The sequence below is a fragment of the Actinoplanes sp. NPDC051388 genome (genome assembly GCF_055586225.1).
In genome coordinates, this window is sequence record NZ_JBVJIP010000012.1 from 1 (window position 1) to 54185 (window position 54185).

Here is a 54185-nt window from a genome sequence, read left to right on the forward strand (position 1 = left end):
CCCCCCCCCCCCCCCCCCCCCCCCCCCCCCCCCCCCCCCCCCCCCCCCCCCCCCCCCCCCCCCCCCCCCCCCCCCCCCCCCCCCCCCCCCCCCCGAGTCCGGGGTGTAGCACCCGTGCAGAGTATCCGCGACGTTCATGGATGTCGATCGACCTGCCCGTTTGTTCAATTTCTGTTTCACAACCTGACCACCCGGTCGATGGCGGCCCGATCACGGGTAACTAACCTGCCATCATGGACGAGCCGCGGTGGTTGACCGACGAAGAGCAGTTGGTGTGGCGCCGCTTCGTCGCCGTGCTGAGCCGGGTGCCGGCTGCCCTGGAAACCCAGCTGCAGCGGGATTCGGGCCTGACGCACATGGGTTACGTCGTCCTTGTCAGCCTCTCCGAGGAGCCGGACCGCCGCCTCGCGATGAGCAAGCTGGCCAAGCGCGCGACCGCCTCGCTGTCCCGGCTGTCGCACGTGGTGGCGCGGCTGGAGGCGCAGGGCTGGGTGCAGCGGGTGCGTGATCCGGAGGACGGCCGGGTGCAGATCGCGATGCTGACCGACGCCGGCTATGCCAAGGTCGTGGAGTCGGCGCCGGGACATGCCGAGGCCGTGCAGCAGCTGGTGTTCGACCGGCTGACGCCGACCCAGATCAAGCAGCTCGCCAAGGTCTGCGACAGCCTGCTGGAGACGCCGGTCGAAGTGAAGCCGCTGTCTTCGTCGGAGCGCTAGAGCCCTTCCTGCGCCGGTCTTCGCTTGCCGGTCTTCGCTCGCCGGTCTTCGCTCGCCGGTCTTCGCTCGCCGGTCTCGCGTGGCCGCTGTCGTCGCGGCCTGCGGCCGCCGTCTTTTAGAAACGGCCTCCGCCTCCTCGGCGGCCTCCGCCGCCGCTGCTTCGGCTGCTGCTCCCGCTGCTGCCGCCGGTGCGGCGGCTGCGTGAGCCGCTGCCGCCGAAGCCGCCACCGCTCCAGCTGCTGCGCGACCGGCTGCGATAACCGCTCCGATAACCGCCTCCACCGCCGTCGCCGGACAGCAGCCCACCCAGGAACGCCCCGAAGAACGAGTCGTCGGCCGTGTCCGCCGGCTCGTAGCCGCTGCTGAACGACTGCACGTCTGCCCGCGCCACGCGGGTCGCGCTCGCCGCCAGCCGCTGCGCCTGCTGGGCCTCGGTCACCGCGCTCACCGGCTCGGTCGTCGCCAGGCTCTCGGCCAGCGCCAGATGCCGCTCGGCCTCGGAGAGCGTGGCCCGGGCGTTGGTGTTGACCGCGCCTCGGCGGGTGGTGATGTAGCTGTTCGCCGCCGCGACCTCGGACCGCGCCACCGGCAGCGCCTGGGCGAGCAGGCTGCGGGCCCGCGCGGCCCGCTCGGCGGTGTCGCGGGCCTCGGCCAGAGCGTGGTCCAGGGCGGCGTCGGCGGCCTGCAGACGCCCGGACATGGTGATCGGGTCGGACGTCGGAGCGGACAACTCGGCCCGGGCCTCGGTCAGCACCTGCTCGGCGCTGCTTACCGCCGTGCCCAGCTCGTCGGAGGCGGGCGCAGGGCCGGTCAGCGCCGCCCGGCCGGCCGCGACCTCGGCCTCCACCTCGAGGATCAGGGCGTCGGCCGCCTTGCGCGCGGCGTCGAGGTCGGTCACCGCCTGGTGCACCGCGGCGACGAGCTGCTCGGCCTGGTCGACCGCCTGCTCGGCGGCACGCAGCGCGAGGGCGGCCTCGGCCCGATCGCCACCGGGGACGGCGCCGCCGAGGACGTCGGTGGCCGGCTCCACCCCGGTGATGGCGGCTTGTGCCTGGGCCAGCGCGGTCGCCGCGAAACTCAGGCGCTCGCCGGCCTGCGCGACGTTTTGCTCGACGGACGTGACCGTGGGTCCCGCGTACCTCGAAGTGATCGTCTCCAGGGCCGGCGCGGCGCCGGGCAGGGCGGCCGCCACCTCGGCCCGCCGCCGATCCACCTCGGCGGCCACCTCCGCGGCGCGGCCCTCCAGATCGCGGAGCTGGTCGAACGCCTCGGACTCGGCGTCGAGCCGCTGGTCGGCGGCGGTGCAGCGCTCGATGATCAGGGTCAGCGTCTGGCGCCGGGTGGCGAGCTCGGGCGCCGGCTCCTCGTCGAGAGTGGTGCGCAGCCGGAAGGCCTCCGCCACATCGGCGCGGGAGGCCTCGAGCGCCGCGCGGAACCGCTCGGTGGCCGGTGCGCCGTATTGCCCGGTGGCCAGCGCCAGCTCGCGCTCGCTCACCCGCAGATCGTCGTCGAGCTCCAGCAGCAGGGCGTTGGCCTGGGTGGTCAGCTCCTCCAGCGAGGGACCGGGCGGCGGCCCGGTCCACTCGTCGGTCGTCGTGGTCGTCGGCGCGGCCGCCTCGGCTCGGCGGCGGCGCACCACCACCCAGATGATCGCGCCGGCCATCACCACCAGGAAGACGACCAGCACCCAGATCAGCGTTTTCGAGCCGGAGGACGCGACGGCCGCGCGGTAACCATCGGCGCCGGCCACCACCGCGCCGGCCCAGTCGTTGGTGCCGAGCGCGGGCTCGATGTCATCGGCCGCCACCTCGCTGAGCTCGTCGTCGGACAGGCGGGCGTCCTCCGGGAACGAATAGGCATAAGCCCGGTCGGCGGTGGCCACCGCCAGCAGCGCGTCGCGGTCGCCCAGGTCGCTCAGCGACGCCGTCTCGTCGGTCCATTGCTGCGCCGGGAGGCCGTCGAACGACTCGACGAACACCACGAACAGCTGGATGTCGGTCTCGTCCTGCAACCGGGTCAGCGCGGCGTCGACGGCGGACCGCCCGCCGCCGAGCGCGCCGGCCTCGTCGACCACCTGGGCGGCGAGTCGCTGCGGTGGCGTGGCCGCGGCGGGCGCGGGAACGAGCAGCACGACAGCCAGGACGATGAGGGCCGACCAGGTTTGCTTCACGAGGAACAACTTATTGGGGTGGGGGCGGTGGCGCGTACCCGAATCTTTTGCCTGTGGATAACTTCCGGCCGACACCCCGCGACGTGTCAGGATGCACTGGCCCGATGCAAAAGGAAGGTGGTTCGCCGTGAGTCAGCAGGTGCAGGGTGTCATCTCGCGATCAAAGAAGGCGCCGGTCGAGGTGACCACGATCGTCGTCCCCGACCCGGGGCCCGGTGAGGCGGTCGTCAAGATCCAGGCCTGCGGGGTCTGCCACACCGACCTGCACTACCGCGAGGGCGGCATCAACGACGACTATCCGTTCCTGCTGGGCCACGAGGCGGCCGGCGTCGTCGAGTCGGTGGGCGCCGGGGTGACCGACATCGCGCCCGGCGACTTCGTGGTGCTCAACTGGCGTGCGGTGTGCGGCAACTGCCGCGCCTGCGACAAGGGCAAGCCGTGGTACTGCTTCGCCACGCACAACGCGGCGCAGAAGATGACGCTCACCGACGGCACCGAGCTGTCTCCGGCGCTGGGCATCGGCGCGTTCGTGGAGAAGACGCTGGTGCACGCCGGCCAGTGCACCAAGGTGGATCCGCGGGCCCGGCCCGCCGCCGTCGGCCTGCTCGGCTGTGGCGTGATGGCGGGCATCGGCGCGGCGATCAACACCGGCGGTGTCGGCCGCGGCGACTCGATCGCGGTGATCGGCTGCGGCGGGGTCGGCGACGGCGCGATCGTCGGCGCGGCACTGGCCGGCGCCACCACGATCATCGCGATCGACACCGACGACCAGAAACTGGAGTGGGCGCGCAAATTCGGCGCCACCCACACGATCAACGCCCGGGGCGTGGACGTCGTCGAGGCCGTGCGGGCGCTGACCGGCGGTTTCGGCGCCGACGTGGTGGTCGAGGCGGTCGGCCGGCCGGAGACCTACAAGCAGGCGTTCTATGCCCGTGACCTGGCCGGCACCGTGGTGCTGGTCGGCGTGCCGACCCCGGAGATGACCATCGAGCTGCCGCTGCTCGACGTGTTCGGCCGCGGCGGAGCGCTGAAGAGCAGTTGGTACGGCGACTGCCTGCCCAGCCGTGACTTCCCGATGATCACCGAGCTTTACCTGCAGGGCCGGGTCGACCTGGACGCGTTCGTGACCGAGGAGATCCGCCTGGACCAGGTCGAGGAGGCGTTCGCCAAGATGCACACCGGCGGCGTGCTGCGCTCGGTGGTGATCTTCTGATGGCGCGCGTCGACCACGGCGTGACCAGCGGCACGTTCTCGCTGGACGGCCAGACCTTCGACGTGGACAACAACGTCTGGGTGGTCGGCGACGACGAGTCCTGCGTGGTGATCGACGCGCCGCACGACGTCGACGCGATCCTGAGCGTGGTCGGCGGGCGGCGGGTGACCGCGATCCTGCTGACCCACGCGCACGACGACCATGTGCGGGTGGCGCCGGCGCTGGCCGAGGCGACCGGGGCGCCGCTGCATCTGCATCCGGCCGAGGAACCGCTGTGGAAGCTGACGCACCCCGACGTGCCGATGCCGCAGCCGCTGGCCGACGGTCAGGAGATCGCCGGGCTGACCGTGCTGCACACGCCCGGGCACAGCCCGGGCGCGGTCTGCTTCTATTCGGCCGAGCTGGGCTGTGTGTTCACCGGTGACACGCTGTTCCACGGCGGGCCGGGCGCGACCGGGCGGTCCTACAGCGACTACGACACCATCGTGCAGTCGATCAAGGAGCGGCTCTTCACCCTGCCGGGTGCGACCGTGGTCCACACGGGCCACGGTCGCGACACCTTGATCACATCCGAGAGGATATAGCTCCCGCGGCGGCGGGGGCATAGACCGGCGCGGATCGGTCGGCCAGCAGGTCGAGCGTCAGGGCAGCCGTCCAGCTGAAGGTCGGCGCCCCGATGCCCTCGCCGGTGCCGGGGTGGAAATACTCGTAGAAGCCCGAGCGGTGCACCATGCGCAGCATCGACGCGCGCAGGTCTTCCGCCAGGTCGGCGTAGCCGTGCTGCTGGAGCCCGCGGCGCAGCAGCCAGTTCACGTTGATCCAGGTCGGACCGCGCCAGTAACGCACCGGGTCGAAATCGGGCGCGGTGCGGTCGTAACTGGGCACCGGCAGCCCGGTCTGCTCCGGCAGGCCGAACCGGTGCGACGACGCCTCGGCGACGATCGCGGCCGCGTGCTCCGGCGGCAGCGCGGGCAGGATCAGCGGCACCAGGCCGGTGACGCAGCGCGCCGGGCTCAGCATGCCGGTGCGCACGTCGCGCACCCGGAAGGTCCCGGAGTTCGCGTCCCACAAGCGGTCGATCATGGCGGTCGTGATGCGCTGGGCGCGCTCGCGGTGCACGGCCGGGTCGGCTCCGACGACGGTGGCGATCCGGGCCAGCGCCATCTCGGCCGCGCCCAGGATCGAGTTGAAGGACGGGCACTCGACCACGAAGTCGTGCCGGTGCGCGAGATCGGCGTCGGAGTAACCGGACTCCTTGTAATCCACCACCAGATGCACGTAGCGCGCGTAGTCGACGTCGGTCGGCCGGTGCGACGCGTCCGCGACCTCGAGGTCACGACGCTTGTAGCGGGCGAGCAGGCTCATGTCGGCCGGCACCGCGGACATCGCCGCGTCCCACGACGGGCTGTTGTCGACGCCCGACTCCCACGGGTGCACCAGGCTGGCCAGCCCGGCGCCACCCGCGTCGCGCCGGCCGGTCAGATATTCCTGCTGCGCGACGAGGCGCGGGTAGAGCCACTTCAGCTCGTCGACGGCCTGCTGTGCGCAGGCGGCGCCGTGCGACGTCGAGTGGCGGTAGACCTCCCATGCCGCAATCGGGTGCATCGGCGGCTGCACCAGGCCGGTGCTGCCCCGGGCGGGCCGGGAACCGTGCGCGGGAACGTCCCAGAACGCGGGGCCGGGGAAGTAGTCACCTTCCGCCACGCTCGGGTCGAAGACGATGTGCGGCACGCGGCCGTCGGGCCACTGTGCCTCGAAGAGGCTCCGCAGGTCGCGCCAGGCTCGGCCGGGGTTGACATAGGCCAGCCCGATGGCGATGAACGCCGAATCCCAGCTCCACTGGTGCGGATAGAGCCGGCGGGACGGCACGGTGTGGTCGTTGATCCAGTTGATCGAGAGGACTTGCGCGGCGGATTTCCAGAGTTCAGCAGACATTTCCGAAGTCACAGGGCCGGTTGTCGGATCAGGTCTTGTTCGATGCATCTCAACGTAGACCTTTCCGAAGCCCGTGTGACCAAACCCCCTTCATCGGGTGATGGGCGCCCAACCTTAAGGAACGCGGGCGGTCAACTGGCAGAGATCATCAGCCAGAATCGGCTCCGCCGTCCGGCGAGATAGGGCGAATCGAGACGCTTGGCGACGATGCCATCGAGGCCCTGCGCAATCGCTGCGTCCAGGGCGAACGTGCCGCCGCTCGGGAAGTAGGGCGGAGTCTGCCAGTGATCACCGGCGACACCCAGGCCTTCGAGCAGCTCGCGGCGTTCAGCGTACCCGATCGCCTCGACCGTGGCGTGGCCCTCGAGCCACAGCAGGTCGTAGGCGAGGAACTGCACCGGCGTCCGCTCGGCCGCGCGGCGGGCCGCCGCGGCGTCCTTCGGCTCCGTGCGCCGGGACAGCAGCCCGGCCGACGGCGCGGTGCCGTCGAACGCCACGATCTCGCCGTCCAGCACCGCCTCGGTCGGGGCCATCGCGTCGCCCAGGCCACGGATCTCCGGGTACCACGAGGTGACCTCGGCGCCGGTCGCATCCAGCAGTTTCACCCGGCCGCCGGACACGTAGGCCACCGTCCGCCGGCCGGCCCAGCTCATCTCGTAGCCCCACTCGGCGTCGTCGGCCGGCAGCTTGGCGGACCGGGTGGCGGTCATCGGCTCGACCAGGTCGGGCATGCTCTGCCAGCCCGGCTCGGCGGGATCCATCCGGCGCACCATCCAGTCCTTGCCGCCGGTCTGGAAGAAGACGTAACGCCCGGATGTGCGGTCGCCGTGAAAGATGACGCTGATCTCGTCGTCCCGCCACTTGTCCGTCTCGTAGGTGCCTCGATCGTGGATGAACATCCGGCCGCCGCCGTATTCGCCGGCCGGGATCTCGCCGGAGAAGTCGAGGTATTCGAGCGGGTGGTCCTCGGTGTGCTTGGCCAGGTTGTTCCGGCTGCGGTCGCGGGGCGGGCCGCGCGGCACGGCGAACGAGACCAGCACGCCGTTGCGTTCCAGCCGCACGTCCCAGTGCAGGGCGCGGGCGTGATGCTGCTGGATGACGAACCTGTTCTCCCGCTCGCGCGGCTCGGGCCGGCGCTGCGGGACCGGCTCGGGCGTGCGGTTGGCGTCGCGCTTGCGGCGATACTCGTCGAGGCGGTCGCTCACCGGCCCATTGTCGCCGCCGCTCGCCTCGCCGGGAAATTGTCGTACCCCTGTGCGAAGGTCCTTGCATGTATTCGGAACGTCCAGCCGGCCGGTTGCCGCACGTGATCGCCTGGCGATCGCGCGTCCAGCCCGGCCGCAACGCCTCGCGCATCCTCCCCGACGGCTGCATGGACCTGATCTGGCACGACGGCTCGGTCTTCGTCGCCGGGCCGGACACGACCGCCCAATCCTTCGTGACGGTCCGCCCCGGCCGGCTGTTCGGGCTGCGCTTCGCCGCCGGCACGGGTCCGCTGGTCACCGGTGCGCCGGCCGACGAGTTCACCGACCGCCAGGTGCCGCTCGACCAGATCTGGTCGCCGGCCGAGGTGCGCGTCATCGCCGAGTCCGACGATCCGGCGGCCGCTCTCGAGGAGGCGGCGCTGCGCCATTGGCTTGCGCCCGACCCGGCGCTGGTCGAGGTCGCCGCGCGGGCGCGGGCCGGGTGGACGGTCGACGCGATCGCCGGGCGGCTCGGCCTCAGCGCGCGCCAGCTGCACAGACGGGTCAAGACCGGTTTCGGGTACGGGCCGAAGACGCTGACCCGGATCCTGCGTCTGCAGCGGGCGCTCGGCCTGGCCCGCAACGGCACGCCGCTGGCCGAAGTGTCCGCGATCAGTGGCTACGCCGACCAGGCCCACCTCTCCCGAGATGCGCGGGCGCTGGCCGGCGTGCCGATGACGGCGCTGGTCAGATGACTGTCTATGGGAGCCACGCGAAGAGATCGATCACCCGGTTGTCGGGGTCGTAGACCTGGGCGTAACGCTGGCCCCAGACCGCGTCCCACGGCTCCTTGTAACTGCGATGACCCGCGGCGACCAGCGCGGCGTGCGTGCTGTCCACCTCGGCCGCGTCGTCGCAGACGAAGGCGAGAGCGCCACCGCCCTCCGGGTCGCCCGGAGTCCAATTCGGATCAAGCTGCTTCAGCGATTCATGGGAGTCGAACATCAGTCGGATGCCGCCGGGGAGCAGCGCCTCGGCATGCGGCTCCTTGTCCTGCTCGGGTGCGATCTCCAGTCCGAGCGAACGATAGAAGGCGAGGGTGGCGGCCATGTCTGCCGCGGCCAGCCCGATCGCATTGAAAGTGGGTGCCATGCGCTCGACCGTACGAGCAATGTCCATTGCGCGTCTTGAACAAATCGGACGCCGACTTGATCGTGGGTTTCACCCTCCGGTGGCGCCGGGTAGTGTCTTGGCTCCGACGCGTATCCAACTCCCCTCGGAGGCGTTGCTCCGATGACCTTGCGCATCCTCGTCGTGGGCGCCGGCATCGCCGGTCTGGCCGCGGCCAGGGGCCTGCGGGTCGCCGGCTTCCGGCCCGACGTGGTCGAGGAGCTTCCGGCCAGCATGATGCCCGGCGCCGGGATCCATCTCCCCGGCAATGCCACGCGCGCGCTCCGCCTGCTCGGGCTGGACGCGCCGCTGCGCCCGCTCGGCGACCTGATCTTCCGCCAGGTGTTCCTGGACGCGGCCGGCGGACCGCTGTTCGAGCTCGACGTGGCCGCTCTCTGGGCCGGCGTCGGCGAGTCCCGGGTGCTGTCCCGCGGCGATCTCCAGCAGGTGCTGCTCACCGGGGTCGGCGGCGAGGTCCGCTACGACACCGCCGTGCACGACCTGCAGATCGTCGACGGCGCCGCCAAGGTCGAGTTCGCCGGCGGCCGCATGCAGGAATACGACCTGGTGATCGGCGCCGACGGCCGGCGCTCGACGGTGCGGGCCCGGGCCGGGCTCGGCGGTCCCGCGGTGCCCACCGGCCAGATCGTCTACCGCAGCGTGGTCACCGGCGGTCCTCAGCTCAGCGACTGGACGGCCCTGCTCGGGCGGCGCTCGGCGTTCACCGTGATGCCGATGGGCAGCCGGCGGCTGTATTGCTATGCCGACGAGACGGCCGACGCCGACACGCCCAACCCGGCGGACCCCAAGGCGCGGCTGCGCGAGCTGTTCGGCGACTTCGGCGGGCCGGTGCCGGCGATCCTCGACGCGATCGACAAGGTCTCCGTGGCGCGCACCGACGAGGTGGTGCTGGAGAGCTGGTCGCGCGGTCCGGTGCTGCTGGTCGGCGATGCGGCGCACGCCACCGCGCCGACGCTGGCCCAGGGCGCGGCGATGGCCTTCGAGGACGCGGTGGTGCTCGGTGAGGTGCTGCGCGCCACGCCCGACGACATTCCGGCCGCTCTGGCGTCATATGAGGCCCGCCGCCGGCCGCGCTGCGAGCAGGTGCGGGCGCGCACCCGCGAGCGCGACACCTCCCGGGACGTGCCGCCCGCACTGCGCGACCCGATGTTGCGGCGGCGCGGCCAGCAGATCTTCGCGGAGCAGCTGCGCGAGCTGGTCCGACCCATGTGAACGCGCCCTCGCGGTTTGGTCACCCCCCGCCCGCGGTAACCGGATGGGGGACTATTCTGCCTGCGAGGCACGCCTTTTCCTTCGGGCGTACTGAGTGGGACGAACGAGACACCGGAGGCTATTGGTGACGACCGTCGCGCCTAAGCCGATCGTGACCCGGCCATGGCCGGTCCGCCCCCAGGTCAAGGGCTCAGCGATCGCGCGGATTCTGCGCACGACGGACGCGAAGCAGATCGGGATCATGTACATGATCACGGCCTTCGTGTTCTTCATGCTCGGCGGCTTGATGGCGCTGCTGATGCGCGCCGAGCTGGCCCGGCCGGGCATGCAGTTCCTGTCGCCCGAGCAATACAACCAGCTGTTCACCATGCACGGCACGATCATGCTGCTGTTCTTCGCGACGCCGATCGTGTTCGCGTTCGCGAACTTCGTGGTGCCGATCCAGATCGGGGCGCCGGACGTCTCGTTCCCGCGGCTGAACTCGTTCGCATACTGGCTGTATCTGTTCGGCGGCACGATCGCGGTGGCGGGGTTCCTGACCCCTGGTGGGGCGGCGGACTTCGGCTGGTTCGCGTACACGCCGCTCAGCGATGGTCTGCACTCGCCGGGCGTCGGCGGCAACATGTGGGTGGTCGGCCTGGCGATCTCGGGTCTGGGCACCATCCTCGGTGGCGTCAACATGATCACCACGATCCTCACGTTGCGCGCGCCCGGCATGACCATGTTCCGGATGCCGATCATGACGTGGAACATCCTGGTCACGAGCCTGCTGGTGGTCCTGGTCTTCCCGTTCCTGGCCGCCGCGCTGTTCGCATTGGCCGCCGACCGCATCCTCGGCGCCCAGGTCTTCAACGTGGAGACCGGCGGGCCGATGTTGTGGCAGCACCTCTTCTGGTTCTTCGGGCACCCCGAGGTCTACATCGTCGCGCTGCCGTTCTTCGGCATCATCACCGAGGTCATTCCGGTGTTCAGCCGCAAGCCGGTGTTCGGTTACAAGGGCTTGGTCTCGGCCACCCTGCTGATCGCCGCGCTGTCGATGAGCGTGTGGGCGCACCACATGTTCGTCACCGGCCAGGTGCTGCTGCCGTTCTTCAGCTTCCTGAGCTTCCTGATCGCGGTGCCGACGGGCATGAAGTTCTTCGTGTGGATCGGCACGATGTGGCGCGGCCAGATCAGCTTCGAGACACCGATGATGTTCGCCATCGGCTTCCTCGTGACGTTCCTCTTCGGCGGTCTGTCCGGCGTGCTGCTCGCGGCCCCGCCGATCGACTTCCACGTGTCGGACTCCTACTTCGTCATCGCGCACTTCCACTACGTGCTGTTCGGCACGATCGTGTTCGCGGTGTTCGCCGGGATCTATTTCTGGTTCCCGAAGATGTTCGGGCGGATGCTCGACGACCGGCTGGGCAAGGTGCACTTCTGGCTCACCTTCTTCGGCTTCCACGCCACCTTCCTGGTGCAGCACTGGCTGGGCACCGAGGGCATGCCCCGGCGTTATGCGGACTACCTGCCCAGTGACGGCTTCACGTTCCTGAACACGTTCTCGACACTCGGCTCGTTCGTGCTGGGGCTGTCGACGCTGCCGTTCATCTACAACGTGTGGAAGTCCTACAAGGTCGGCCAGCTCGTCACGGTCGACGACCCCTGGGGGCACGGCAACTCGCTCGAGTGGGCCACCTCGTGCCCGCCGCCGCTGCGTAACTTCGACCGGATGCCGCGCATCCGCTCGGAGCGCCCGGCCTTCGACGCGAAATTCCCCGAGCTCGCCGCCGGACCACACCTGGCGGGCCCACCCGAGGGCGGCGCACGCCCGCTGACCAGCGAGTCGGACGGCGGCGCGACCTACCAGGAAGATGTCGGTTCTGACGTCGACGAGAAGAAGTAGCCCGAACGGCCCGCCCACCGGCGGGCCGTTCCGCTTTCAGCGGTCGGGCTTGAAGACCGTGAACGGCGCGGCCCACAGGTCGATCGGGAAGCGGAGACCCGTCCACTGCCGCAGGATCTCGGTCGCGCAGATCTCGCCGTCGCGGTCGTCGCGCGCCGCCAGGGCCAGGCACTCGTCGAGGCCGCGCGCCTCGGTGACCGGCCGGCTGTCGCGCCAGTGCAGGGCGATCGGCTCGGTGGCGATCCGCACCACGTGCAGGTCGGTCGAGCGGGACGACTCCCGCAGGTGGAAGGCGTCGCCGGACAGTCGGCAGTTGATGTCCACGGCGACCGCCCACGGCCCGATGACGGTCGCGCCCAAGCCGCCGTAGAGCCCGGGGGAGACGGCCACGCCGAAGCGCACCTCATTCTTCGTCTCCACCAGCACGTCCGGCAGGGCGAGGCCGAGGCGGCCGGTCCGCACCACGATGACCTCGATCTCCCTGGTCATCGCGCCGCCGCCGGCAGCTGGAAGTGGCGGAACGTCGCGTCCGCCAGGTCATCCGGGAACCGCAGGCCGGTGCGCTCGGCGAGCAGCTCGATCGCGCAGGCTTCGCCGTCGTTGTCGTCGTTGGGCGCCAGCTCGAAGCAGGCCTGCCGAGTGTGCAGATCCCGCAGGCGGCTGCCGTCCCGGAAGTCCATCACGGCCGGGTCGAAGGCGATCCGGATCAGGTGCAGGTCGGTGCCGGCCGACGCGCCGGCCAGATGATGCGGGGCTCCGGCGAGGCGCCCGCCGACGTCGAGGACGACCCCCCACGGACCGATCGTGGTGGTCGACATGCCCTGGTTCCGGGCCGGTGATACCGCCTCCTCGAAACTGAGCACTTCACCGGTCGGCCGCAGCACGTCCGGCACGACTCGGTCGACGTCCGCGGTGCGGGCCGCGACCAGCAGGATGCTCCACGACATCGCCGCAGCCTAGAGAGCCTGGTCAAGCCCGAAATTCCGGCGCTTCGCCGGATCGCCGGGACTATGGTCGCGGCCATGGATCGGATCGAGTTCGAGGTCGTGGAGATCACCGATTTCGGTACGGTCGCCCGCACGGTGATGCCGCACGTCAACGGCCGTCCGCTGGTCGACCTGGCCCGCGAGGTCGAGGAGCCCCAGGCGGCCGCCGATCCACCGTCGCCGGCTGGTGGTTACCTGGGACTCGGCCTGTCGACCTGCGCCTGGCCCGGCCGCCACTTCCTCGGCGAGCCGGCGCGCACCGGCGCCGACGACGCCCGCACCGTCCTGCTCGGCTGCCAGTGCGGCGACTGGGAATGCTGGCCGCTCCGCGCCCGGGTGACCGTCGACGAAGACCAGGTCGAGTGGTCCGACTTCCAGCAGCCACACCGAGAGAACTGGGACTACACCGGCTTGGGCCCGTTCCGCTTCGACCGGCAAGCCTACGAACAGGCCCTCCGCTCCATCTGACCCCATCGGGGGCGAAGCGTGGTTTCTGCTCACGCAGCCGGCAGGCGAGCGCTAGCGAGCCGGTGCCTGGCGGGAGCGACGTCTCGGACCACGACGGACCCGAGCAATCCTGATCTTGATCTTGAATGGCGTTCGCGGGACGTGACGCTCGTCTAACTCACTCGAAACATGTCGTACCCGAGCGAGAGGATGTCTGGCGGAGGTTAGGACCGTCATGACACTCACGCCTTACCGCGAGACCCTCGCCCTGCGCGGCATCAAGTCGTTGCTGGTGGTGGCCACGCTGGCACGCATTCCGATCGCCGCGGGCACGGTGACGCTGACTTTGCACGTGGTGCAGGACCTTGGCCTGGGTTATTTCCTGGCCGGGCTGGTCGGCGCCGCCTTCACGATCGGCGGGTCGCTCGGTGCGCCGGTGATGGGCCGGATCACCGACCGTAAGGGTCTGCGGCCGGTGCTCATGCTGACCACGGTCGCCGAGTGCCTGTTCTGGTTCTCGTCTCCCTCGATGCCCTATTGGGCGCTGCTGACCACGGCCCTGTTCAGCGGGTTCCTGGCGTTGCCGGCGTTCGCGGTGGCCCGCCAGTCGATCGCCGCGCTCGCGCCGGAGTCGCATCGGCTGCCGGCGTTCGCGCTCGACTCGATCACCACCGAGCTGTCGTTCATGGCGGGCCCGGCGCTCGGCGTGCTGATCGCGACCGGGGCGGGCGGGCACATCGCGATGTATGCGGTGGGCGCCGGCATCCTGGTCTCCGGCATCGGGCTCTACCTGCTCGACCCGCCGATCCGCAGCAAGGACGAGGGTCCGATCTCTTCGTCGGTGCGCATCCCGCGACGCGACTGGCTCAAGCCGCGCCTGGTCGGCGTGCTGGCCATCACCGCGGCGGCCACGATCGTGCTGAGCGGCACCGACGTGGCGGTGGTGGCGGTGCTGCGCGAGTCCGGTGAGATCGAGTGGACCGGCGCGGTGCTCGGCTTGTGGGCGGCATATTCGCTGGTCGGCGGGTTCGCCTACGGCACGATCAAGCGCGGGTTGTCGCCGCTGACGCTGTTCGCCCCGATGGCGCTGCTGACCATCCCGATCGGGCTCGGCGGCGGACACTGGTGGTTGCTGGCCCTGCTGATCATCCCGGCCGGAGCGCTGTGCGCGCCGACGATCACGGCGACGGCCGACGCGGTCAGCCGGATGATCCCGGCGGGTGCCCGAGGCGAGGCCATGGGGTGGCACAACTCGGCCTTGACGGTCGGTGTCGCCCTGGGCGCGCCGCTGGCCGGAGTGGTGATGGACTGGCAGTCGCCGCCGTGGGGGTTCGCCGCCGTCGGTGGGGTGGGCGTCTTGGTGGCGCTGCTGGTGTTGCCCGCCGAGCTGCGCCGCCGCCACGCGGACGCCGCGGCGCCGACTTCTCCGGCGCCGCTGGACTCGGCGGCGGCCTCGGAGCCGGGATCGGCCGCAAATTCCGCTGCGGCCGAGAGCAACGGCGGCCCGGCGATGGAACGAGAGCCGGTTGCGGCGCTCGACACGGGTGCGGCGGGGCCGGCCACGGAGATCCCCACGGTGAACAGCCGCCTCTGACCTCCCTCGCGCGCCCGCGCAGCCCTCATGGCAAATGCCGACGCGCCGAGCGGCCCGAAGTAGCTCATGGCCGCCCGGGTGCGGGGCTTGGGGTTGCTCGGGTTGGCCGGGTGCGGGGATGTGGCTGGGGTTGCTCGGGTTGGCTGTGCGCGGCATGTGGCCGGAGTCGCTCGGGTTGGCCGTGCGCGGCATGTGGCCGGAGTCGCTCAGGTTGGCCGTGCGCGGCCGCGGTTTGCAGCCAGACCGGCCTCTTTTGCGCAGTGCGAGCGCCTGACCGTGCCGCGTGCCGTCAGGACTGATCGCACCCACCCGGGTCGCGGCAGGTCACGCGGTTGAGCGCCGTGCCGCCGGCCATCGGGTCGTCCTTGGCGGTCAACGCAGGGCGGTCAGCAGCTGGTCCATGTCTGCGGCAAGGGCGTGGAGCCTTGCCAGGGTGGCGGCCACCTCGGCGCTGCCCAGTGGGGTGTCGGGTCGATGGTCGGCGTTGTAGTCGAGCCAGCCGCCCTGGGCGGCCACCCAGCCTGCGAACACCCACTCGCTCGGTTCGGTCTCGATGTCACCGGCCCGTTTGAAGGCCTGGATCGCCTCGGCGAAGGCGGCCGGCGTCCCGTCGGACCAGTCGAGAGCCAGGGCGACGGCCTCGTGGACGGCGCCGATCGGGCCGGCGGCGTCCCAGTCGATCGCGATCAGGGTGCCGTCGGCGCGTAGGAGGGTGTTCTTCCGGTCCAGGTCGCGGTGGCTGTCGACGACCAGGATGCGGGGCGGGCCGTTGCTCACCCGGCGGGACAGATCGGCGAGATCCGGTCCCCAGCGGTCCGCGTTCCAGCCGGTCTCCGGCGGCGGAGCCCATCGCCGGGCGCCGGCGGCGTGGATTCGCGCCAGCAACTCCGCGGCCGCGGTGATGTGATCGGCGGCCGGGTGGCCGTCCACCCAGTCGTGCACGCGGAAGAGCGAACCCCCGACCCGCGCCAGCGCCCGCCCGGTGGCCGGATCGGGCACCGGCCGCGGCATCGGCACACCGGCGGACCAGGCGCGTTGTTCGATCGCGTGGGCCGCTTCGACGTTCGCGACGAAGTCGGGAAGCTCGGCGTTGACCACCATCCGCTTGACCGCGAACTCGCCGGCCGTCGTGCGCACCCGCCACAGCTCATTGGACAGACCGCCGGTCACCCGTTCCGGCTCGGCCGCGAGCTCACCAAGCGCAAACCGGTCCACCACCAGGGCCATCACCACCGCATGATCGTCGCGGCAGCACCCCACGTTCCGCCACCGGTTTCCGCCCGCCGATCGCCATGTGGCTGCGCCCTGCGTTGGAGTGGCGACACAGGGCGCCATTCGGCCTGGTCACTGCGGTCCCGCCCGATGTGTGGGGGGCGTTCGGGACTGGTGGGGCGAGGCGCTGCCGGCCTGGTCATCGGGGGTGATGACCGGCGAGCCGTTGCGCGGTGGCACGGGCCGTCAGGTTCGCTCATCGACCGGGTGCCGGTGGTGGCGGCGGACGCGCTTGGAGTTCAGCTGGCGCCGCCGATGTGGTCACCGGATGGTGGCCTGGCGTGGTGGGGGCGGTGGTGGTGCCCAACGGCGAGAGTCGTTAGGGCTCGTCGAACGACTGGCGGCTGGGGGTGTGTTGCCGGCGTGGTGGTGCCGGGTGGCAAGGGCCGTCAAGGTTGGTCGTCGAACTGGGGCCCGTGGTGGCGATCGAGGCGCTTCGGAACTCGGCCAGTGTCATCGCCGACGTGGTCGACGGGTTGGTGGCCGGCGTGGTGGTGTCTGGCGGCAAGGGCCGTCAGGGAGGTCGAACGACCGGGATGCCGGTGGTGGCGGGGAGACACGCTCGGAAGTCAGCCGGCGTCGCCTTCGATGTGGTCAACCGGAGTGGTGGCCGGCTTGGTGAGGGCGGTGGTGGTGGCCGGTGGCAAGGCCGTGAGGACTGTTCGACGACCGGGGTGCTGGTGGTGGCGGCAGACGCCTGGAACTCGGCCGGCGCCGCCGCCGACCTGGTCAACGGGTGATGATCGGCGTGGGGTGGTGGCCGGTGGCGAGGGACGTCAGGGTTGGTCGACTACCGGGGTGCCGGTGGTGGCGACCGCCGCGCTTTCGAACTCGGCCAGCGCTGCCGCCGTTGTCTCCTGGGCCACTCCCGCCGTCAGTTCCAGCAGGACCGTGGTCGCGAAGCCTGCCGCTGCCGCGTCCAGCGCCGTCGCTCGGACGCAATGGTCGGTCGCGATGCCGACGACCTCGACCTCGGACACCGACCTGGCCCGGAGCCAGTCGGCCAGGCCCTCGCCCGCGTCCGTGTGGCCCTCGAAGCCCGAGTATGCCGCCTGATGCTCGCCCTTGTGGAAGACCGCCTCGATGCGCTCCTGGGTCAGCATCGGGTGGAACTCGGACCCGTCCGTGCCGACCACACAGTGCGCCGGCCACGACGACACGAAATCCGGGTGGTCGCTGAAGTGCGCGCCCGGGTCGATGTGCCAGTCCTTGGTGGCGACCACGTGGTCCCACCTCTGGCCGGCCCGGTCCAGGACCAGGGAGATGCCCGCGGCGACGGCCGCGCCCCCGGCCACCGGCAGGGAGCCGCCCTCGCAGAAGTCGTTCTGCACGTCGACGATGATCAGCGCACGCGTCACAACCGGAACCCTATGCGATCGTGACCGGAACTGCCGGGTCTCCGGCGGACAGCTTCAGCCCCTCCCACGGGATGGAGATCAGGCACTGCCGCAGGTGCTCGCGGGACTCGGCCAGGGTCGCCGCGGGCAGGGGCTCGCCGCCGGCGATGAACGAGTGCTGCAGCAACCGGTCGTTCGGCTCGTGGTCGGGCACGCCCTGGGAGACGATCACCTCTTCGGTGGCCGTACCCGTGGGCTTGTGCCTTCTGATCGCGGTCTTGCGACCGCCGACCGTGGCCTTGTGCTCCGAGCGCTTGACCACCGGGCGGCCCTCGACCTCGACCAGCTTGTAGACCAGGCCGGCGGTGGGCGCCCCCGAACCCGTGACCACGGCGGTGCCGGCGCCATAGATGTCCACCGGCTCGGCGGCCAGCGAGGCGATCGAGTATTCGTCCATGTCGCCGGAGACCACGATCTTGGTCTCGGTGGCGCCGAGCGAGTCGAGCAGCTCGCGGGAGTGCTGGGCCAGCACCGACAGGTCGCCGGAGTCGATCCGGATGGCGCGCAGGTCGGGACCGGCCACGGCGATCGCGTTACGGATGCCCTGGGCGATGTCGTACGTGTCCACGAGCAGCGTCGTGTTCTTCCCCAGCGCCGCCACCTGCGACGTGAACGCGGCCACCTCGTCGTCGTGCAACAGCGTGTACGCATGCGCGGAAGTCCCGGTGGTCGGAATCCCGAACCGCCCGCCCGCCGCCAGATTGGACGTGGACGAGAACCCGGCCAGGTAAGACGCCCGGGCCGACGCCACGGCCGCCTCCTCGTGCGTGCGCCGGGAACCCATCTCGATGATCGGACGCCCGCGCGCGGCAGTCACCATGCGTGCCGCCGCGGCCGCAATCGCACTGTCGTGGTTGAGCACCGACAGCACCAGCGTCTCGAGCACCACGCACTCGGCGAACGACCCGGAAACGGTCAGAATGGGCGAGCCGGGGAAGAACAGCTCACCCTCGGCGTAACCGTCCACGTCGCCGGTGAAGCGGTAGTCACGCAGCCAGGCCGCGGTGGACTCGTCGACGATGCCGGCCGTGCGCAGGAAGTCGATCTCCGCCGGTTCGAAGCGGAAGTCGCGGATCAGGTCGATCAGCCGCCCGGTGCCGGCCACCACGCCGTAACGACGGCCGGTCGGCAACCGCCGCGCGAACACCTCGAACACGCACGCCCGCCCGGCGGTGCCGTCCCGCAGCGCGGCACTGACCATGGTCAGCTCGTAGTGGTCGGTCAGCAGAGCGGGCGCGAAGTCGGTCACAGAGCCAACCCTATGGGTGCGGAGATCGAAGCGCCGACTCAGTGAGGCAGGGATCGCAGCGCCGGGGCGAGTTCCAGCCGACCGTTCACGCCCAGCTTCGCGTAGACCCGCTGCAGGTGGTTCTCCACCGTGCGCGGCGACAGGAAGAGCTGGTCGGCGATCTCCCGGCTCTTGGCGCCGTCGGCCGCGAGTTCGGCGACCTGCCGCTCTCGGGTGGTCAGCGCCGGCTGCACCGTGCGCAGCGCCGGCGTGCGCAGGACATCGCACCGGGCCAGCACATCGGCCAGCAGCGTGCTCGCGGCCAGCGCCTGGGGATCGCGGCCGGCCCGGAACAGCCGCACCGCCCCGGCCGCCGTCTCCGCCGCGAAGGTCAGGTACCCGCGCCCGTGGAACTCCCGCGCCACCGCGAACAGTCCCTGCGCGGACCCCTCGGCCGCGGCCCGCGCGTGCCGCAGCAGCAGCGGCGCGACCGGCCCGCCCGGCACGGAGGCGAGCAGCGCGGCCATCCGGTCGGCGGCCAGGTCGGGCCGGCCCAGCCGGACCAGGTCGTGCAGCACCAGCAGCTCGTGCCCGGTGAAGCCGTCCGCGCGCAACCGCTTGGTCAGGTCCTGCAGCGTGCGGACCGCGCCGGCGATGTCGCCGCAGCACGCCGCCGTCCAGGCCCTGGCCTGCACCCGCCACGGATAGAAGATGCCGTTGTTCGTGCCGCCCGACCGGTCGGCGGTGGCCATCGAGTCGCGGGCCAGCTCGGCTTCGCCGCGCAGCGCCGCGATGTGCGCGCGGGCCGCGTGCATGTTGCCGTCGTAGAGCCGGTTCGCCGACATCGCCGCGCAGGCCTGCTCGGTCGAAGCGAGCGCGATGTCGGTGCGCCCACGCAGCCAGGCCGCCTGTGCCTGCAGCAGCGAGACCCAGCTGGAGCCGATCGCGAAGCCGCCGGTCTGTGCCAGGTCGGCGAACTCGTCGGTCAGGATGGCGTCGATGCCGGGCAGGTCGAGGGCGACGGAGACCCGGGTGCCGAGCGCGGTCGGCAGCGCGAACTGCAGGGTCGGGGTGTCCAGCCGCCACGCCCCGCTGTCCGGCGCGACGCTCTCCAGCAGCCCGGCGCTCTGCGCCGGATCACCCCCGGCGGCGGCCAGGAAGGCGAGCACGCACCGGGCCAATTCCCTCCCCGGAGTACGCGCGGAAGCATCGCCGAGCACCTCGATGGCCAGCGCCCGGGCCCGCGGCAACTGCATCAGATAGAGCCGCATCAGGGCTTCGATCGCCCGGACCTGCGGATCGTCGATGGCGGCCAGCGTCTCCGGCGCATCCTCGCGCCCCAGGCCCCAGAACGCCACGGTGGCCCGCGCGACCACCGCCCGGATCGGCGGCCCGTCGGTGGCCCGGTCGAGCGCGGCCATCGCCTCGTCCGGCCGGTCGGCGAAGAGCAGCACGGTGGCGAGCAGCTCGGCGGAGTCGTAGCCGGCGCCGTTCGCCCACGCCGCCCCGGCCAGCCGCTGCGCCAGCCCCAGGTCGAACCGCCCGAACGCCTGCACCGCCGCCTCGAGCAGCATCCGCCCGTCCTGCGCGGTGCCCGAGTCGAGCCGCCACACCGCCACCCGGAGCAGGTCGCCGCGCCGCTGCGCGCCGGTCTGCTCGACCAGGTCGGCCAGCGTGGCGTGCAGTCGCCGGGCCCGGGTGGCCGGGCAGGTCTGCCGCACCACCTCGCCGTAGAGCGGGTGGGCCAGGCGCACCTCGCGGCGGCGCCCGTCCTCGATGACCCGGATCAGCCCGCGCTCCTCGGCGGCCTCCACGTCGGCCGGCCGGCAGCCGCGCAGCACCAGCGGCAGGCCGATCGGCTCGCCGAACGCGACCAGCTCGAGCACCTCGCGGACCCGCGGGCTGAGCCCGTCGATGCGGGCGCCGACCAGGTCGGCGAGGCTGGGCGCCAGGCTGAGCCGGCCGGTCCAGCGCCACATGCCGTAGACCCTGCTCATCTCGCCGCCGTGCCGGGCGGCCATCACCAGCTCGCGGAGCAGCAGGGGGTTGCCGCCGGCCAGCCGGGCGAGCCGTTGCGCCGAGCCCGCCTCGATCGGCCCGGCCAGGATGCTGGCCAGCAGGTCGCGGGACTCCTCGGTGCTGAGCGGCAGCAGGTCGGCGTGCTCGACCAGGCCCTCGGTCCAGAGCGCGGCGATCGGCGGCGGCACCGGCTCGCCGGTGCGCAGCGTGCCGAGCAGGGTGGCGCCCTCGCGGACCAGCAGGTGGACCAGCGCCGCGGAGTTGCGGTCGAGCAGGTGCGCGTCGTCCACTGCGAGCACCAGCGGCCGGCCGGCGGCGGCGGTCTGCAGCGCGCCCACCGCCCAGCGCAGCAGACCGGGCGCGGAGAGCCCGGGCGGCGCGTCCGGCGGGAGCATCTGGGCCAGGCTGCCGAACGGCAGGCCGTTGGCGCCGATGGTGGCCGACGCGGCGTGCACCGCGAGGTCGTCGGGGGAGAGGCCGCGGACGGCCTCGCAGAGCAGCCGGCTCTTGCCGAGGCCGGGAGCACCGCTGAGGATCAGGCCTCGGCAGGATGCATTCTCGACCGCCGAACTGAACCGGTCCAGATCGCCGGTTCGTCCGACGAAGTCCCAGTTGGCCACGGGGTCAGCATATCGAGATCCGTCACGGTCATGTCACTACCTGTGCCACCCAGAACAATGAGTAGATTCCCTCTCACAGGTGAGTAATGGCCCCAACCCGCGGCGACGTACGGTCATCGCGTCGTCCGGCCCGGCTGGCGGGCCGGACGGGCGATGCTCTACCCGTTCGTGACCAGGGCTTAAGACTTCCGGTTCCACGATCTCGGCGATCCGGTGGCACGATGGGGGCATGGCGCTGCCCCAGGTCGCTCCCGTCGAGACGCCGGAGATCGAGGAAGTCCCGGCGAACGACCGGCCTTGGGTGACCATCGTCTGGGACGATCCGGTCAATCTGATGTCATATGTGACCTGGGTGTTCCAGAAGCTGTTCGGCTACAGCCACGAGAAGGCCGAGTTGCTCATGCTGGACGTGCACAACAAGGGCAAGGCGGTCGTTTCCTCCGGTGCGCGCGAGCGCATGGAGTTGGACGCCTCCCAGTTGCACGGATACGGTCTGTGGGCGACGGTTGACCGGGCGTGAGGGTGGTTCAAGCATGTTCCGACGCAACGGCAGCGAGTGTGTGGCCGCGTTCGCCATCGATGAGGTGCGCGTGCTCCGCAAGGTCGCCGGTGAGGTCGTCGACCTGCTGACCGACGGTTTCGACCACAAGGACCCGGTGGTCGACCGGCTGTTCCCGGACATCTATCCGGACATGCCGGCCGACTCCGCGGAGTTCCGGCAGTACACCGAGGGTGAGCTGAAGACCGGCAAGATCGACCAGGCCGGCGCGATCCTGGCGGCACTGCCCGACGACGGGCCCGGCGAGGTGCGCCTGGACGCGGAGACCGCGGAGGCGTGGTTGCGGGCGATCAACGACGCCCGGCTGGCGATGGGCACCCGGCTCGACATCACCGCCGAGACCGATCTGGGCGACGAGCTCGACGACGCCGTGCTGCACGACCCGGCGTCCAGCCGGGTGTTCCAGCTCTCCGTCTATGCCTATCTGGGCTATCTCCAGGAGTCGCTGCTCAACGCCCTGCCGGAGATCGACTGAGCTGTGGCCACGGCCACGCCGTCGGCGCCCTCGGCGCCCGCGAAAGCCACGGTAATGTGAAGAGCGTGCTGACCATCGACAGCGCGATCGTCGACGCGATCGTCGCCCACGCCCGCCGGGACCACCCCGACGAGGCCTGTGGCGTGGTCGCCGGTGCGATCGGCTCGGACCTGCCGACCCGGCTCATCCCGATGGACAACGCGGCCCGGTCGATGACGTTCTACGAGTTCGACTCGATGGAGCAGCTGCGGGTCTGGCGCGAGATGGATGACAACGACGAGGAGCCGGTCGTCATCTATCACTCGCACACCGCGACGGAGGCCTTCCCGTCGCGCACCGACATCTCGTTCGCCGGCGAGCCGGGCGCTCACTATGTGCTGGTCTCGACCCGCGAGCCGGAGTCGGAGGAGATCCGGTCGTTCCGTATCGTGGACAGTGTGGTGACCGAAGAAGAGGTCAACATCGTGGATGCGACAGTGGACGCGTGATGGTGCAGTCATACATGTTCGGGCAGAGCCCGGCGTCGGTTTTCTACGAGTGTCGCTGAGCGACGACTCCCGGCCCAGCCTGTCCTGAAAGCTTGTCTGAACACCTCACAAGGAGCATCACCAGTCATGGCTATCGAAGTTCGCGTCCCGACCATCCTGCGTAACTACACCGGCGGCGCCAAGGTCGTCGAGGGCTCCGGCGACACCCTCTCCGGCCTGATCGACGACCTGGACGCCAAGCACAACGGCCTCAAGGGCCGGCTGATCACGGCCGAGGGTGGCCTGCACCGCTTCGTCAACATCTATGTGAACGACGAGGACGTGCGCTTCCTCGGTGCGCTCGACGCCAAGGTCGCCGACGGTGACTCGGTCACCATTCTGCCGGCCGTGGCCGGCGGCGCGCTCGGCTTCGCCGCCGCGGCGGCCCTGCTCGGACGATAAGACCATGGCTCGTTACGAGAGCCTTCTGGATGCCTGCGGGGGCACGCCGCTCGTCGGCCTGCCCCGCCTGTCGCCGACGGTGCCCGACGGGGCGCCGCCGGTGCGGATGTGGGCCAAGCTGGAGGACCGCAACCCGACCGGCAGCATCAAGGACCGCCCGGCGCTGTTCATGGTCCGCGAGGCCGAGGAGGCCGGGCGGCTGCGTCCCGGCGACACCATTCTCGAGCCGACCAGCGGAAACACCGGCATCTCCCTGGCCATGGTGGCCAAGCTGCGGGGTTACCGCCTGGTCTGCGTGATGCCGGAAAACGTCTCGTCCGAGCGCGTGCAGTTGCTGCGGATGTACGGCGCCGAGATCATCTTCTCGCCGGCCGCGGGCGGATCCAACCAGGCCGTCGCGACCGCCAAGCAGATTGCCGCCGAGCATCCCGACTGGGTGATGCTCTTTCAATACGGCAACCCGGCGAACGCCCGCGCGCATTACGAGACCACCGGCCCCGAGCTCCTGCGCGACCTGCCGTCGATCACGCATTTCGTGGCCGGGCTGGGCACCACCGGCACGCTGATGGGCACCGGCCGATACCTGCGGGAAAAGGTCGAGAACATCGAGATCGTGGCCGCCGAGCCGCGATACGGCGAGCTCGTCTACGGTTTGCGGAACATCGACGAGGGCTATGTTCCGGAGCTTTACGACGCCACCGTGCTCAATCGCCGATTCTCCGTCGGCACCCGCGACGCGGTCCTGCGCACTCGTCAATTGGTCGAGGTCGAGGGCATCTTCGCGGGCTTCTCCAGCGGCGCGATCCTGCACGCCGCACTGGCCGTCGCGCACGAGGCGGTCAAGGCCGGCCGCCGTGCCGACGTGGCGTTCGTGATCTGCGACGGCGGATGGAAATACCTATCGACCGGCGCCTATGGCGGAACCCTTTCCGAAGCGGAAGAAGCGCTCGAAGGGCAACTGTGGGCTTAAGGCGCTAGGGCCTGACGGCCAGCAGGATGTCCGCGGTGAGCGGCACCGCGGCCGCCAGCAGCAGCAGATAGGGCAGCACGCGCCGGTGGATGGACAGAAAGGCGCCCACCACCAGCGCGACGCTGGTCAGTCCGAGCAGCGCGAGCACCGGCACATACCAGCCCGGCGCGCCGCCGAGGACCGACACGAAGCCGCGAACCCCGACGCCGACCCCGGCCAGCCCCAGCGCGGAGGCGTAGAGCGACATGGCCAGCAGCCGGCGGTTGCCCGGCGCCGGGTCGTCCGCGGCCGGGAAGCGGAACAACACGTCCCGGTCGCCGAGCTCGGGGCTGGCGGCGTCGCCCTCCCATCCGAAGGGAACGACGGCGGTCGGTGCGTCCAGCTCGGTCGTCATGCTTCTCCCAGTGACATCGGTGTCCTCACCGTGTGCAACGCCGATGCCTCACGAGGCGTAACGCTGAGCGCGGAGACCGAGGTCACGAGCGGTGTGATGTGCGTTGTCGATTTAGCGACAAATCGATCAGACGTTTATCCGGCGCGCTGGTCCCGGCGTACGCTTCGCAGCGTGATTGACTGGTCTCTGAATATCACCACGGGCCGGTCGGTCGGGGCGTGGGCGACGGGGCGTGATTCAGGGGTATCCGCATGCGACTGACCGTTCTCGGCTGTGCCGGCAGTTATCCCGGCCCCGAATCGGCCTGTTCCGCCTACCTCCTCGAGGCTCAGGGCTTTCGGCTCCTGATCGATTTCGGATCGGGCTCGCTGTCCGCTCTGCAGCGTTATGCCGGGCTCGACGCGGTCGATGCGATCCTCCTCAGCCACCTGCACTGCGACCACATGTCCGACGCCTGTGACTACGTGGTGGTCCGGCGTTATGACCCGACCGGCCCGCTCGCGCCACTGCCGGTCTATGCACCGTTGGGCGCCGCCGAGCGCATCGCGGCCGCGTACAGCTCGGAGAGCGAGCCGGTGGACGACGTCTACACCTTCTTCCGCCTCGAGCCGGGGACGTTTCCGATCGGCCCCTTCACGGTCACGGTCGACCGGGTCAACCACCCCATCGAGACCTATGGGGTACGGGTGGAGCAGGGCGGCCGCGTCCTGACCTACTCGGCCGACACCGCACCCTGCGACGCTCTGCTGCGACTCGCCCAGGGCGCGGATCTTTTTCTGTGTGAGGCGAGTTACCTGGACGGGGTGGCCAACCCGCCCGACATACACATGACCGGAGGTGAGGCGGGCGAGGTCGCGACGAAGGCGGACGTCGGGCGCCTGCTGCTCACCCACATGGTCGCCGCGTGGGGCAGTGAGGCATCTACTGTGGATAACGCGACGGCCGCATTCGCCGGACCGGTTGAGGTGGTTCGGCCCGGTTCCCGCTACGATCTCTGAGTTTTCCCCAGGGGCTCAGCCGCCCCCGGAGATTGACGCACGTGAGTCCCCTGCGCCACGGTCCCCCTTGGAGTGCACTGCATATGCGCATCGTCCGGCTGGCGAATTTCGTCTCGGCACGTTCCGGCGGTCTCCGAACAGCACTGCGCTACCTGGGTGAGGGCTACCAGCAGGCCGGCCACGAGGCCGTCCTGATCATCCCCGGCCGCCAGGCGTCCGACGTGGTCACCGAGCAGGGCCGCATCATCACGCTGCCGGGCACCGCGCTGCCGCGCACCGGCGGGCACCGGGTGCTGGCCGGCCGCCGCGAGATCGCCCGCCTGCTCGAGCGGCTGGAGCCGGACCGCATCGAGGTGTCCGACCGCTCCACGCTGCGCTGGACCGGCGGCTGGGCCCGCCAGCACGGCGTCGGCTCGATGATGGTCTCGCACGAGAGCCTGGCCGGGCTGCTCGGCGTCTGGGGCATGCCGGCCCGCGAGCCGCTCGCCGACCGGCTCAACCGCGCCACCGCGGAGATGTACGACCAGATCGTCTGCACCACCGCCTTCGCCGCCGCCGAGTTCCGCCGGCTGGGCGTGCCCAACCTGGTCGAGGTCCCGCTCGGCGTCGACCTGCGCCGGTTCCACCCGGGGGCGGCCGACCCGGCGGTGCGTGCTCGCTATGCCCGCCCCGACGAGGTGCTGGTGGTCTATTGCAGCCGGCTCTCCGCGGACAAGCGTCCCGAGCTCGCCGTCGACACCGTCGCCACGCTGCGTGGCGGCAAGGTGCCGGCCGTGCTCGCGGTGGCCGGCGACGGCTCGCGGCGGGCGGCGCTGGCCTATCGCGCGGCCCGGCTGCCGGTGCGCTTCGCCGGGCACCTGAACGACCGTTCCGACGTCGCGGCCCTGCTGGCCAGCGCGGACGTGCTAGTCGCGCCCGGCCCGGTGGAGACCTTCGGGCTCGCCGCGCTGGAGGCGCTGGCCTGCGGCACGCCGGTGGTGGTCAACGCGGCGAGCGCGCTGCCCGAGGTGGTCGGTGACGCGGGCGTCGCGGTGCGCGGCACGCCGGAGGCCTTCGCGGAGGGCGTACGCCGGCTGATGGACCGCCCGGTCGACGAGCGCCGTGCCGCCGCCCGGGCCCGCGCCGAGCTGTTCGGCTGGCCGCAGGCGGTCGAGGGCTTCCTGCGGGCGCACGGCGTCGAGGCGCCGGCCGTGGCCCGGCAGACCAGGCCGTCCACGTCGTTGCGCCCGGCCGCGCCGGTGGGCGCGATGTCCCGGGTCTGGGCTGATCGGCCGGACGCCGCCGGGGCTGTGCTGCTGCCGGCCGAGGTGCCGGCGGCCCGGGCGGAGAACCCTGGCCCCTTCGGGGCTGGCGAAGCCGGCACTCCGCGTTACGCATAGGGTGGCGGCATGGCACGTCCCGACGGCCGCGAGCCCGGCCAACTGCGTCCCGTCACCCTGACTCGCCGGTGGAGCATCCACCCCGAGGGCTCGGTGCTCGTGGAGTTCGGCAACACCCGGGTGCTCTGCACCGCCAGCGTCACCGAGGGGGTCCCGCGCTGGCGCAAAGGCTCCGGGCTGGGCTGGGTGACGGCGGAATACGCCATGTTGCCGCGCGCCACCAACACCCGCGGCGACCGCGAGAGCGTCAAGGGCAAGGTCGGCGGCCGCACCCACGAGATCTCCCGCCTGATCGGGCGCAGCCTGCGGGCCTGCATCGACCTCAAGGCGCTGGGGGAAAACTCGATCGTGCTGGACTGCGACGTGCTGCAGGCGGACGGCGGCACCCGCACGGCCGCGATCACCGGGGCCTATGTCGCGCTCCATGACGCGGTGACCTGGCTGTCCGGGCGCAAGTCGCTGGCCGGCAAGGTGGAGAACGTGATGCACCGGTCGGTCCAGGCGGTCAGCGTCGGCATCATCGGAGGCGAGGCCCGCACCGACCTGATGTACGAGGAGGACGTGGCCGCCGAGGTGGACATGAACATCGTCTGCACCGGCGACGGCGACTTCGTCGAGGTCCAGGGCACCGGCGAGGCGAACGTGTTCCGCCGCGACCAGCTCGACCAGCTCCTCGACCTCGGCGTGCAGGGCTGCGCCGAGCTGGCCGTCCTCCAGCAGAAGGCGCTCACCGCATGAGCAAGCTGCTGCTGGCGACGGCAAACCAGAAGAAGCTCATCGAGCTGCAGCGCATCCTCGACCAGACGCTGGGCACGTCCCGGGTCACGCTGGTCGGCCTCGGCGACTTCGAGGACTACCCGGACGTGCCGGAGACCGGCCTGACCTTCGGGGAAAACGCGCTGATCAAGGCCCGGGAGGGCGCCCGGCGCACCGGCCTGCCCACCGTGGCCGACGACTCCGGCCTGGCGATCGACGCGCTCAACGGCATGCCCGGCGTGTTCAGCGCCCGCTGGTCCGGCGGGCACGGCGACGACGACGCCAACCTCGACCTGGTGCTGGCCCAGATCAGCGACGTGTTCGACGAGCAGCGCGGCGGCGCGTTCATCTGCGCGGCCGCGCTGGTGCTGCCCAACGGGCGCGAGCACCTGGTGGAGGGCCGCCAGACCGGCCGCATCCTGCGGGCCCGCCGCGGCGATGGCGGTTTCGGCTACGACCCGATCTTCCTGGGCGACGGCCAGGAGCGCACGAACGCCGAGCTGTCCCCGGCCGAGAAGGACGCGATCAGCCACCGCGGCAAGGCGTTCCGCGAGCTGTCCAAGGTCATCGCGAGGGAGTTGAAATAGCCCTCCGGGCCGTCGACCACAGCGTCCGTGCCACCACCGAGGGGCGGAAGAGGTGCCCCGGCGGGTCGACCAGCTGCTGCACCCGGGCAAAGGTGCGGTTGAGGTCGGGCGCGGTTTGCGACGCGATCGCCAGGTTGCGGGCATACCAGTTGGTGAAGCCGACGCCGCGGGGCTTCGGGCCGACCGTCCGGGCATAGGCGAAGTCGCCGCCGACGCCGAACTGCCACGGCACCGAGATCACCTCGGCGACGTCGCGGTAATACGCGGCGGCCATCCGCGCGGTGGCCGAGCCGTGCCGGTCGAGTTGCGTCCCGAGCCGCACCGCCTCCATCGCGGCGCAGGTCATGCCCTGCCCATAGACCGGGTTGAAGCTGCACACCGAGTCGCCCAGCGCCACATATCCGGCCGGCACCCGCTGGAGATCCTCGAAGAGTCGCCGCCGGCTGGACGGGAAGCGGTAGGGCAGCGGGTCGGTGATCGGCTCGGCGGTGGCGACCAGGTCGGCCACCACGGGATCCGGCAGGTCGCGCAGGGCGGCCTCGAAGGCCCGCGGGTCGTCCGGGATGTGGTCGAGGTGCCAGCCGCCGATCGCGACCAGCCAGCGGTCGCCCTCGATCGGCAGCACGATGCCGGCCATGTGCTCGGTGCGCGGGTCGGGCAGCACGATCGCCGCGCGGTAGCCGGGCCACTCGCCGGGGACGCGACGGTAGAGCCGGGTCGCGTACCCGATGCCGATCTTGATCTCGATCTGCGTCGGCGCCGGCCAGCCCAGGTCGCCCAGCCACCGGTCGGAACGCGAGCCGCGGCCGCTGGCGTCCACCACGAGATCGGCGTCGAGGGTGGCGCCGTCGTCCAGGCGTACCCCGGTGATCTTTTGATCTGTGCCGGTGAGGCCGGCCACCGCCGCGCCGGTGCGGATGGTCACCTCGGGGAGGGCCATCACTCGCGCGCGGACGGTCGCCTCCAGGTGCGGACGGCTCGCCGAGATCAGCTCCAGGCCGGTGGGGGCGCTGCGCCAGCGCCGCCCGAAGCGGTAGGTGATCATGCCCGCGCCGGTGTCCAGCGGGGTGGCGCCGCTCGCGGTCAGCTCCTCGGGCAGCCTCGGGAAAAGGTCGGTGAGCACCCGCAGCCCGGAGACCAGCAGCACGTGGCCGTGATTGCCCTGCGGCACGCCGCGCCGGGGTGTCGCGTCGGACGGCAACTCGTCGCGGTCGAGCACGGTGACCCGGTCGAACCGGTCGGCCAGCACGCGGGCCGCGCTCAACCCGGCCATGCTCGCGCCGATGACTGTCGCGCGTGTCTCCATCATGGAACTCTACGGCGATGGTGAGCCGGGCCGGCACCTTGTTCGTGCGGTGGACCTGGTGCCGTGCCGTGCTGCACCGCGGCTGGTGGCTGGTGACCGGCGTCTATCTCGTCGTGGACGCCCGGCTGTCGGCGGCGCAACTGGTGCTGATCGGCGTCGCGCAGGCCGCCGTGGCGCTGATCTTCGAGGTGCCGGCCGGGGTCGTCGCGGACACCTTCAGCCGCAAGTGGTCGCTGGTCGTCTCGCACCTGCTGATGGGCGCCGCGATGCTCGCCACCGGCCTGGTCACCGGCTTCGTGCCGCTGCTGCTCACCCAGATGCTGTGGGGTCTGGCGTGGACCTTCGCCAGCGGCGCGGACGTGGCGTGGATCAGCGACGAACTCGACGACCCGGCCGGCATCCCGACCGTGCTGATCCGGGCCGAGCAGGCGCAGCTCATCGGCACGATCGCCGGGCTGGCCGGCATCGGCGGGCTAGCCTGGCTCGTCGGGCGCGGCCCGGCGATGGTGATCGCCGGCGGAGCCATGGTGCTCCTCGGGTGCTATGTCGTCGTGTTCCCCGAGAAACACACGCGGACGAAACAGGTCCTGGTGCAGGGCACGCGCCTGGTCCGCGGCAGTCGCGTGCTGCTCGCCGTCTTCGCCGCGACGTTCCTGATCAACGGTGTGGCCGACGCGTTCGGACGGCTCTATCCGCTGCGGCTGATCGCGCTCGCGCCGGCCGTCGATCCGACCACCTGGCTCACCGTCCTGGGCGTGCTGACGTGCCTCGCGGGAGCGGCCGCATTGCGCCTCGCGCAGCCTCGGATCGGCGGCCCGCACACCGCGCGGCGCGGATATGTCATCGCCTGCGCGGTCGCCGCGATCGGCGTCGTCGCCCTGGCCTTCGCATCCGCGGCGGCCGGCGGCAGTCTCGCCGTGCTGGTGGCCGCGAGCGCGCTGCCGCTGACCCGCAGCTTCGGGACCATCTGGGTGAACAGCCGGACCACCGGCGCGGTCCGGGCGACCGTGCACTCGCTGCTGGCCCAGGCCGAATATCTGGGCAAGATCGTCTGCGGGCTCGGGCTCGCCCTGGTCGCCGACCGCTCCGGGATGTTCGCCGCATTGATCGCGTGCGGCGCGCTGCTCGTCCTCGCGATCGTGGTCGTCGCCCGTCAGTCCAGGTAGCGGTCGGTGTCCTCGTGCCGCAGCAGCCAGACGGCGGCAAAGGTGGCGAGCAGGCCGACGATCCACCAGAGATTGAAGATGCCGGCCGTGAACCCGGCCAGGCCATCCAGCAGCAGCACCCACTCGGCGATGATGAGCAGTCGGTGGGTGCCTATCCGGCGGACCGGCATTTGGCGGCTCAGCCACCACAGCAGGCCCGCGGCGCCGAGCCCGATCACCAGCATGGTCACCGGGTTGGTCCGCACGCTCGCATAGGCGCCGAGATCGAGGGCGTCGCCGCCGCGCACCAGATAGGCGATCGAGGCGGCCAGCGCGGCGATCACGTAACACCCGGCCTGGACCTGAAGCACGCGGCCGAGCAGCGAAATCGTCGGCGGTGTGTGCTGGACGTCCATTGTGGCCGTACGATACCGGAACCCATCGGCACGCACCAAGGAGCCCGATCATCAGCGCTGACACGTTCCGGCCCCGGCGGCTCGTGGTCTTCCTGCTGATCGTGCTCGCCGCGATGCTGGTGCTGCGCGTGATCGTGGTCGCGGTCGTCAACAACGGCCGGGCGACCGGCGAGCAGCTCGAAGGTCTGCAGATTCCCGGCCGTTACCACCCGGTGGAGAAGCTGTGCCGGGCGATCGACGACGACGCGCTCGAGGAGGGCCTCGAGGGCAGCCGCCTGGACCGTGGCACGTTCAGCCTGCTCGCCACCGGCAACGGCTTCGACGTCTCCACGGACGTCGCGCCCCGGGTCAGCGTGAGTTGCGGCTCGCAGAACTGGGAGTACGACAAGGATCCCCAGGTCCTGTTCGACTTCTCCGTGGTGATCTACCAGGGCACGCCGGCCCGCAAGCTGACCTGCAGCGAGGCCGACTTCCCGGGCCGGAAAGCGGCGCTCACCGACCTGGGCGGCTTCACGTCCTGCCGGCGGGGTAACGGCTTCGAGGTCAGCCACCGCGTCGTGGACGACAACGCCGAGTTCACCTGTGACGTGCAGTCTCAGGACGAGACGCTGCTGCCCGCCCTCGAGCGGGTCATGCGGGAGCAGTGCCTGGACCTGATGGACACCCTGGCGGACGCCCGCCCGATTCCCTACCTGGGCAACGGCTTCCTGACCGTCTAGCGAAGCGGCTCGGTCTCGCTCTCGATCGCCAGCCGCAGCGCCCGGCCGGCGACGACCGCGCGGGCCTGGTCCAGCACCGGCGCCAGGAAGACGTCCGGGCCGGGCGCGCCGGCGAAGGCCGACACCGCGGCGACCGCGGCCCGCCCGGCCGGCGACGGCGTGAGCGGCTCGCGCAGCTGCAATCCGCGCACCCCGGCCAGCAACTCGACGGCCAGCAGGCTGGTCAGGTTGTCCAGCACCGTGCGCAGCTTCTTGGTCGCGGCCCAGCCCATCGAGACGTGGTCCTCCTGCATGCCGCTGGTGGGCAGCGAGTCCACCGACGCGGGCGCGGCCAGCCGCCGGTTCTCCGCGACGATGCCGGCCGCGGTGTACTGCGCGATCATCAGGCCGGAGTTCACTCCCGCGTCGGGGGAGAGGAACGGCGGCAGGTCGCGGTTGCGGGTCACGTCCAGCAGGCGGTCGACCCGGCGCTCGGAGATGGCGCCCACCTCGGCGGCCGCGATGGCCAGGAAGTCGGCGGCGAAGCCCAGCGGCGCGCCGTGGAAGTTGCCGGTCGACTCCACCCGCCCGTCGGTCAGCACCACCGGGTTGTCCACCACCGAACGCAGCTCGCGCCCGGCCACCTCGCGGATGAAGCCGAGCGTGTCACGGGCCGCGCCGGCCACCTGCGGGGCACACCGCATCGAGTACGCGTCCTGCACCGCGTGCGCCAGGTCGTCGCGGTGCGAGTCCATGATGGCCGAATCCTGCAGCAGCATCAGGATGTTCGCCGCCGACGCCTGCTGCCCGGGATGCGGGCGGATAGCGTGCAGCTCCGGCAGGAACGGCCGCTCGGAACCCAGCATCGCCTCGATCGCCAGCGCCGCCGTCACGTCCGCCATGGCCAGCAGGTGTGCCGCGTCCTCGATCGCGAGCAGCAGCATGCCCAGCATGCCGTCGGTGCCGTTGATCAGCGCCAGCCCTTCCTTGGCGGCCAGCTCCAACGGCTGGAGCCCGGCGGCGTGCAGGGCCTCGGCGCCGGACTCCTGGGCGCCGTCCTTGCCGACCACCCAGCCCTCGCCGAGCAGCACCAGCGCGCAGTGTGCCAGCGGCGCCAGGTCACCGGACGCGCCCAGCGATCCGTGCTCCGGCACCCACGGCGTGATCCCGGTGTTCAGCAGATCCACCAGACCCTGCGCCAGGACGGGCCGCACCCCCGACAGACCAAGAGCAATCGACCGTACGCGCAGCAGCATCATCGCCCGCACCACCTCGCGGGGCATCGGCGCGCCCACCCCGGCGGCGTGCGAGCGGATCAGCGCGTGCTGCAACTCGGCCCGCCGCTCCGGGGCGATGGACGTGTTGGCCAGCGCCCCGAATCCGGTCGACACCCCGTAGACCGGGCGACCGGACGCCTCGATGTTGTCGACGATCGCGCGGCTGGTGGCCATCGCCTCGACGGTGGCGGGGGCGAGCTCGACCCGGGCGTCGTGCCGCGCCACGGCGAGCACGTCGGCGACCGTCACGCCGGTGGGCTGGACTGTCACGATCATCGTGGGACTCCGTTTTGCAGAACCGTGCGGATCAGCGGAACGCCCGGCCGGTAGGCCAGGTGCAGGTAGGACGGCGCATCCAGGATCAGCACATCGGCCCGGGCGCCGACGCGCAGGTGGCCGACGTCGTCGCGGCGCAGGGCGCGAGCCCCGCCGGCGGTCGCCGCCCGGAGCGCCTCGGCCGGCGTCATGCCCATCTCGCGCACCGCCAGGGCAAGGCAGAACGGCATCGAGGACGTGTACGAGGACCCGGGATTGCAGTCCGTCGCCAGCGCCACGGTCACCCCGGCGTCGAGCAGCCGCCGCGCGTCCGGATAGGGCGACCGGGTGGAGAACTCGGCGCCCGGCAGCAGCGTCGCCACGGTGTCACCGCTCGCCAGCGCGTCCACGTCGGCATCGCTCAGGTGCGTGCAGTGGTCGGCGCTGGCCGCACCGAGCTCGACCGCGAGCTGAACACCGGGGCCGGGGGAAAGCTGGTTGGCGTGGATCCGGGGCAGCAGGCCGGCCTTCATCCCGGCGGTCAGCACGGCGCGGGCCTGCTCGCCGGTGAACGCGCCCCGATCGCAGAACACGTCCACCCATCGGGCGAGCGGCGCCGCGGCGTCGAGCATCGGCCCGGTGACCAGCGCGACGTAGTCGTCGGGGTCGCCGTCCGGCACCACGTGCGCGCCCAGGAAGGTGGTCTCGTCGGTGAACTCGCGGGCGATGCGCAGGCTGCGGGCCTCTTCGGCGGTGCTCAGGCCGTACCCGGATTTGATCTCGATGGTCGTGGTGCCCTGCCGCCGAGCCTCGGCGACCAGGCGCGCGACGTTGGCCCGCAGCTCGTCGTCACTGGCCGACCTGGTGGCCGCGACGGTGGTCCGGATGCCACCGCCGGTGTAGGGCTCGCCCGCCATGCGCGCGGCGAACTCCGCGGCCCGGTCCCCGGCGAAGACCAGGTGCGCGTGGCTGTCCACAAAGCCCGGGATGACCGCGCCGTGCGAGGCGTCGATTCGCTCGTCGGCGGCCGGAGCCCGCGCGGTGGGCCCGACCCACGCGACCCGGCCCTCGTCGACGACCAGGGCGGCGTCCTCCTGGGGAAGGCCGTCGAGCTCGCCGATGTGGTCGATCACGATGCTCATGAGATCGCCGCCCGCAACGCCGCGGCCACGTCGAAGCCCGTGTGCCGCCCCTCGGAAACGATCACCTTGCCGTCCGCGATCACGTCCGTGACGTCGCCCGCGGTGGCCGCGAAGACCGCCTGCTCCGGCGCCGCCCCGGCGGTCCGGACGCTGTCCAGCGACACCGCCACGAGGTCGGCGCGGTTGCCGGTGCGGATCGAGCCGGCGTCGTCCCAGCCGATCGACGCGTGGTTGGCGGCCGCGGCGATCAGCTCGGCCGGGGTGAACCGGCCACGCTGCTCGGTGGACAGCCGCTCGTTCATCTCCAGGCCGCGGACCTCTTCGAACGGGTCGATCACGGCGTGGCTGTCGCTGCCCAGCGAGAGCGGGCTGCCCGCGTCGGCGAGAGTGCGGGCCGGACCGATCCCGTCGGCCAGGTCGCGTTCGGTGGTGGGGCAGACGCACACGCCGGTGCCGGTGCTGCCGAGGGACTTCAAGTCGTCGTCGGTGAGATGCGTGGCGTGCACGACGGTGGTGGTGGGACCGAGGATGCCGTAGCGGCGCAACAAATCCGTGGGCGTGCAGCCGTGCACCGCCTGGCACTGCTCGTTCTCGGCGCGCTGCTCGGAGAGGTGGAGGTGCAGGGGGTGCTGGCCGGCCAGGCCGCTGAGGTCGTGCACCGGGACGGCGCGTACCGAGTGGGCGGCGGCGCCGATCCGCACGTGCGGGCCCTCGTGCAGCCGGCTCACCCGGTCGACCCAGGCGTCCAGGCTGCCGTCGCTGAACCGGCGCTGCACCCCGGCCGGGCGCCGGCCGTCCACACCGGAGGTGAGATAGAGGGTGTCCAGCAGCGTGATGCGCAGCCCGGCGTCGGCCGCGGCGGCGATCAGCGCGTGGCCCATCGCGTTCGGGTCGTCGTAACGGGCGCCGCCCGGGCCGTGGTGCAGGTAGTGGAACTCGCCGACCGCGGTGATGCCGGCCAGCGCCATCTCGCCGTAGACCGCCCGGGCCAGCCGGTAGTAGCCGTCCGGGTCCAGGGTGCCGGCCACCTCGTACATCAGGTCGCGCCAGGTCCAGAAGCTGCCGCGGCTGCCGTGCGTGCGCCCGCGCAGCGCCCGGTGGAAAGCGTGCGAGTGCGCATTGGCGAAGCCCGGCAACACGAGGCCGCGGAGAAGGGCCGCTCCGGAAGAAGCAGCGCCCGGCCGGATTGCCGCGAACCGTCCGTCGACCACCTCGATCAACACGTCGCGGGCGACCGAGCCGCCGATCCAGGCGTGTTCCGCGTGGTACCTCATGTCAGGTCCTCGAGGACGGTGGCCAGCGCGTCCACGCCGGCCTCGCAGTCCGCGTCCGACGCCTGTTCGGCGGGGGAGTGCGACACCCCGGTCGGGTTGCGGACGAACAGCATCGCGGTCGGCACGTGGGTGGACAGCACCCCGGCGTCGTGGCCGGCGCCGGTCGGCAGGATCGGCGCGTCACCGAGCAGCGCCGCCAGCCGGGTGGCCAGCGCGGTGTCGAAGGCCACCTCGGCGGTCACCGACTCCGGCGTCACGTCGACCTCGGTGCCGTCTCGCCCGGCCCGGTCCACCGCCCGCTTGACCACCGCCTCGACCAGCCTGTCCAGCGTCGCGGGGTCGGCCGCGCGCGCGTCCAGCCAGCCGCGCACCAGCGACGGGATCGCGTTGGTGGCGTTGGGTTCCACCGCGACCCGGCCGACGGTGGCGTGCGCCCCGGCCAGCCGAGCCTCCTTGTTCGCCGCCAGCACCGTGTACGCGAACGTCAACATCGGATCACGCCGGTCGGACATCCGCGTGGTGCCGGCGTGGTCGCCGTCCCCGCGAAAGTCGAACCGCCACCGCCCGTGCGGCCAGATCGCGCTCGCCACCCCGACCGGCACGTCCAGCGCCCGGCCCTGCTCGATGTGCAGTTCGACCACCGCGGACAGCCGGCCGACCAGATCGAGCCGGGCGCCTGCCGGTCGCGCGCCCAGCGCCTCGCCGAAGGTCACGCCGTCCCGGTCGCACAACGCGGCTGCGACGTCGGCGTCGATCGCGCCGGTCAGCAGCCGGGATCCGAGGCACGGAAAGCCGAAGCGGCCGCCCTCCTCCTCGACGAACGCGGCCACGCCGACCCGGCGATCGGCGGGCAACCGGTCCACCGCCAGGAACGCGCTGACGATGCCGAGCGGCCCGTCGTAGCCACCGCCGTGCGGCACCGAGTCGAAGTGCGAGCCGGTCAGCACCGTGCCCTCGGCCCACGGCTCGCCGCGCCATGCGAAGAGGTTGCCGTTGCCGTCCTCGGTCACCGTCATGTCGCGGCGGTCGGCCTGATTACGGAACCAGTCCCGCAGCACCAGTTCCGCTTCGGCCAGGGCATAACGAAGGTATCCGCCCCGGGAGGAAAGCCCGATCGGCTCGATCTCCTGCCAGAGACTGGAGAAGCTCATGAGCGCCGCATCGGGACGTTGACGAGAGTCGCGGCGGCCGACTCGTAGCCCGCGTCCACGTGCCGGAGGACGCCGGTGGCCGGGTCGTTGGTCAGCACCCGCTCGATCTTCTGGCCGGCCAGCGCCGTCCCATCGGCCACGCACACCTGGCCGGCGTGGATCGACCGGCCGATGCCCACCCCGCCACCGTGGTGAATGGACACCCAGCTGGCGCCGCTCGCGGTGTTGACCAGCGCGTTCAGCAGTGGCCAGTCGGCGATCGCGTCGGAGCCGTCGGCCATCGCCTCGGTCTCCCGATAGGGCGACGCGACCGAACCCGAGTCGAGATGGTCGCGGCCGATCACCAGCGGCGCCGCCACCTCGCCGCGGGCCACCATGTCGTTGAACCGCACCCCGGCCAGGTCCCGTTCGCCATAGCCGAGCCAGCAGATCCGGGCGGGCAGGCCCTGGAACGCCACCCGCTCGCCGGCCAGCCGGATCCAGCGGGCCAGCGGCTCGTTGTCCGGGAACAGGTCGAGCACCGCGCGGTCGGTGGCGGCGATGTCGGCCGGGTCGCCGGAGGTCGCGGCCCAGCGGAACGGGCCCTTGCCCTCGGCGAACAGCGGCCGGATGTAGGCCGGCACGAAGCCGGGGAACGCGAACGCGCGGTCGTAGCCGGCCAGCTGGGCTTCGCCGCGGATCGAGTTGCCGTAGTCGAACACCTCGGCGCCGGCGTCCAGGAAGCCGACCATGGCCTCGACGTGCGCGGCCATGCTCGCCCGGGCGCGGTCGGTGAATTCCTCCGGCTTGGCGTCTTTGTAGGCAGGGGCGTCTTCGAGGGAGACGCCGATCGGCAGATAGCTCAGCGGGTCGTGCGCGCTGGTCTGGTCGGTCACGATGTCGATCTCGACGCCACGGTGCAACAACAGCGGAAAGACTTCGGCGGCGTTGCCCACCACGCCGATCGACCGCGGGGTCCGGTCCCGTTTGTGGCGCAAGGAAATCGAGATCGCAGCGTCGACATCGGGAGCGATCTCGTCCAGATAGCGGTTGTCCACCCGCCGCTGCAACCGGGTGCGATCCACGTCCACGATCAGGCAGACGCCACCGTTCATGGTCACCGCCAGTGGCTGCGCGCCGCCCATGCCGCCACACCCTGCGGTCAGCGTCAGCGTCCCGGCCAGGTCGCCACCGAACCGCTTGGCCGCCACCGCCGCGAACGTCTCATAGGTGCCCTGCAGGATGCCCTGGGTGCCGATGTAGATCCACGATCCGGCGGTCATCTGGCCGTACATGGTCAGCCCGAGCTTCTCCAGGCGGCGGAACTCCGGCCAGGTCGCCCAGTCGCCGACCAGGTTGGAATTGGCGATCAAGACCCGAGGAGCCCATTCATGGGTACGCAGCACGCCCACCGGCCGCCCCGACTGCACCAGCAGCGTCTCGTCGTCCGACAACTCGTCGAGCTCCCGCACGATCGCGTGGAACGACGGCCAGTCCCGGGCGGCCTTCCCGGTGCCGCCGTAGACCACCAGGTCCTCCGGCCGCTCGGCCACGTCGGGGTCGAGGTTGTTCATCAGCATCCGTTTGGCGGCCTCCTGCGGCCAGCCCTTCGCGGTCCGCGTCGTGCCGCGCGGCGCCCTGATCTCCATGCCGTCCCCTACCCCTCGAAGATGTGCCGCCGCGCGGCGGTCGCCTCGAACTCCTCCAGCCGGCGCTGCGCCGGCTCCGGCGCCGCGTCACACATCGCCTGCAACAGCACCATCGCCATCGCCATCGGCCCGGTGTGCAGGTCGAACACCAGCCCGGTGCCGACCGCCGCGGGCAGCACCACGTCGGCGCACTCGGCGACCGGGCTGACCACCGAGTCGGTGATCGCCACCACCGCGAGCCCGGTGCGGCGCATCTCGCGCACCGCGTCCAGCGTCTCCCTCGGATAGCGCGGCAGCACCACCGCCAGCATCGCCGAGGCGCCGGCCGCGCGGGCCTGATCCAGCCGGTCCAGCAGCTGGGTGCCGCCGGCGTCGTGCACCCGCACGTCCGGGTGCACCTTGGCCGCAAAGTAACCGAAATAGGAGGCCAGCGGTGCCGCCGCCCGCAGCCCGAGCACCGGCAGTGGCCGGCTGTGCACCAGCAGGTCGGCGGCCGCGCGGATCGGGCCCAGGTCGTCGAGCTGGTCGCGGAGCCGGCCCAGGTGCTCGGCCTCGGCGCTGATCGCCCGCTGCATCGGGTTGTCCTCGGCGGGCGGCGCGGTGCTCGAATCGACCAGCGCGCGCATCTCCCGGCGCAGCGCCGGATACCCCGCATAGCCCAGCGCCATCGCGAACCTGGTCACCGACGGCTGGCTCACACCGGCCAGGTCGGCGACCTCGGCCGCGGACAGATAGGCCGCGCTCGTCGCGTGCTGCACCAGGCTGTGGGCGATGCGGCGCTGGGTGGGCGTGAGGCGGGCGCCCTGAAACAGATCGACCACTCGATCCGCCGTCCTGACGGCCGCGTCATTCACTCGTGCAGACTATGCATGGAAACTTTCATCGCGCTAGGCCTTGTCGCATGGTGTCAAAGACGCTGGGCTCGAAAGCGCACGTCAGGTGCGGGAAGGGCGGGGAGATGCGGATCGCGTCGTTGCACACGTACCCGATCAAAGGGGTGCACCGGAACGACCACGACGAGGCCGTGGTGGAACGCCGAGGTCTCGCCGGGGATCGCCGGTGGATCGTGGTCGACCCCGACGGGGTCGGCATCACGCAGCGCGACATCGCCCTGCTCAGCCAGTTGCGAGTCATGCCGGTGGCCGGTGGCCTGATCGTCCGGACGCCCGGCATGCCCGATCTGCACGTCGCCGAGCCGGTGGACGGGCCGAAGCAGTTCGTCCGGGTGTTCTCCAACAAACCGCCCTATGCCGGCCGGGTGGCCGCCGACGACGGCTGGCTCGAGAAGTTCCTCGGCGTCCCCGCGCGGCTCATCTGGCAGGCCGACGCCGCCGCGCGCCCGATCGAGGGTCATGCGCACGCGGACGATCGGGTCAGCTTCGCGGACGGCTACCCGATGCTGATCACCAACGAGGCCTCGCTGTCCGCGGTCAACGACTGGCTGGTCGAGGACGGCGAGGAGCCGGTGCCGATGACCCGGTTCCGGCCCAACCTCGTGGTCCGCGGCTCGACCCCGTGGGCCGAGGACGACTGGACCGGCCGCCGGCTCATCGTCGGCGACGTCGCGTTCCGCGCCGCGAAGGGCTGCGCCCGCTGCCTGGTCACCACGATCGACCAGGAGACCGGCGTCAAGGGCCGGCAGCCGCTGCGCATCCTCGGCCGCCATCGCAACATCGACGGCGGTCTGCTCTTCGGCCTGAATCTCATCCCGGACGGGTCCGGAACCATCCGGGTGGGTGACGAGGTCACTCTCGCGTCTTAGGTCTGTCTTAGGACAGTTGCTCCTTCGATGCGCACACCGAAGGATCCTTCGTCGTGACCGCACACCGACTTCTGTCCCCCCGCTGGCTCACCACCGGTGGCGCGATCGTCCTCGCCGGCATCGTCGGCATCGCCATGCTGCTCAACCACGGCGACCCCGCGTGCGCCGCGGCCGCCGGGTCGAAGGCCACCTTCTACGACCTGAACGGCGGCACCGGCAACTGCTCGTTCCCCAGCGCGCCGGCCGACGACCTGTTCGTGGCGCTCGGCGAGGCGGACTACGACGGCGGCGCGGCGTGCGGCGGCTATCTGGACGTCACCGGTCCGAAGGGCAAGGTGCGGGTCAAGGTGATCGACTCGTGCCCGCCCTGCGAGGCCGGGCACATCGACCTGAGCCGGACCGCGTTCAAGAAGATCGCGAACGAGATCGACGGGATCGTGCCGATCTCCTTCAAGAAGGTGCGCTCGCCCTCGGTGCCGGGCGCGCTGACCGTGCGGCTCAAGGAGGGCTCGTCGCGATACTGGTTCGCGGCGCTGATCGACCACCACGCCAACCCGCTGACCTCGGTGAAGGTGTCCAGCGGCGGCGGCTCGTTCAAGTCCGCACTGCGCACCGACTTCAACTACTGGATCATCGATGGCGGCGCGGGGTCCGGCCCCTTCACGATCAAGATCACTGATGCGTACGGGACCACGAAGACGCTCTCCGGCATCAAGATGAAGCCCGGCGTGACCCAGAAGACGTCGGTGCGCGCTTCCGGTGGTTCGGGCGGCACCACCGTGGCGGCCGCGCCGAAGCCGAAGCCCAAGAAGAAGCCGTCCCCCTCCTCGTCCCCGTCGCCTTCTCCGTCGGTCTCACCCTCCACGGAAGCGCCGCTCCTGGAATCCGCGGTCGTCACCTCCGAGCCCGCGCCGGTGGTCGCCCCCGCGCTCGCCGCCAAGTCCTGCGGGTAGCCCGGCCGTTTCCGGACGCCCGTGTGGCCGGGCGGCGCGGATGGCGCATTCTGGTCGGCATGGACCAGGCTGCCTACACCACGCTGTGCCGGTATTGGTCCGCCTGGGACCCCGGCGCCTTCGACGAGCCGGACGAGGCCAGCGGGCGTGGCATGCGCGCGCTTCTGGCCGACCTGGATCTGCCGCCGGTCGAGGACTGGGTCGAGATGGTGCGCGCGGCGGCGGACACCGGCCCGGTGCGGTTGCTGCCGCGGCTGCGGCACTCCGATCCGGAAGTCCGGCGGATGACCACGCATGTGCTCGGCTATTCCTGGCCCGACGCGGCCGTCATCGTTCCGGCGCTGCGCGACCGGCTCGCCGACGAGGATGATCCGCCGACCCGGGCCGGCATCATGCTCGCCGCCACCAACCTCGGGAACCATCTGCCACCGGCCCGGGACTGGCTGCTCGAATGCCTCGCGCACGAGGATCCGGTGGTGCGCTTCAGCACCGCGCTGGGCTGGGCCGAGGCCCGCTGGCGGGCGGACGAGCCGGTGCCCGAGGCGGTGCTGGACGCGCTCGCCGAGGCGCTGGCGGACGGCGGTCAGGCCTGGGTGGACCTGTGGGGCCGGGGCTGGAGCCGTGCGTCCGACGCGGCCGTCGAGTCGCTCCACGGCAGCGACCTCGACCGGTTGGCGTTTCTGCGGCGCCTGGCCGAGCAGCCGGTGCGGCCGCGCGGCTTCGAGTCGCTCCTCGCCGAGACCGTGCACAACGTCTTCACCCGGGACGGCGGGCTGCCCGCGGAACCCCGCTCCGCGACGGCCGGCCGGCTCATCGAGATGATCGGCGACGTGCTGGTGGACCCCGGCACGCCGGTGACCGTGCGGTCCGGCGCGGCGAAGTCCCTCGCGGGCCTGCCCGGCGGCGTCGCCCGTCCGGCGGCGGACGCGCTGGCAGCGGCTCTCTCCGATCCGGATCGCGACATCCGTGAGGAGGCGGCCCGGGCCCTCGCCCGGGCCGGCGACCCCCGCTGTCTGCCGGCCCTGCGGGCGATGATCAGCCGGACCCGGTTGCCGATGTTCCCAGGTCACCTGATCAGCGGGATGCGCGCCTACGCAGCGGATCTGCTGCCGACGGTGGCCGAGCGCCTGGCGCTGGTGCCCCGGGGCGAAGGCCAACTGGGCAACCTGATCCAGGGTTTGGCGAGCTGGGGACGGGACGCCGCACCGCTGGAGCCCGAGCTGCGCCGCATCCTCACGCTGCTGGAGGCGAACGAGGACCCGGCCACCACCAAGCCGTGGCACACCACCGCCGTCCTCCGGTCGACTCTCGCAGCGATAACCGCCTGAGTCGTGCCGGCCGGCTCTGCCGGTCAGCGGATCTCGAGCCACATGATGATCTCGTCGCGGTCGTCGCCGGGGGACACCCGCAGTGCCGCCGGAACCCGGCCCACCTCGCGGTAGCCCAGGCGCTCGTAGAACCTCTCGGTGCCACTCCCACTGCGCACGGTCACCTGCAGTGCGTCCAGCCCCATCTTGCGGGCCACCCCTTCGGCCTCGCGCATCAGCGCCGCGCCATGGCCCGCCCCCTGGCTGCCCGGTGCGACCATCACCCGCTTGAGCGTGCGCCAATGGTCCTTGAGCCGGTGGCCGTTGTCGGCGATGAAGAGCAACGCCACCAGCCGCCCGTCGTCGAACCCGGCGATCAGGTGGTCGCCGCCCGCGACGACCGCGGCGACCGCGCCCTCGGCGGTCGGCCGCACCTCTCGGTCGGTCACCGGTGGCACGAACCCGACCGCCCCGCCGGAGTTGGTCACCTCCACCCACAGGCTCACGATCTGCTCACGCAGCTCGGTGGTCAACTCCGGGTCGAGCTCGAGGGAGAGCGCCATACCTCCATCTTGGCGTTACTCGGTTGCCCACCGCCTGCCGCTCTGGTGTGGTGACCGTCATGACGTCTTTCGTGTCACACACCACCGTCGACTGCACCGACGCCTTCCGGCTGTCCCGCTGGTGGGAGGGGGTGCTCGCCTATGCCGAGGATCCCGACGACCCGAACGAGCCGGGCCACGAGGAGTGCGTGATCATCTCGCCGGACGGGCGGCACCGCATCCTGTTCATCGAGGTGCCGGACAAGAAGCAGGTCAAGAACCGCATCCACTTCGACCTGCGCCCGGTCGAGGGCACCCGAGACGCGGAACTGGCCCGCCTCCTCGCACACGGCGCGACCGAGGTCGACGACCTCCGCAAACCGAACGGCGGCGGCTGGGTGGTGCTGGCCGACCCCGAGGGCAACGAGTTCTGCATCCTCCGCAGCGTGGCCGAGGCCGCCGCGACCAGCTAGCCGCCGAAGAACCGGCGCGGCGCCACGACCAGAGCCGTCAGAACAAGGATGCCGATCGTGCGCCGCCGGCCTCCGGTTTGTCCATAGTCGACGCTTACCCGCCGGCCGGGATGCCGGAAACTCCGGCGGCCGGATCGCGCTCGGTGGACAGCGCCTCGAAGCCGCGGTCGATCCACTCGCGTCCGGCCCACTCGGGGTGCCGGGCGATCAGCAGCTCGCGCACCTCGTCGACGTCCCGCCGGGCCCACGTCTCGTCCCGCAGCAGCTCCAGATAGTCGAGCACGGTGGTCAGCGACTCCGGCCCGCCGACGTCGCCGTGCCCGGGCACCACGATGCGCGGCGCCGACGCGATCAACCGCGCCAGCACCTCGATCCAGCCCAGCCCGGACACGTCGACGTCGTGCGGCGGGAACCACGGGAAGATCGCGAACTGCCCGGTCTCCACCAGGTCGCCGGTGAACAGCACGCCCGCGTCCGGCACCGTGATCACCTGGTCGCCCCGGGTGTGCCCGCGGCCGGTCGCCCGCAGCCGCACGGTCCGCCCGCCCAGATCCAGGTCCGTCGTCCCGTCGTAGATCACGTCCGGCGCGGGGATCTCGACGCCGTCCAGCTGCTTCGCGATCTCCGGCCCGAGTCCGCGGAACATCCCCAGATAGCCCTGCCCCCGGGTCGCCAGGTCGTCGGCCTGCACCCGGTTCACGACGTAGGTCGCGGCGCCGGCGAAGGTCGCGGCGCCGAACGCGTGCTCGGGATGGAAGTGCGTGGTGGTCAGGAAGAGCTTGCGCCCGCCGGCCTGGTCTGTGGCGTACTTCAGCACCTTCTCGGCGTTTCGCGGGCCCATCCCGGTGTCGATCACCAGCACCGCGTCCCGGCCGCCGACGACGCCGATGTTGGGCACCAGATCGACCCCGCGGTTGGGGATCACGACCAGGTCGTCGGCCAGCGTCCGGACGTCTTCGATTTCCACGATCGTCATGGTCCGAGTCCAGCGCGGCGGGCGGCCGGCGTCCAAGACCGATCGCCTTCCCCCGATACCGCGACGGTATCGTCGCTGCTGATGGACCTTCGCTCCCTGCGCTACTTCGTGGCCGTCGCCGAGGAGTCGCACTTCGGTCGCGCCGCCGCCCGGCTGCACATGACGCAGCCGCCGCTGAGCCGCGCGATCAAACAGCTCGAGACCGACCTCGGCGCGGTGCTGCTCGAGCGCTCGCCGGCCGGCGTCCAGCTCACCGCGGCCGGTCGTGCGCTGCTCGACGAGGCCCGGTCGCTGCTCGAACAGAGCGAGCAGATCCGCGTCCGGGTCGCGGCCGCGGCCGGTCCGGCCACGATCTCCATGGGTACGCTGTCCGACAGCGCCGAAGAGCCCGGCACCCTGCTCGCCGGCGCCTTCCGGCAGCGCCACCCCGGCGTGCGGGTGCACGTGCGCGAGGCCGACCTGAGCGACCCGTCCGCCGGGCTGCGGGCGGCGCTGGTCGACGTCGCGCTCACCCGGGCGCCGTTCGACGACACCGGGCTCGAGGTGCACGTGCTCCGCCGTGATCCGGTCGGTGCGGTGCTGCGTACCGATGATGTCCTGGCCCGTCGCGACAGCTTGCGCATCGCCGACCTGGCCGACCGGCGATGGTTTCAGTTCCCGGAGGGAACCGACCCGCTGTGGTGCGGCTACTGGAACGCCGAGGCGCCGCGCGAGGGCCCGGTGGTGCGCACGATCGGCGAGTGCCTGCAAGCGGTGCTGTGGAACGGCACCGTCGGTCTGACCCCGATGGTCCCGTTCGCGCTGCCGGAGAGCCTGACCGTCGTGCCGCTGCTCGACATGCCGCCGAGCCCGCTGGTGGTGGCCTGGCGCACCGACACGCCCCTGGTCCGGTCCTTCGTGACCATCGCCGCCGCCGTCTATCAGGTCCACTAGACGATGCCTGCTCTTGCGTCGATTACTGCGTCGAATGCCGCTAACATTTCGGCGTGACGCCCAAGCTGAGCAGCCGCCGTGCCCATCACCACGTCCGCGCCCGGCCGGAGCTGCCGCGGCTGGTCGAGCCAAGCGTGCGGGCCGTGGTGATCGGCGGCGGCATCGCCGGCACCACTGCGGCGCTGCTGCTCGCCGAGCGAGGCGTCGCCGTCACCCTGGTGGAGGCCGCCGGGCAGCTCGGCGGCCGGCTCTCGGCCTGGCCGCGCACCATGGCCGACGGTTCGCGCCAGATGGTGGAGCACGGCTTCCACGGCTTCTTCCGGCAGTACTACAACTGGCACAACGTGCTGCGCCGGATCGACCCCGCGCTGTCGTTCCTGCGGCCGGCCGGGCGCTACCCGGTCATCTCGCGGCAATGGCCCGAGGAGAACTTCTCCGGCTTGCCCAAGCGGCCGCCGCTCAACCTGCTCACGCTGGTCGTCCGGTCACCCAGCCTGCGGTTGCGCGAGCTGCGCGGGGTGGACGGCCGGGCCGCCATGCCGCTGCTGAGCTTCTCGGCCGACCAGACCTACCGGGAGTTCGACCAGGTCTCGGCCAAGGACTTCCTCGACGCGCTGGGGATGCCGGCCCGGGCGCGGGCCAACCTCTTCGACGTCTTCGCGCACTCCTTCTTCAACCACCAGGAGGACATGTCCGCGGCCGAGATGATCATGCAGTTCCACTTCTACTTCCTGCGCAATCCCGAAGGGCTCGACTTCGACGCGCCGACGCAGGACTACCAGACCGCGATCTGGGGGCCGCTGGCCGAGCAGCTGCAGGCGCTCGGCGGGCAGATCCGCACCGGCGTCGCCGTCGATCGGATCGAGCCCGGCTGGAAGGTGATCCTCCGCGGCGGCGCCACGCTGGCCGCCGATCACGTCGTGCTGGCCGCCGATCCGGGATCCGCGCGTGACCTCGCGGCGGCGTCCCCGGCGCTCACCCCGGCGCTGGCCGCGCAACTGGGCAGCCTGCGGACCGCCCCGCCGTACGCGGTCAGCCGGCTCTGGACCGATCGCGACTTCGCACCGGAACGCAGCATCTTCACCAGCGTCGCGCAGGAGCCGACGCTGGACTCGGTGACGCTCTATCACCGCGTCGAGCGGGCCGCCGGGCAGTGGGCGCGGCGGCATCGCGGCGCGGTGGTCGAACTGCACGCCTATGCCGCGCCGGACGGGGTCGACGCCACCGAGCTCACCAAGCGGATGTGGGCCGAGCTCGGCAACCTGTGGCCGGAGACGGCCGGGATGTCCATCCTGGAGGCCGAGGAGCGGGTCGGCCGGGACGCGCCCGCCTTCGGGCTCGGCAGCGACGCCACCCGCCCCGGCGTGCGGACCGAGGCGGACGGACTCTTCCTGGCCGGCGACTGGGTCCGGATGCCGTTCCCGGCCGCCCTGATGGAACGCGCCGCGGCCTCGGCGGTGCTGGCCGTCAACGCGATCCTGGAACGGCACGGCGCCGGCCCGGAACCCGTGCTGTCCGTGGCGCCGAAGGGTTTGCTGGCACGTAACCTGTCGGGATGGTCGTCGAGGAGTTCGGCAGGCAACTGAAGTCTCTCGGGTGGGTCAGTGACCTGCTCGTGGCCGGTTCGCTGGCCACCGGCGACCACATCGAGGGGGTCAGCGACCTCGACCTGGTGGCGATCGTGACCGGTCCGGTCGACCGCGCGGCGATCACCGCGATCCACGACGGCTTCGCACCGGCCCTCAAGCTGGGCTGCGTCTATGTGGACGAGAGCACCCGGCTGGACCCCGCCGCCGAGCATCCGACGTGGACACACGGCGTGCAGGTCGAGCGCATCCTCTCCGGCGTGACCCGGGCCGAGCTGGTCCGGCACGGGTACGCGGTCTTCGGCCAGTCGCCGCGCGAGCTGTTCCCCGCGATGACCGACGACGACCTGCGCGCGGCCGCCCGCGCCGAGCTGACCGGCTACTGGGCCTGGGCGGCGAAGCGGCCGTGGCTGTGGCGCGACCCCGACATGGCCGATCTGAGCCTGACGTCGATGGCGCGCGGCCGGCACACGCTGGCGCACGGCACGCTGCTGACCAAGTCGGAGGCTGTCGAGCAGGCCGCCGCGCCCCGCTGGCTGATCGCCCAGCTGCGCTCCCGCCGCCGCGGCGGCACCGCGCGATCCCCGCGCCTGCGGGTCGCCTGGATCGCCTGGCGCGACACCCGGCGCACGGTGGCGGCGGCCGCTCGGGTTTAGCGCCGCGGCGCCGGGAAACCTCGGCATCATGCGCCTACTCACCTTCAACATCCTGGGCCGGCTCGGGGATTGGACCGCGCGGCGCGAGGTGCTCGCCGACGAGCTGCGCCGGCTCGCACCGGACCTCGCGGTCTTCCAGGAGACCGTGGTGACGGACGACTACGACCAGGTCGCCGACCTGCTCGGCGACGGCTACCACGTGCTGCACCAGCAGGGCCGCACCCCGGACGGGGTGGGCGCCTCGATCGCCGGCCGCTGGCCGATCACCGACGTACGCCAGGAGTTCCTGCACGTGACGCCGCGGGTGCACCGGGACGAGCCGTGGATCGGCAGCGTGGCGCTGGCCGGCATCGACACCCCGGACGGCCGGGTGCTGCTGGTGCACTTCAAGCCGTCGTGGCAGTTCCACCTGGCGCACGAGCGCGAGTTGCAGGCCCGGGTCACGGCCGGACTCGTGGAAGACGCCGTGCGCGATCAGGAGCCGGCGCACGTGCTGCTGGCCGGCGACTTCGACAGCACCCCGGACTCGTCGGTGGTCCGGTTCTGGTCCGGCCGGCAGGCGCTCGGCGACCTCAGCGTCGTCTATCGCGACGCCTGGGAGAGCGTGCACGGCGTGGCCGGCGGGCACACCTTCGTGCCGGAGAACCCGTTGCGGGCGCTGGGCAGCATCCGGTTCGAGATCGGCCGCCGCATCGACTACCTCTTCGTCCGCTACGACCAGTGGGGCCCCACGCTGCGGATCGAGGACTGCTTCCGGGTGCTGGACCGGCCGGTCGGCGGCGTGTGGGCGAGTGACCACTTCGGTGTCGCCGCCGACCTGGTGCCGCCGGACTGACCGGGTCAGCCGGCCCGGAAGGCGTCCAGCACGAACCACTCGTCCTCGTGGTGCACGACCCTGGTCAGGCCGGGCCGGGCGGCCAGCTCGGCGTGCACGTTGAAACCGTCGTAGTTGCCGCTGTTCTCCCGGTCGCGGAAGTGCACCGAGACCAGGTCGCCGCCCGGTTCCAGGCGTTCGACCAGGCCGTCCACGGTGGCCTGCAGGTCCGGCGCGCTCAGGTAATAGAGCAGGTCGCCGATGACGATCAGGTCGAAGGTGGCGTCCGGCAGGTCGGCGGGCAACGTGGCGAGCTCCGCGCGTACGCCGGGGAGGTCTTTGATCTGGTCCCGGGTCTGCGCCACGGCCGACTCGACGCTGTCCACCGCCAGGAGCTCGTCGCAGCGGGTGGCGAGCATGCGGGTCAGCAGGCCGATCGAGCAGCCCGGCTCGTAACCCGAGCGGTATCGAGCGCGCGGCAGGCTGGCCATGGTCACCGCGTATTTACGCTGGTCGTGCCACTTGGTCGCGAGATCCCACGGATCGTCCTTGGCGAGGTAGAGCCCGATGAAGTAGTCGAGGGAGACCGAGGCCTCCGGCGGTTGGGCGTCACCCTGAGTTCTTGCCACGCCGCGATTCTGCCGTAGCGAATATGGTGATCCGCATGGACCTGGAGTTCACCGGTGAGGTCTGGGAGTGGCGCGGGCCGGCGCCGCACCACTTCGTGACCGTGCCGGAGGAGGAGAGCGCCGCGCTGGAGGCGGCATCGTCGCAGGTCACCTATGGCTGGGGGATGATTCCGGCGGCCGTGCGGATGGGTGGCACCGAGTGGACGACGGCGCTCTGGCCCAAGAACGGCGGCTACATCGTGCCGCTCAAGGCCAAGGTGCGCAGGACCGAGGGCGTCGACGTCGGCGACGTGGTCACGATCCGGCTGACCATCGACGTCTGATCAGGCCCGGGTCGCGGTGAACATGAAGCAGCCGTAGGCGATGTTGCGGCTGTGGATCTGCGCCACCGCCGGGTCCTCGAACATGGCGTTGAGCAGGGCTTCCGGGTCGCTGCCGTCGTGCTGGCGGCTGGCCGGGTGGATCCAGCCGCGGTCGTCGTAGGCGCGCAGGACCTGCTTGCGGCCGTACCAGTCGGCGGGGTAGGGGTGGGCGTTCGCCGGGCCGGCGCACGCCTCGGCGTGCGCGAACACCGCGCCCACCTCGCGATAGGGGCTGGGCGGCAGCGGCGGCTCATAGCCGAACAGGATCAGGGCCTCGCCCGGCGTGGCGTCTCGCAGGCAGCATCGCAGCGGCTCGCCGCCGGTGGCGACCGCGTGCTCGACCGGGTTGCCGGACACATCCAGGCCGCGACCGCGGACGTCGTCGAGGACCTCGGGCGGCAGGGCGTTGATGGTGTAGGTCATGCTTCGATCCTGCAGCCGATGCCCACCCGAGTCTGGCGGGCATCGGACGTCGCATTTCGGTGCGGAAGGGGGGACTCGAACCCCCACGCCCTCACGGACAAAGGCTCCTAAGACCTTCGCGTCTGCCATTCCGCCACTCCCGCCGGCGAGAGAAGTCTAGACAACCCTCGACGCAAGCAGGCAGGGGACGAGCCACGGCGGCCGCCTCGCGGGTCTGCGCCGCATGACAGCCGCCGTGGGTCGGCGCGACATCTCCACTCAATAGCGGAACATCGCCAGGCTCTTCTGCAGATCGGCCGCCACCGTGGCGAGCTCGTCGGCGGCCGCCGCGGTGTGTGTGGCCGCGCCGGTGGTCTCCGCGGCGGCCTCCGCGACCTCGGCCATGTTCGCCGAGATCTCGCCGGTGCCCGCCGCGACCTCGCCGACGTTGCGGCCCATCTCGTTGGTGGTCGCGGTCTGCTCCTCGACCGCCGCCGCGATCGCGGTCTGCGTCTCGTTGATCTGGTCGATCACCGCGCCGATCTCCTCGATCGCGGACACCGCCGCGGCCGAGTCGGTCTGGATCGCGCCGACCCGGGTGCGGATGTCCTCGGTCGCCCGCGCGGTCTCCTGGGCCAGTTCCTTGACCTCGCCGGCGACGACCGCGAAGCCCTTGCCGGCCGCACCGGCCCGGGCCGCCTCGATGGTCGCGTTCAGCGCCAGCAGGTTGGTCTGCGCCGCGATCGACGTGATGATCTTGACGACCGAGACGATCTCCGCGGACGAGACGCCGAGCTTGTTCAGGATCGCGCCGGCCTCGCCGGAGACCCGCACCGCGGTGCCGGCCACCTCGGCCGCGCTGGCCGTGCTGCGCGCGATCTCGACGATCGAGCTGCCGATCTCCTCGGCGCCCGCCGACACGGTGGCGATGTTTCTGCTGATCTGGGCGGACGCGGCGGAGACCGCGTTGGCGCGACCGGCCGAGCGGGCCGCGGACGAGCTCATCTGCCCGGCCACCGCGGTCAGCTCCTCGGAGGACGATGCGAGCGTTGCCACGTTGCCGTTGATCCCCTGCAGGGTGCCGGTCAGCCGGTCGAGCGCCGTGTTCAGCGCGCCGGCCATCCGGCCCACCTCGTCCCGGCCGGGCACGTCGAGCCGCTGGTCCAGCCGGCCCTCGGCGAGGCCCTCGAGCACCTCGACGGTGCGTCGCAGCGGGCGGGACAGCGCGTTGCCGACCACCACCGCGAGCACCAGCGCGATCAGCAGGCCGGCGCCGATCAGCACGCCGACCACGACCTGGGCTTGCTTCGCGGCCGAACGGGCGGCGGCCATCTGCTGCTGGGCGGCGGTGTCCTCGAACCGGGCCAGGTTGTTCAGCGACGCGGTCATCGCGTTGGCGAACGGGTCCGCCTGACCGCCCTGCGCGGACAGAAAACGGTCCAGGTTGTTCGCCTTGGCGGCCGGGACCAGCGACCCGTCGCGCGCCTTGCGGTAGCCGGCCAGCGCGGTGGCGAACGAGTCACGGTCCGCCTCGCGGCCGATCATGTCGATCGCGGTGTACTGCTGCCAGGTGCTGTCGATCGTGTGGTCGAGCTGGCGGATGGCCTGCTCGATGTTTCCCACGTCGGCGGCGGGGGAGTGCAGCACCAGCGTGGCGGTGAGCGCGCGCGCCTGCTGCACATCGGCCCGGACCTGCCCGATCAGCTCGGTGGCCTGCAGGTTGGAGCGGTAGACGTGCTCCAGCCGCTGGTCCGCGCTCTGCACCTCGGCGAGCCCGGTGGCCCCGATGGCGATCATCGAGACGCACAGCACGCCGAAGCTGACGAACAGCTTCTGGGCGACCGGCAGATTGCGCAGCGGACCAGACATTGGCGGTCTCCCGGGGCTGTCGGGGCGGTGTGTTACCCGTCCTATCGGCAGCCCCGATGGAGAACGAAGCGATCGGCGGCGCTGTGGCTCAGTCGATGCCCAGGTCTCGCCGCAGCTTGGCGACGTGCCCGGTGGCCTTCACGTTGTAGAGCGCCTTGTCGATGGCGCCGTCCTCGTCGATCACGAACGTGGAGCGGATCACCCCGGTCACCGTCTTGCCATAGAGCTGCTTTTCACCCCACGCGCCATATGCCGTCAGGACGCTCTTGTCCTCGTCGCTGACCAGCGGGAACGTGATCGCGTCACGCTCGCGGAACTTGGCCAGCTTGGCCGGCGGGTCGGGGGAGATGCCGACCACCTCATAACCCGCGCCCTGCAGGGAGGCCAGCGAGTCACGGAAGTCGCACGCCTGGGTGGTGCAGCCGGGCGTCATCGCGGCGGGATATGCATAAAGCACCACCTTGCGCCCGCGGAGATCCTTGAGCGAGAGGCTGTCGCCGTTGTCGGTCGGGAGCGTGAAGTCGGGCGCGGCGTCGCCGTGAGCCAGCCGGGAGTCGGTCATGCCTCGACCTTAGCCCCGGCCTCCGACACTTTCCGGAGCCGGTGGATCCCGGCCGCGGCCATGCCCAGCCCGGCGCCGACGGCGGTCAGCACGGCGACCCGGGCGATCCACGAGGGCCCGGCGACCGGCACCACCGCGGCCCGGAAGACACCCACGTCGACCAGGCCGCCGAAGATCGCGATCAGCGCGCCGGAGAGCGTCAGCAGGAAGGGTGATCGTCTCGCGAAAGCCGACAAAACGCCCACCAGGCCGATGGCGTAGGTGAGCGCCGGCGCGGGCGCGTCCAGTGTCCGAAATGTCGCGTAAGCGATCAGTCCCACCCCGGCCACCGCCCCGGCGAACGACGGCCATCGGAAGACCACGATCGCCAGGATCGCTGCGCCGCCCCACCAGAGCCAGGGCCGCGGTGGCGGCAGGTAATCCAGCGTCCCGCGCAATTCGAGAGCTGCCGCCCCCTGCCGCAACGGCACGCTCCACGACCTGATCCGGTGCGCCGACGACGGGTCGGCCGCCGCGGACGGCGGCAGCCCGGCGCTCATCCAATGCGTGCGCTGGTCGTGCCAGCGCGCGGTGCGATCCGCCGACACGTGGCGCCACTGCGGGGGCACGGTGGGATCGGCGTCCGCCGGCACCGGGGTCTCGCCGTCCAGAGTTCGATTCAGGTACGCGGCCGGCGACCGCAAGTTTTCGAACACCCCGTCCGGCCGCACCTCCAGATAGGGCTCACCGGAGTAGCCGAGCACCTCCACCGTCCGCCCGGTGTCGTTGGTCAGCTCCAGGCGCGCGCCGGCCTCGATGGTGGTCACCGAGAGACCGGGCAACGCGGGAGTGACGCCGCTGACCCGCGTGCGGAAGGAAGTGGAATCCGGGGTGTCGCCGCCGTGCGCGGAAGCGGGTGCGGCCGGGACGAGTGCCCCGGCCACCACCGCGACGATCAGGAGCGCACGTCTCACCCGACCGCTTTCTGCAGCTCGGCAGGGGTCGGATTGGCGAGCTTGGTGCCGTTGACCAGCACCGTCGGGGTGGACGAGACGCCACGCGAGGAGGCCGTCTCGGTGGCCCGGGTGGCCCAGTTGCGATAGGTCCCGCCGGTCACCGCATCGCGGAACGAGCTGTCGGTGAGGCCGGCCGACTCGCCGAGCTCGACCAGTTTGGCGTTGTCCAGGCCGTCGCTGCCCTCGGCCGGCTGATTGTCGAAGAGCACCTGGTGATACTGCACGAACTTGCCCGCCTCCGCCGCCGCGGCCGCCGCACCCGCCGCGCGCGTCGAATACTCATTGCCGTTCGAGGCGCCGTCCAGGATCGCGATCGGGTGATAGCGAACGGTTACCTTGTTCGCCGCGATGAGCTGCTGCAAGGCGGCGCCGGACTCGGTCTCGAACTGGCGGCAGACCGGGCACATGAAGTCTTCGTAGATGTCGATGGTGACCGGCCCGGTGCCGGCCGCGAACGCCGTCCCGTCGTCCACCGCACTGGCCGGGTTCGCTCCGGTCGCGGTGTCCTGCTTCTGACTCGAATACACGCCGTAGCCGATCAGGCCCGCGATCAGCAGCACCGCGACCACCGCCACCGACGTCCACACGGTGGTCCTGCGGCGCTTCTCCGCCGCCTTCTGCTGCTCCACGATCCGCTTCGCGGCGACGCGCTGCTTCGTTCCCTTGCTCATCGCGATCCCACTCCCATCAGCACGCCATCCATCGAGATCCGGGTCCGCGGCCGCCACAGCAGGATCCCGGCGAGCACGAGGAAGCCGGCGTCGCGCGCCAGCTCCCACAGATAGGCCGGACTCTGCCCCGCGCTCAGGTCGCCGCCCTTGCTGAAGCAGCCGCAGTCGATCTGCAGCCCGCGCGCCCAGGCACTGACGATCCCGGCCATGAAAAGCACCAGCAGCACCGCCGAGATGCCCGCGCTCAGCCGCACCGCGAGGCCGATCAGCAGCAGCAGGCCGAGC

56 protein-coding genes, 1 tRNA gene and 1 pseudogene (1 of these 58 running past the window's edge) are annotated in these 54185 nt (G+C 71.5%); 29 read left to right on the forward strand and 29 right to left on the reverse strand.

Features of this window, described 5'->3' with window-relative positions:
- Positions 1-233 precede the first annotated feature (233 nt).
- A complete protein-coding gene (locus tag ACZ6TI_RS27735; protein WP_465348089.1) occupies positions 234-716 on the forward strand; it encodes a MarR family winged helix-turn-helix transcriptional regulator in 483 nt (160 codons plus the stop codon).
- 115 nt (positions 717-831) lie between these two features.
- Here the strand turns inward: ACZ6TI_RS27735 and ACZ6TI_RS27740 are convergent, their stop codons facing one another.
- The gene (locus ACZ6TI_RS27740; protein ID WP_465348090.1) at positions 832-2886 is read right to left on the reverse strand and encodes a TPM domain-containing protein; all 2055 of its coding nucleotides are present in this window, start codon (positions 2884-2886) and stop codon (positions 832-834) included.
- A 127-nt stretch (positions 2887-3013) separates the two neighbouring features.
- On the opposite strand from ACZ6TI_RS27740, the gene ACZ6TI_RS27745 reads away from it, so the two are divergent.
- Both ACZ6TI_RS27745 and ACZ6TI_RS27750 read left to right on the forward strand, forming a co-directional pair.
- Entirely contained in the window at positions 3014-4099 is a 1086-nt protein-coding gene (locus ACZ6TI_RS27745; protein WP_465348091.1) for an S-(hydroxymethyl)mycothiol dehydrogenase, read from the forward strand.
- Entirely contained in the window at positions 4096-4683 is a 588-nt protein-coding gene (locus tag ACZ6TI_RS27750) for an MBL fold metallo-hydrolase (protein WP_465348400.1), read from the forward strand. Before ACZ6TI_RS27745 ends, ACZ6TI_RS27750 begins: the two co-directional genes overlap by 4 nt.
- On the opposite strand, the gene ACZ6TI_RS27755 is transcribed toward ACZ6TI_RS27750, so the two are convergent.
- Positions 4664-6034, reverse strand: a complete 1371-nt coding sequence (locus ACZ6TI_RS27755; RefSeq protein ID WP_465348092.1) for an MGH1-like glycoside hydrolase domain-containing protein — start codon at positions 6032-6034, stop codon at positions 4664-4666. The two genes, ACZ6TI_RS27750 and ACZ6TI_RS27755, sit on opposite strands and share 20 nt — an antisense overlap.
- Before the next feature lie 131 nt (positions 6035-6165).
- A complete protein-coding gene (locus tag ACZ6TI_RS27760; protein WP_465348093.1) occupies positions 6166-7239 on the reverse strand; it encodes a DNA polymerase ligase N-terminal domain-containing protein in 1074 nt (357 codons plus the stop codon).
- Positions 7240-7304: 65 nt separating this feature from the next.
- Here ACZ6TI_RS27760 and ACZ6TI_RS27765 point away from each other — a divergent pair, with 65 nt between their 5' ends.
- Positions 7305-7973 (forward strand): helix-turn-helix domain-containing protein, encoded by a 669-nt coding sequence (locus tag ACZ6TI_RS27765; RefSeq protein WP_465348094.1) that lies wholly within the window; start codon positions 7305-7307, stop codon positions 7971-7973.
- Positions 7974-7977: 4 nt separating this feature from the next.
- Here ACZ6TI_RS27765 and ACZ6TI_RS27770 read toward each other — a convergent pair whose 3' ends face one another.
- Positions 7978-8370, reverse strand: coding sequence for a VOC family protein (locus tag ACZ6TI_RS27770; protein WP_465348095.1), 393 nt, complete (start codon positions 8368-8370; stop codon positions 7978-7980).
- Between the two features lie 141 nt (positions 8371-8511).
- On the opposite strand from ACZ6TI_RS27770, the gene ACZ6TI_RS27775 reads away from it, so the two are divergent.
- Together ACZ6TI_RS27775 and ctaD are read left to right on the forward strand one after the other, a co-directional pair.
- Positions 8512-9621: an FAD-dependent monooxygenase gene (locus tag ACZ6TI_RS27775; RefSeq protein WP_465348096.1), complete on the forward strand. Its 1110-nt coding sequence runs from the start codon at positions 8512-8514 to the stop codon at positions 9619-9621.
- 124 nt (positions 9622-9745) lie between these two features.
- Positions 9746-11506, forward strand: a complete 1761-nt coding sequence (gene ctaD / locus ACZ6TI_RS27780) for an aa3-type cytochrome oxidase subunit I (RefSeq protein ID WP_465348097.1) — start codon at positions 9746-9748, stop codon at positions 11504-11506.
- Positions 11507-11542: 36 nt separating this feature from the next.
- On the opposite strand, the gene ACZ6TI_RS27785 is transcribed toward ctaD, so the two are convergent.
- Positions 11543-11995: a hypothetical protein gene (locus tag ACZ6TI_RS27785; protein WP_465348098.1), complete on the reverse strand. Its 453-nt coding sequence runs from the start codon at positions 11993-11995 to the stop codon at positions 11543-11545.
- Positions 11992-12453: a hypothetical protein gene (locus ACZ6TI_RS27790; RefSeq protein WP_465348099.1), complete on the reverse strand. Its 462-nt coding sequence runs from the start codon at positions 12451-12453 to the stop codon at positions 11992-11994. Before ACZ6TI_RS27790 ends, ACZ6TI_RS27785 begins: the two co-directional genes overlap by 4 nt.
- 75 nt (positions 12454-12528) lie before the next feature.
- Here ACZ6TI_RS27790 and ACZ6TI_RS27795 point away from each other — a divergent pair, with 75 nt between their 5' ends.
- Positions 12529-12960 carry a hypothetical protein gene (locus tag ACZ6TI_RS27795; RefSeq protein WP_465348100.1) on the forward strand — a complete coding sequence of 144 codons (432 nt, stop codon included), beginning with the start codon at positions 12529-12531 and terminating at the stop codon, positions 12958-12960.
- Positions 12961-13174: 214 nt separating this feature from the next.
- A complete protein-coding gene (locus ACZ6TI_RS27800; protein ID WP_465348101.1) occupies positions 13175-14533 on the forward strand; it encodes an MFS transporter in 1359 nt (452 codons plus the stop codon).
- Between the two features lie 372 nt (positions 14534-14905).
- Here the strand turns inward: ACZ6TI_RS27800 and ACZ6TI_RS27805 are convergent, their stop codons facing one another.
- Positions 14906-15760 carry an aminoglycoside phosphotransferase family protein gene (locus ACZ6TI_RS27805; RefSeq protein ID WP_465348401.1) on the reverse strand — a complete coding sequence of 285 codons (855 nt, stop codon included), beginning with the start codon at positions 15758-15760 and terminating at the stop codon, positions 14906-14908.
- Between the two features lie 464 nt (positions 15761-16224).
- On the opposite strand from ACZ6TI_RS27805, the gene ACZ6TI_RS27810 reads away from it, so the two are divergent.
- Complete coding sequence (locus tag ACZ6TI_RS27810; RefSeq protein ID WP_465348102.1) at positions 16225-16545, forward strand: hypothetical protein; 321 nt, start codon at positions 16225-16227, stop codon at positions 16543-16545.
- A gap of 36 nt (positions 16546-16581) precedes the next feature.
- On the opposite strand, the gene ACZ6TI_RS27815 is transcribed toward ACZ6TI_RS27810, so the two are convergent.
- From ACZ6TI_RS27815 to ACZ6TI_RS27825, 3 genes are read right to left on the reverse strand one after another with little or no spacing between them, the layout of a single operon-like run.
- Positions 16582-17163: an isochorismatase family protein gene (locus ACZ6TI_RS27815; RefSeq protein ID WP_465348103.1), complete on the reverse strand. Its 582-nt coding sequence runs from the start codon at positions 17161-17163 to the stop codon at positions 16582-16584.
- Between the two features lie 10 nt (positions 17164-17173).
- Positions 17174-18451 (reverse strand): nicotinate phosphoribosyltransferase, encoded by a 1278-nt coding sequence (locus ACZ6TI_RS27820; RefSeq protein ID WP_465348104.1) that lies wholly within the window; start codon positions 18449-18451, stop codon positions 17174-17176.
- A 38-nt stretch (positions 18452-18489) separates the two neighbouring features.
- Positions 18490-21069, reverse strand: a complete 2580-nt coding sequence (locus tag ACZ6TI_RS27825; RefSeq protein ID WP_465348105.1) for a LuxR C-terminal-related transcriptional regulator — start codon at positions 21067-21069, stop codon at positions 18490-18492.
- Positions 21070-21298: 229 nt separating this feature from the next.
- Between ACZ6TI_RS27825 and clpS the strand changes: the two genes are divergently transcribed.
- The 5 genes and pseudogenes from clpS to ACZ6TI_RS27850 all read left to right on the forward strand — a co-directional run bounded on the left by clpS (position 21299) and on the right by ACZ6TI_RS27850 (position 24002).
- Positions 21299-21589, forward strand: coding sequence for an ATP-dependent Clp protease adapter ClpS (gene clpS / locus ACZ6TI_RS27830; protein ID WP_465348106.1), 291 nt, complete (start codon positions 21299-21301; stop codon positions 21587-21589).
- A 13-nt stretch (positions 21590-21602) separates the two neighbouring features.
- A complete protein-coding gene (locus ACZ6TI_RS27835; protein ID WP_465348107.1) occupies positions 21603-22103 on the forward strand; it encodes a DUF2017 domain-containing protein in 501 nt (166 codons plus the stop codon).
- A gap of 65 nt (positions 22104-22168) precedes the next feature.
- A pseudogene (locus ACZ6TI_RS27840) lies at positions 22169-22650 on the forward strand (M67 family metallopeptidase).
- Positions 22651-22717: 67 nt separating this feature from the next.
- A complete protein-coding gene (locus ACZ6TI_RS27845; RefSeq protein ID WP_465348108.1) occupies positions 22718-23032 on the forward strand; it encodes a MoaD/ThiS family protein in 315 nt (104 codons plus the stop codon).
- Positions 23033-23036: 4 nt separating this feature from the next.
- Complete coding sequence (locus ACZ6TI_RS27850; protein WP_465348109.1) at positions 23037-24002, forward strand: PLP-dependent cysteine synthase family protein; 966 nt, start codon at positions 23037-23039, stop codon at positions 24000-24002.
- A gap of 4 nt (positions 24003-24006) precedes the next feature.
- Here ACZ6TI_RS27850 and ACZ6TI_RS27855 read toward each other — a convergent pair whose 3' ends face one another.
- Complete coding sequence (locus ACZ6TI_RS27855; protein WP_465348110.1) at positions 24007-24396, reverse strand: hypothetical protein; 390 nt, start codon at positions 24394-24396, stop codon at positions 24007-24009.
- A gap of 251 nt (positions 24397-24647) precedes the next feature.
- Between ACZ6TI_RS27855 and ACZ6TI_RS27860 the strand changes: the two genes are divergently transcribed.
- From ACZ6TI_RS27860 to rdgB, 4 genes are all read left to right on the forward strand, one after another.
- A complete protein-coding gene (locus tag ACZ6TI_RS27860; protein ID WP_465348111.1) occupies positions 24648-25394 on the forward strand; it encodes an MBL fold metallo-hydrolase in 747 nt (248 codons plus the stop codon).
- Positions 25395-25477: 83 nt separating this feature from the next.
- Positions 25478-26773: a glycosyltransferase gene (locus ACZ6TI_RS27865; RefSeq protein WP_465348112.1), complete on the forward strand. Its 1296-nt coding sequence runs from the start codon at positions 25478-25480 to the stop codon at positions 26771-26773.
- 9 nt (positions 26774-26782) lie between these two features.
- Positions 26783-27511 carry a ribonuclease PH gene (gene rph / locus ACZ6TI_RS27870; RefSeq protein WP_465348113.1) on the forward strand — a complete coding sequence of 243 codons (729 nt, stop codon included), beginning with the start codon at positions 26783-26785 and terminating at the stop codon, positions 27509-27511.
- Positions 27508-28116: an RdgB/HAM1 family non-canonical purine NTP pyrophosphatase gene (rdgB, locus tag ACZ6TI_RS27875; RefSeq protein WP_465348114.1), complete on the forward strand. Its 609-nt coding sequence runs from the start codon at positions 27508-27510 to the stop codon at positions 28114-28116. Before rph ends, rdgB begins: the two co-directional genes overlap by 4 nt.
- Here the strand turns inward: rdgB and ACZ6TI_RS27880 are convergent.
- Positions 28094-29422: an FAD-dependent oxidoreductase gene (locus ACZ6TI_RS27880; protein WP_465348115.1), complete on the reverse strand. Its 1329-nt coding sequence runs from the start codon at positions 29420-29422 to the stop codon at positions 28094-28096. The genes rdgB and ACZ6TI_RS27880 overlap by 23 nt on opposite strands.
- A 17-nt stretch (positions 29423-29439) precedes the next feature.
- Here ACZ6TI_RS27880 and ACZ6TI_RS27885 point away from each other — a divergent pair, with 17 nt between their 5' ends.
- Positions 29440-30588: an MFS transporter gene (locus tag ACZ6TI_RS27885; protein WP_465348116.1), complete on the forward strand. Its 1149-nt coding sequence runs from the start codon at positions 29440-29442 to the stop codon at positions 30586-30588.
- On the opposite strand, the gene ACZ6TI_RS27890 is transcribed toward ACZ6TI_RS27885, so the two are convergent.
- Positions 30576-30983 (reverse strand): hypothetical protein, encoded by a 408-nt coding sequence (locus ACZ6TI_RS27890; RefSeq protein WP_465348117.1) that lies wholly within the window; start codon positions 30981-30983, stop codon positions 30576-30578. The two genes, ACZ6TI_RS27885 and ACZ6TI_RS27890, sit on opposite strands and share 13 nt — an antisense overlap.
- 83 nt (positions 30984-31066) lie before the next feature.
- Here ACZ6TI_RS27890 and ACZ6TI_RS27895 point away from each other — a divergent pair, with 83 nt between their 5' ends.
- Positions 31067-31702 carry a hypothetical protein gene (locus ACZ6TI_RS27895; protein ID WP_465348118.1) on the forward strand — a complete coding sequence of 212 codons (636 nt, stop codon included), beginning with the start codon at positions 31067-31069 and terminating at the stop codon, positions 31700-31702.
- On the opposite strand, the gene hutH is transcribed toward ACZ6TI_RS27895, so the two are convergent.
- From hutH to ACZ6TI_RS27925, 6 genes are read right to left on the reverse strand one after another with little or no spacing between them, the layout of a single operon-like run.
- Complete coding sequence (gene hutH / locus ACZ6TI_RS27900) at positions 31699-33234, reverse strand: histidine ammonia-lyase (protein ID WP_465348119.1); 1536 nt, start codon at positions 33232-33234, stop codon at positions 31699-31701. The genes ACZ6TI_RS27895 and hutH overlap by 4 nt on opposite strands.
- The gene (gene hutI / locus ACZ6TI_RS27905; protein ID WP_465348120.1) at positions 33231-34355 is read right to left on the reverse strand and encodes an imidazolonepropionase; all 1125 of its coding nucleotides are present in this window, start codon (positions 34353-34355) and stop codon (positions 33231-33233) included. The genes hutH and hutI overlap by 4 nt, the downstream gene beginning before the upstream one ends.
- Complete coding sequence (locus tag ACZ6TI_RS27910) at positions 34352-35629, reverse strand: formimidoylglutamate deiminase (RefSeq protein ID WP_465348121.1); 1278 nt, start codon at positions 35627-35629, stop codon at positions 34352-34354. Before ACZ6TI_RS27910 ends, hutI begins: the two co-directional genes overlap by 4 nt.
- On the reverse strand, positions 35626-36780 hold the full coding sequence (locus ACZ6TI_RS27915) for an allantoate amidohydrolase (protein ID WP_465348122.1): 1155 nt from the start codon (positions 36778-36780) through the stop codon (positions 35626-35628). Before ACZ6TI_RS27915 ends, ACZ6TI_RS27910 begins: the two co-directional genes overlap by 4 nt.
- On the reverse strand, positions 36777-38408 hold the full coding sequence (gene hutU, locus ACZ6TI_RS27920; protein ID WP_465348123.1) for a urocanate hydratase: 1632 nt from the start codon (positions 38406-38408) through the stop codon (positions 36777-36779). Before hutU ends, ACZ6TI_RS27915 begins: the two co-directional genes overlap by 4 nt.
- An 8-nt stretch (positions 38409-38416) precedes the next feature.
- Positions 38417-39262 (reverse strand): MurR/RpiR family transcriptional regulator, encoded by an 846-nt coding sequence (locus ACZ6TI_RS27925; RefSeq protein WP_465348124.1) that lies wholly within the window; start codon positions 39260-39262, stop codon positions 38417-38419.
- 104 nt (positions 39263-39366) lie between these two features.
- On the opposite strand from ACZ6TI_RS27925, the gene ACZ6TI_RS27930 reads away from it, so the two are divergent.
- The 3 genes from ACZ6TI_RS27930 to ACZ6TI_RS27940 are packed head-to-tail and all read left to right on the forward strand — an operon-like array spanning position 39367 to position 42451.
- A complete protein-coding gene (locus tag ACZ6TI_RS27930) occupies positions 39367-40170 on the forward strand; it encodes an MOSC domain-containing protein (RefSeq protein WP_465348125.1) in 804 nt (267 codons plus the stop codon).
- A gap of 53 nt (positions 40171-40223) precedes the next feature.
- Positions 40224-41123 carry an expansin EXLX1 family cellulose-binding protein gene (locus tag ACZ6TI_RS27935; protein WP_465348126.1) on the forward strand — a complete coding sequence of 300 codons (900 nt, stop codon included), beginning with the start codon at positions 40224-40226 and terminating at the stop codon, positions 41121-41123.
- Positions 41124-41182: 59 nt separating this feature from the next.
- Positions 41183-42451, forward strand: coding sequence for a HEAT repeat domain-containing protein (locus tag ACZ6TI_RS27940; protein ID WP_465348127.1), 1269 nt, complete (start codon positions 41183-41185; stop codon positions 42449-42451).
- Between the two features lie 23 nt (positions 42452-42474).
- Here the strand turns inward: ACZ6TI_RS27940 and ACZ6TI_RS27945 are convergent, their stop codons facing one another.
- The gene (locus ACZ6TI_RS27945) at positions 42475-42993 is read right to left on the reverse strand and encodes a GNAT family N-acetyltransferase (RefSeq protein ID WP_465348128.1); all 519 of its coding nucleotides are present in this window, start codon (positions 42991-42993) and stop codon (positions 42475-42477) included.
- A gap of 59 nt (positions 42994-43052) precedes the next feature.
- On the opposite strand from ACZ6TI_RS27945, the gene ACZ6TI_RS27950 reads away from it, so the two are divergent.
- Entirely contained in the window at positions 43053-43445 is a 393-nt protein-coding gene (locus ACZ6TI_RS27950) for a VOC family protein (protein WP_465348129.1), read from the forward strand.
- A 94-nt stretch (positions 43446-43539) separates the two neighbouring features.
- On the opposite strand, the gene ACZ6TI_RS27955 is transcribed toward ACZ6TI_RS27950, so the two are convergent.
- Positions 43540-44421 (reverse strand): MBL fold metallo-hydrolase, encoded by an 882-nt coding sequence (locus ACZ6TI_RS27955; protein ID WP_465348130.1) that lies wholly within the window; start codon positions 44419-44421, stop codon positions 43540-43542.
- Positions 44422-44502: 81 nt separating this feature from the next.
- On the opposite strand from ACZ6TI_RS27955, the gene ACZ6TI_RS27960 reads away from it, so the two are divergent.
- The 4 genes from ACZ6TI_RS27960 to ACZ6TI_RS27975 are packed head-to-tail and all read left to right on the forward strand — an operon-like array spanning position 44503 to position 48431.
- A complete protein-coding gene (locus ACZ6TI_RS27960) occupies positions 44503-45354 on the forward strand; it encodes a LysR family transcriptional regulator (protein WP_465348131.1) in 852 nt (283 codons plus the stop codon).
- A gap of 53 nt (positions 45355-45407) precedes the next feature.
- A complete protein-coding gene (locus ACZ6TI_RS27965) occupies positions 45408-46940 on the forward strand; it encodes a hydroxysqualene dehydroxylase (RefSeq protein ID WP_465348132.1) in 1533 nt (510 codons plus the stop codon).
- Complete coding sequence (locus ACZ6TI_RS27970) at positions 46910-47596, forward strand: nucleotidyltransferase domain-containing protein (RefSeq protein ID WP_465348133.1); 687 nt, start codon at positions 46910-46912, stop codon at positions 47594-47596. The genes ACZ6TI_RS27965 and ACZ6TI_RS27970 overlap by 31 nt, the downstream gene beginning before the upstream one ends.
- 28 nt (positions 47597-47624) lie before the next feature.
- Positions 47625-48431: an endonuclease/exonuclease/phosphatase family protein gene (locus ACZ6TI_RS27975; protein ID WP_465348134.1), complete on the forward strand. Its 807-nt coding sequence runs from the start codon at positions 47625-47627 to the stop codon at positions 48429-48431.
- A gap of 5 nt (positions 48432-48436) precedes the next feature.
- Here ACZ6TI_RS27975 and ACZ6TI_RS27980 read toward each other — a convergent pair whose 3' ends face one another.
- Positions 48437-49039, reverse strand: coding sequence for an SAM-dependent methyltransferase (locus ACZ6TI_RS27980; RefSeq protein ID WP_465348135.1), 603 nt, complete (start codon positions 49037-49039; stop codon positions 48437-48439).
- Between the two features lie 35 nt (positions 49040-49074).
- Here ACZ6TI_RS27980 and ACZ6TI_RS27985 point away from each other — a divergent pair, with 35 nt between their 5' ends.
- Positions 49075-49362, forward strand: a complete 288-nt coding sequence (locus tag ACZ6TI_RS27985) for a DUF1905 domain-containing protein (RefSeq protein ID WP_465348136.1) — start codon at positions 49075-49077, stop codon at positions 49360-49362.
- Here the strand turns inward: ACZ6TI_RS27985 and ACZ6TI_RS27990 are convergent, their stop codons facing one another.
- The 7 genes from ACZ6TI_RS27990 to ACZ6TI_RS28020 form a co-directional block, all read right to left on the reverse strand.
- Positions 49363-49824: a DUF1203 domain-containing protein gene (locus ACZ6TI_RS27990; RefSeq protein ID WP_465348137.1), complete on the reverse strand. Its 462-nt coding sequence runs from the start codon at positions 49822-49824 to the stop codon at positions 49363-49365. It abuts the gene before it with no gap.
- A 60-nt stretch (positions 49825-49884) separates the two neighbouring features.
- Positions 49885-49967 (reverse strand) — tRNA-Leu (locus tag ACZ6TI_RS27995).
- Positions 49968-50082: 115 nt separating this feature from the next.
- On the reverse strand, positions 50083-51672 hold the full coding sequence (locus tag ACZ6TI_RS28000) for a methyl-accepting chemotaxis protein (RefSeq protein ID WP_465348138.1): 1590 nt from the start codon (positions 51670-51672) through the stop codon (positions 50083-50085).
- A gap of 88 nt (positions 51673-51760) precedes the next feature.
- On the reverse strand, positions 51761-52234 hold the full coding sequence (bcp, locus tag ACZ6TI_RS28005) for a thioredoxin-dependent thiol peroxidase (protein ID WP_465348139.1): 474 nt from the start codon (positions 52232-52234) through the stop codon (positions 51761-51763).
- On the reverse strand, positions 52231-53187 hold the full coding sequence (locus ACZ6TI_RS28010) for a hypothetical protein (protein ID WP_465348140.1): 957 nt from the start codon (positions 53185-53187) through the stop codon (positions 52231-52233). Before ACZ6TI_RS28010 ends, bcp begins: the two co-directional genes overlap by 4 nt.
- A complete protein-coding gene (locus ACZ6TI_RS28015) occupies positions 53184-53900 on the reverse strand; it encodes a DsbA family protein (RefSeq protein WP_465348141.1) in 717 nt (238 codons plus the stop codon). Before ACZ6TI_RS28015 ends, ACZ6TI_RS28010 begins: the two co-directional genes overlap by 4 nt.
- Positions 53897-54185: the 3' portion of a MauE/DoxX family redox-associated membrane protein gene (locus ACZ6TI_RS28020; protein WP_465348402.1), read on the reverse strand. It continues 173 nt past the right edge of the window; 289 of the gene's 462 nt are visible here — the last part of the coding sequence; its start codon lies beyond the right edge, outside the window — the gene reads right to left on this strand; the stop codon is at positions 53897-53899. The genes ACZ6TI_RS28015 and ACZ6TI_RS28020 overlap by 4 nt, the downstream gene beginning before the upstream one ends.

Excerpts from the sequence above, each read along its gene's own strand:
- ACZ6TI_RS27990 (WP_465348137.1), bottom strand. The coding sequence starts at position 49,824 with ATGACCTACACCATCAACGCCCTGCCGCCCGAGGTCCTCGACGACGTC.
- rdgB (WP_465348114.1), top strand. The coding sequence starts at position 27,508 with ATGAGCAAGCTGCTGCTGGCGACGGCAAACCAGAAGAAGCTCATCGAG.
- ACZ6TI_RS27860 (WP_465348111.1), top strand. The coding sequence starts at position 24,648 with ATGCGACTGACCGTTCTCGGCTGTGCCGGCAGTTATCCCGGCCCCGAA.
- ACZ6TI_RS27845 (WP_465348108.1), top strand. The coding sequence starts at position 22,718 with ATGGCTATCGAAGTTCGCGTCCCGACCATCCTGCGTAACTACACCGGC.
- ACZ6TI_RS27950 (WP_465348129.1), top strand. The coding sequence starts at position 43,053 with ATGACGTCTTTCGTGTCACACACCACCGTCGACTGCACCGACGCCTTC.
- hutI (WP_465348120.1), bottom strand. The coding sequence starts at position 34,355 with ATGAGCATCGTGATCGACCACATCGGCGAGCTCGACGGCCTTCCCCAG.
- ACZ6TI_RS27890 (WP_465348117.1), bottom strand. The coding sequence starts at position 30,983 with ATGGACGTCCAGCACACACCGCCGACGATTTCGCTGCTCGGCCGCGTG.
- ACZ6TI_RS27985 (WP_465348136.1), top strand. The coding sequence starts at position 49,075 with ATGGACCTGGAGTTCACCGGTGAGGTCTGGGAGTGGCGCGGGCCGGCG.
- ACZ6TI_RS27850 (WP_465348109.1), top strand. The coding sequence starts at position 23,037 with ATGGCTCGTTACGAGAGCCTTCTGGATGCCTGCGGGGGCACGCCGCTC.
- ACZ6TI_RS27795 (WP_465348100.1), top strand. The coding sequence starts at position 12,529 with ATGGATCGGATCGAGTTCGAGGTCGTGGAGATCACCGATTTCGGTACG.
- ACZ6TI_RS27945 (WP_465348128.1), bottom strand. The coding sequence starts at position 42,993 with ATGGCGCTCTCCCTCGAGCTCGACCCGGAGTTGACCACCGAGCTGCGT.
- hutU (WP_465348123.1), bottom strand. The coding sequence starts at position 38,408 with ATGGAGATCAGGGCGCCGCGCGGCACGACGCGGACCGCGAAGGGCTGG.
- ACZ6TI_RS27775 (WP_465348096.1), top strand. The coding sequence starts at position 8,512 with ATGACCTTGCGCATCCTCGTCGTGGGCGCCGGCATCGCCGGTCTGGCC.
- ACZ6TI_RS27735 (WP_465348089.1), top strand. The coding sequence starts at position 234 with ATGGACGAGCCGCGGTGGTTGACCGACGAAGAGCAGTTGGTGTGGCGC.
- ACZ6TI_RS27975 (WP_465348134.1), top strand. The coding sequence starts at position 47,625 with ATGCGCCTACTCACCTTCAACATCCTGGGCCGGCTCGGGGATTGGACC.
- ACZ6TI_RS27805 (WP_465348401.1), bottom strand. The coding sequence starts at position 15,760 with ATGGCCCTGGTGGTGGACCGGTTTGCGCTTGGTGAGCTCGCGGCCGAG.
- ACZ6TI_RS27910 (WP_465348121.1), bottom strand. The coding sequence starts at position 35,629 with ATGAGGTACCACGCGGAACACGCCTGGATCGGCGGCTCGGTCGCCCGC.
- ACZ6TI_RS27755 (WP_465348092.1), bottom strand. The coding sequence starts at position 6,034 with ATGTCTGCTGAACTCTGGAAATCCGCCGCGCAAGTCCTCTCGATCAAC.
- ACZ6TI_RS27835 (WP_465348107.1), top strand. The coding sequence starts at position 21,603 with ATGTTCCGACGCAACGGCAGCGAGTGTGTGGCCGCGTTCGCCATCGAT.
- ACZ6TI_RS27940 (WP_465348127.1), top strand. The coding sequence starts at position 41,183 with ATGGACCAGGCTGCCTACACCACGCTGTGCCGGTATTGGTCCGCCTGG.
- ACZ6TI_RS27880 (WP_465348115.1), bottom strand. The coding sequence starts at position 29,422 with ATGGAGACACGCGCGACAGTCATCGGCGCGAGCATGGCCGGGTTGAGC.
- ACZ6TI_RS27855 (WP_465348110.1), bottom strand. The coding sequence starts at position 24,396 with ATGACGACCGAGCTGGACGCACCGACCGCCGTCGTTCCCTTCGGATGG.
- ACZ6TI_RS27960 (WP_465348131.1), top strand. The coding sequence starts at position 44,503 with ATGGACCTTCGCTCCCTGCGCTACTTCGTGGCCGTCGCCGAGGAGTCG.
- hutH (WP_465348119.1), bottom strand. The coding sequence starts at position 33,234 with ATGATCGTGACAGTCCAGCCCACCGGCGTGACGGTCGCCGACGTGCTC.
- ACZ6TI_RS28015 (WP_465348141.1), bottom strand. The coding sequence starts at position 53,900 with ATGAGCAAGGGAACGAAGCAGCGCGTCGCCGCGAAGCGGATCGTGGAG.
- ACZ6TI_RS27785 (WP_465348098.1), bottom strand. The coding sequence starts at position 11,995 with ATGACCAGGGAGATCGAGGTCATCGTGGTGCGGACCGGCCGCCTCGGC.
- ACZ6TI_RS27955 (WP_465348130.1), bottom strand. The coding sequence starts at position 44,421 with ATGACGATCGTGGAAATCGAAGACGTCCGGACGCTGGCCGACGACCTG.
- ACZ6TI_RS27930 (WP_465348125.1), top strand. The coding sequence starts at position 39,367 with ATGCGGATCGCGTCGTTGCACACGTACCCGATCAAAGGGGTGCACCGG.
- ACZ6TI_RS27770 (WP_465348095.1), bottom strand. The coding sequence starts at position 8,370 with ATGGCACCCACTTTCAATGCGATCGGGCTGGCCGCGGCAGACATGGCC.
- bcp (WP_465348139.1), bottom strand. The coding sequence starts at position 52,234 with ATGACCGACTCCCGGCTGGCTCACGGCGACGCCGCGCCCGACTTCACG.
- ACZ6TI_RS27790 (WP_465348099.1), bottom strand. The coding sequence starts at position 12,453 with ATGTCGTGGAGCATCCTGCTGGTCGCGGCCCGCACCGCGGACGTCGAC.
- ACZ6TI_RS27800 (WP_465348101.1), top strand. The coding sequence starts at position 13,175 with ATGACACTCACGCCTTACCGCGAGACCCTCGCCCTGCGCGGCATCAAG.
- ACZ6TI_RS27865 (WP_465348112.1), top strand. The coding sequence starts at position 25,478 with ATGCGCATCGTCCGGCTGGCGAATTTCGTCTCGGCACGTTCCGGCGGT.
- ACZ6TI_RS28000 (WP_465348138.1), bottom strand. The coding sequence starts at position 51,672 with ATGTCTGGTCCGCTGCGCAATCTGCCGGTCGCCCAGAAGCTGTTCGTC.
- ACZ6TI_RS27915 (WP_465348122.1), bottom strand. The coding sequence starts at position 36,780 with ATGAGCTTCTCCAGTCTCTGGCAGGAGATCGAGCCGATCGGGCTTTCC.
- rph (WP_465348113.1), top strand. The coding sequence starts at position 26,783 with ATGGCACGTCCCGACGGCCGCGAGCCCGGCCAACTGCGTCCCGTCACC.
- clpS (WP_465348106.1), top strand. The coding sequence starts at position 21,299 with ATGGCGCTGCCCCAGGTCGCTCCCGTCGAGACGCCGGAGATCGAGGAA.
- ACZ6TI_RS27765 (WP_465348094.1), top strand. The coding sequence starts at position 7,305 with ATGTATTCGGAACGTCCAGCCGGCCGGTTGCCGCACGTGATCGCCTGG.
- ACZ6TI_RS27885 (WP_465348116.1), top strand. The coding sequence starts at position 29,440 with ATGGTGAGCCGGGCCGGCACCTTGTTCGTGCGGTGGACCTGGTGCCGT.
- ACZ6TI_RS27970 (WP_465348133.1), top strand. The coding sequence starts at position 46,910 with ATGGTCGTCGAGGAGTTCGGCAGGCAACTGAAGTCTCTCGGGTGGGTC.